Below are 57,671 nucleotides of genomic sequence, written 5' to 3' on the forward strand. Positions count from 1 at the left end.
CCGTCCAAGTATTGATAAACATCATCCAGATTTGACGGTTGCCTTGCGCTTGCACCGGGATAAGTTGGATATTGCCATCGATCTAAGCGGTGACAGCCTGCATCGCCGTGGCTACCGAACCCATATCGGTGCAGCCCCACTGAAAGAGAACCTTGCGGCAGCACTGTTGCTGCGAGCCGGCTGGCCAAAGATTGCCGAGCAGGGTGGAGCATTGCTCGACCCGATGTGTGGCTCGGGCACTATTCTGGTGGAGGCGGCGATGATCGCTGCTGATATAGCACCGGGATTAATGCGGGATAGCTTTGGTTTTGAGCGTTGGCTGAACCACCAAAGCGATATCTGGAATGAGCTTCGCGAGGAGGCATTGCAGCGTCAAGGCGTTGGCCTGGCTCGCGAACTGCCAGAGATTCGCGGTTACGATGCCGATGCGAAAGTCTTGTTTGCGGCTGAAGCTAATATTGCCCGGGCCGGTCTGGAGCGCCAGGTGCGAGTGAGTTGCCGCCCAGTAGCAGGGTTTAGGGTACCGAGCCATAGAGAAGTCAAAGCGGGATTGGTTTTGACAAACCCGCCCTACGGTGAGCGCTTGGGTGAGCAGGAAGCTCTGCGGGAGACCTATTTTGAACTGGGGCGGCAGTTAAAGGCGGAGTTCCCGGGCTGGTTGGTCGGTGTGTTTACCGGCAATCCGGAACTGGGTTATGCCACCGGTTTACGCTCTCATAAGCAGTACCAGTTATACAATGGCAGTATCCCCAGTCAGTTGCTGATGTTTGAGGTTCGCGCGCAAAGCGGAGCGGCGGCGAGTGAAGCCACTGGGCCGAAGCTTTCACCCCAGGCGGAGATGGTAGCAAATCGCTTGCGCAAAAATCTGCGCACTACGGGTAAATGGGCCGCGAGGAGTGGCGTGGATTGTTATCGCCTCTACGATGCGGACTTGCCTGAGTATGCTGCGGCTATCGATATCTATAAAACCCTGGATGGCGCCGTGTACGCGCATTTGCAGGAGTATCGTCCGCCGGCCACTATCGAGGAAGAGAAGGCTCGGGGGCGCTTGCGCGATTTGTTAAGGGCCCTTCAATCCGTGCTCGAATTGCCTCGCGCGAATATCAGTATTAAAGAGCGCCGTCGCCACAGCCACAAGGGCGGAGGTAAGGGCGGAAGTCAGTACCAGAAGCAGACCGAATCCAGGAAGGAACTCTGGGTTGGGGAGTATGGTGCTGAGTTGGCGGTAGACCTGTGGAGCTACCTGGATACGGGGCTTTTCCTGGATCATCGACCGGTGCGCAAATATCTGCGAGAGATTTCTGCCGGTAAAACATTCCTAAACCTTTTCTGCTATACCGCCAGTGCGACGGTCCAAGCGGCTTTGGGTGGTTGCAAGCAGAGCACTAGTGTCGATATGTCGCGAACCTATCAAAACTGGGCGGGACAAAATTTCCGTGCTAATAACATGGATCCTTATCGCCATCAGTTGGTAGAGGCCGATTGTTTGCAGTGGCTTGAATCTGCTCAACAGAACAGGAAAGGCCATTACGATTTAATATTCATGGACCCCCCGAGTTTCTCCAACTCCGCCAAGATGAGCGGGGTATTAGATATTCAGAGGGACCACGGGAAATTGATTCGTCAGTGTATGTCCCTGTTGTCGCCTCAAGGTCGCTTGGTGTTTTCCAACAACTTGCGCAGCTTTAAGATGGATGAGGACGTTTCCAGTGAATACTCGGTAGAGAAGCTGAATCTTCTGGATAAGGATTTTCAGCGCAATCCGAAAATTCACAATGTTTGGGAGCTGCGGCTGAAGTAGGGTGGTACTAACGCTTTAGTGATTTGTGGTCGGCTTGATTTGATAGCCGGCCATAATTAAATGCTTAAAATACCTGAGGCTTGATAAGTTTTGACCATTGAAATTGAGGGAATTTAGAAGCTGGAGGTAAATTGCCGGTCAGTGTCAATTTACTTGCAATTCAACTCTAGATTAATTTTGGCCAGCGGCTTTCAGCTAAAGCTTTACGTAAATAAAAAGATAGCGAAAGTTGACGGTACAACCACAGAAACCCGATTCGCTGTGAGCTTGGATCTATTCATTCAGATCCATTACAACCCGTATCCCCACATCCTTTGAGCGCGCGGTTTCATTGAGGCCTTTTCGGTAGTCAGAAGAAATCTTACTAGAGGTATCACGCATTGAGCCGCCCCTTACAGAATGAAGTTGGCAGCCGTTAATCTTTATAGGTGCTGAAGTAGTTTTTGTTGGGTTGTATCCAGCTTGGTAGCAGTCTTCCACCCACTCAGCCACGTTCCCTGCAGTGTCAAAAAGGCCAAAAGGATTCGCCTGGTAATGCCCTACGGGAGCTGTACTGATGCTGAACAGCTTTGTAAATTCGCTAGAGCAACCCCTGCGGCAATTCGCTTTTCCCCGGACGTCGCTGGAAGCCCACCAGTATTGGTGGGTACTGCCTCCCCGGGCTGCGTACTCCCACTCGGCTTCACTGGCCAGCCGATACTGCTTGCCAGACTCCTTTGACAGCCACTTCACATACCTTTGTGCGTCCCGCCAGGTCACATTAATTACCGGTCTATCGCCGCGCCCCCAGCCTGCATCGCTGGGTTTAGCACTACCGGTGGCCTCGGCGAAACGATCGTATTCGGCAAAGGTGACCTCATAGATGGATATAGCAAAGTCCTGCTCTACATTTACCCTGTGCGCAGGGCTGGCCAATCGCCGCTGGTTATTGCCCATGGTAAAGCTGCCTGCTCCCACAGCGACCATTTTCGGGCCCAGGCCACCTGAGGACAATTCAGATTGAAATCGCTTGCCGATAAAGTAGGCAGGTTCCAGCTCGACCGCCACTTCGAGGTTTTGTTCTTCCAGCAAGACCCACTGGCGAACTTTACTGAAGCCCCGCTTACTCACTTCCACATCATATTTGCCAGGGCTCAATTCAAGCCCCGGCTGGTAGCGGGGGGCTATGTTCATAATCCGCACACGGGCATCAGAAGGCTTTGTATTAATCGTTAGGCTGTACAGCTTGGGCTGGTTCTCTGCACTTGGCTCTGCAGGCTCAGGTGTGAGTACTTTTGGGGGCTCAATATTACTCTTGGCAATCAGTGCCTGATTACCACTGATGGGTAGTTGTTCATCTGTATTGAGCGTGGAGGGTAGATTTAGCTGGGTAACTTGTATCTGTGAATCTAGGGCATCTGCTGCTGATTCAGTTGGCGCAGACTCTGTATTTGAATTTGGAGCAATATTGGCAGGCTGCTCCGCGGTACCTAGTAGGGTGGCAGCTGTAAAATCGGCAGCGTCGTCCAATATAGGTAGCCCAAGTTGCCAGCCGGCCTTGTGATCAACAATGCTATACAGGCCCCAGGTTGAGGTAAGGCCAACAGCGATAAAGCTGCTCATAAGCCAGGAGCGCTTGTGTTTTGTTGGCTCAGCGAGGAACTGCCGCAGGCGTACAACAGTATCCTGCTCCTTACGCTCTGGCTTCTCGGGCGTTTCCTTCCGTTTCCAACTGGAAGCAACTCTCCCGAGTTGGTCTGCCACACTGCCATAAATGGTCAGTACAAGTGCTTTTGCCAAGCTGGAAGTTTTTAAAGTTGAATTGTTGAGCTGGCTGATTTGGTTGGCCGGCTTTCCGGCGAGGGCTGCAACCAAATCATCTGCGGCATCGGCGATATCCAGGCCGCGTTGAAATCGCTTATCCGGATCTTTGGCCAGGAAGTGATCAAGTAGAGGCTGATAAAGTGCGTATCGGGCTGGCAATCGCGGTATTGGGTCGGTGAGGTGCTTTATTGCAATGGCGACGGCTTCGTCTGCCTGATAGGGCACGGCTCCTGTGAGCATTTCATAGAAAACAACTCCCAGGCTATACAGGTCGGCACGACCGTCAACCGCTGCTCCGCGAGCTTGTTCCGGGCTCATATAGTGAGGGGTTCCCACAACCATCCCGCTGTTAGTCATACGGGTGGTTCTCGCGATAGCCCGGGCAACCCCAAAATCACTGAGTACGGCCGATCCGTCTTCGCGAAACAGGATATTCTCCGGTTTCAGGTCTCGATGTACATACCCCTTGCTGTGGGAGTGGTCGAGGGCCATGGCTATCTGGCGCACAACATTAAGCGCCTCAAGAGGCTCAAGCCCACCTTTGCTTAAACGCTCTGCAACCGAGCCCCCAGGCATGTAGTCCATGGCGATATAGTTCAGGCTGCGGTAGCGGCCAATATCGTGAATACCGACGATATTTGGGTGTGACAGCTGCCCAACGATATTTGCTTCCCGCTGGAACCGCTCACTGAAGATTGGATCAGCGTTCAGTACTGGCGACATAACTTTTAGTGCCACCTGTCGGCCCACACTGCGCTGTATAGCCAGATAGACTGAGGACATTCCCCCCTGGTTGATCTTCTTGAGGATGCGGTAGCCCGGTATCTGCAGTGAAGAGGTGCCGCTATTGACGACTTCCATGAAGTGCTTTCCCTATCTTAAAGCAGAGTTGAAAGTCCGTAGGCAACTGCGGTGGCTAAGGCGACTGTGAAGAGGAGAATGAAGGGGCGATACTTTCTGAGTGTGGAGCCGGGCAGGGTGGGCTCGCTAATTGGGTTGAGGGATGCGGTAGAAGAAGGTTGCGCTGTGGATGGGGCATCTATGACCTGAACAGTGACATTATCTTTGCCTCCTGCATCCAATGCTGCAGCGATTAGAAGTTCTGTTGCTCTGTGTGTATCACTGTTTTCTGTCAATATCTGGTTGATTGAATTTTCTGGTACTTCCGAACTAAGTCCATCGCTGCAGATGAGTAGTCTTTGTCCTGCTGCCCAGCGATAGGAGACTCGGTCTACTTCGAGTTTGGGGTTGGTACTACCGCCGATACATCGGGTAATTACATGCCGGTTGGGGTGAATTGCGGCTTCTTCGGAGTTGATAGCGCCTGAATCCATCAACATCTGTACGTAGGAGTGGTCGCTGGTTAGTTGGGTGAGCTTCCCTGTTGTGCCTTCGGGAGCCCAGAGGTAAGCGCGGCTGTCTCCAACCCAGTAGATATGAAAGTAGTCACCCTCTTCAGCAATAACGACCGCAGTAGAGCCCATATTGGCTGTGGTTTGTTCATCGCCCAGTAAAAGGGCGTGCGCTTTTTGCAAGGCACGCTCGTAGTGCTTGTCAGTTTCCGCTGACTTTTGGATTTCTTCAACAACAGTTTTGCTCGCGAGTTCACCAGCGTGGTGACCGCCAAGGCCATCGGCTACAACCCAGATACCTTTGTCTTCCGCAGCCCAATAGGCATCTTCGTTCTGTTCACGCTTATAGCCGGTATGGGTTGCGCCGGCACTGCGTGTAGCGTCTTTGCTATGCTGAACTATCCCGCTGTGCCGTGATACTTCGCGTACTTTGGCTTCACTCACTGGCGTGCAACTACCTGTAATTTATTTAATCTTTCTAACGGTGATAACCCTCCGGTAATCACACGCCTCTTCCCTGTTGTGCTCTCGGCTTATTCAAGTTGCCGATCACTTTGTAGGTCATCGCTGAATCTGTTAAATACTAGACCTTTGGGCCATTTTAAGCTGCAAACCGAATCACACGCTAATGATATCGCCCATGATAAACTCAACTTTATCAATAAAAGTGAGTGTTTCGGCTGCTTTTTAACATTAGTTAAGCTCACTGTCTTCAATAATTGGCCAATTTCACACGGCCATTTTGGCTTTAGGAGCGATTTCGATGCTCAAACTTTGTGATGTCAATGATCTCAGCCAGAGCGTATGGCTGGTATCGCCGGGAGTAACTGTGGGGCGGGCGCAGAGTAGTGACTTGTGTATTGCCGATGATTCCGTAGCGAAGTCGCACCTTAAAATTGCGGTTAATGGCGATGTTCTGACTTTGCACAATTTGTCGGGCGCGGCCCGTGTCTTGCTTAATGGTCAGCCAACTGGTACACCGTGCCAGTTAAAAATAAACGATCAGGTCAAAGTGGGCAGCCGTTTACTCCAGGTAATCGACCCTAAGGTAACTAAGCTTAAGTCTGGCCCCCCTAAGGCTGCTTCGAATCAGGGCGTTGCCTGGGCGCTAAGAGCCAATCACCGGGCTATTGCAGGAAAGGTGTTCCCTGTGAAAGAGAGTGCGGTAATTGGGCGCTCCGATGAGTGTGATATAACTTTTTCGCTTTCTCATCTTTCGCGTAGGCACGCTCGTCTCGAAGTAAGGGAGGGCTTACTGTTCGTTATTGACTTAGGTTCGGCAAATGGGACTTTTGTCAATAATAGAAAGGTTAGTGAGAGTCGGGTGCGCAGGGGAGATGAGCTCCGGCTCGACACTTTAAGTTTTTCAATTGTCGGCCCAGCTGACGATAACAACCGCACGGCTGTACGCCCGGCTTTGCCGGAGTTCGAATTGCCCAGTTCTACCTCTGTCTCTGGAGAAGCCGATACAGTCCCCTACGCAGTGCAACCCAGTTTGTCCGAGGAGGTACCTGAGGAAGTCGATAAGCCAAAGGCTAAAAGTAAAACGTGGCTTTTAATAGTGGGGCTTGCGCTAAGTGTTGCGGGATATCTCTGGGGCAGCAGCCAGGGGGTTTTTGGATGAGCGATATAAAAGAGCTTTTGCTCTACACCACTTTGGGTTGCGGCCTGTGCGAAAAAGCCAAAATTGAAATTTGGCCTGCCCTGGAAAAATTCAACTTGCGTCTTCGCGAGGTGGATATCGCCGAGGATGAAGCGTTAATGGAGCGCTTTTCTATCCGCATTCCGGTGGTTGGCCTTGGAGACCCCGACGATGTTTGCGGTTGGCCGTTTGACCAGGTGCAATTGCAAGATTGGCTGAAGGAGCGGCTTTAAATTACAGCCGGCTCGCAGCTTCACTCTCCCTTAATAGTTGCAGCTTGGTGCCGCTTCGGTAGGCGTAAATTACAGAATAGGCGAGTACATTTTGCACATAATTACGCGTTTCCCGGAATGGAATGGTTTCAATCCACACATCATAGGGCAGCTGTTTTCGGGTCTCTTTTAGCCATCCCGCTACGCGGGTTGGCCCGGCATTATAGGCGGCGGCTGCCAGAAAGCGGTTATTGTCAAAGCGGTTAAGTAAGCTACTTAAGTAAAAGCTGCCCAGCGCAATGTTAGTATTGGGGCTCAAAAGGTCCCAGCTGCGTCGATAGCGCACCCCCGCTCTGCGTGCAGTAGCTTTTGCCGTGGATGGGAGCAATTGCATAAGTCCCAGGGCCCCAGAGCTGGATTTTGCATCGTGGCTAAAGTGGCTCTCTTGTCGTGCCACAGCGTAAATCAGATATGGCTCTAGTGCAGAGCTCTGGGCACCGACCTGTTTGCTCACATCGTGAACAATATCGGAAAAAGCGAGTGGGAATCGCAGTTCCAAGTCGTCGAGGTAGTCAGCCGCAAGCACTGACTGGATTGATTTATGGTACCAACCCCAGGCGCTAGCTACTTTGCCAGCCGCAAGTAATTCCTGGTGGTCCATAGCTCTTGTGGCATAGCTCCATTCCCTTCGGGCATGGAAGAGTTCGCCTATCGCTTGTAATTCTCGGGCCCTCAGCAGTTCGGGGCGCTTTGCCATCTCCTGCACTTGAATGGGGGTGATTGGTGCCGGCCGGTGCTCAAAGCTGTACTGTTGCCCCAAGGTATCAGCGGCAAGGAAACCGTAGTAACTGCGATTGCGGGCGGCTTTGCGGTAAAGGTGGGAGGAAGCTTCGGAACTTCCTGTGCCATAAAGTTCTTCCAGTGAGCGGGCTTTCCAATATATCCACCGGTCGAGTTGTTGTTTCTCCTCAGGCAGGCGGTCAATCCAGAACGCGACCTGTTGCCAATTTAATTCACGTAGGGATTGTCTGGCTAGCCACTCGATGGTGCGGCCATCGGTCACGGTGTGATGTTCAACCAGCTGTTGCAAGCGCTGCATATTATCCTGGCGAGCAAATTGACGTGCCAAGTGCTTGAACATGGCTTCTTGCTGGGCATCGGAAAACAAGTAGCTGGCCTGATAGCGGTGCCAGGCAGTTTCAGCTTTGATCGCGTCTTTTTTCGCCAATTGGTGCAATCCGTGTAACACGATATCGCGATATTCCAGTGGGTTGTAGGCGAACTTGGTGTCAGTGAGAAGCTTCTGAGGGTTGCGATGGACCGAGCGTAAAAGTTTGGCTTTCTCTGCTTGGGCTGGAGTCATTTTTTTGGCGATATAGCGTGCCAAATCGAGGTTGCCTTCTTCGACTGCCAGCAGGTGCCGCTTCCAAGCGAGTTCCTGCGTCAAGCCGCCGTTTTTCATCCAGCGGGCAAAAACGGGGTCGCACTCCTCGACTTGGGACCGCCCAACAAGCCAGAGTTCTGATATCAACTGCTGTGTTTCTGCCTGATAGCCGTCTCGGCGCGATAGGGCATCGGCGTAATAGCAGCGGAGGGAGGTGCGACTGTGTTGCGAAGGTTGGTAATAGCGCAGGTAAGTCGAGAACTTTTTTTGACTACCGAGTTGGCGCAACAACCTGACCATCATCCAGTCGCCAATAGCCGTGCCTCTGTTGCTCTCCAGGAATTGATCAACTTCTTTTAAGGGCAGTTGGTGCAGTTTTTCACTGAGCGCCCAATAGTCAATATAAGCAGCGAGGGGATAATCTTTGAGCTCAGCTTTAAGTGCTCGAAGTTGCCGTCGATCCTTGTATTTTATCGCCTGCCGGGCCTGGCGCAGCTTTTCTCTCTGCGCCGCACGATTATCTTCGGATACTTCCGGTGCGATAGCGGTTGCCTGAACAGATTGTGCATTAGTGGGCACGGCTGTGCAGAGACAGGTGATGATTAGGGCAGAAAGAAGCGCGATTCCTTTTGCGTCAGCTGACATCTCAATTACCTCAGTTGGACGTGTGTTTCCAGCTATGACTGACTATACGGTAAAAACGCGTAAAATAGCTGATTTTTCACAGAACCCGAAAGAGCCGACTTCGCTTCTTTCATCAGCGGGATTGAGGTTCGGGTTTGATAATTGTAGTGCCTATTTATGTTGCTTCTATTGGATGGGGTCAGTCTTCGTTACGGGACCCAGGTACTGGCAGACAATGTCAGCGCAAAAGTTGAGCGTGGAGATCGTATATGCCTTGTGGGGCGTAATGGGGAGGGGAAATCCAGCCTGTTGCGCTTGATAGCGGGGCAAGTTGACGCGGATAGCGGCGAGATTGTTCGTGCCAGCGGTATGGTTCAAGCGGTTTTGGAGCAGGAGTTACCTGCCGATTGCCCCGATTCTGTCTACGGATATGTGGCTATGGGATTGGGCGAAATAGGCGCTGTTTTGTCGGCGTACAGGGACTCCCCCACAGCAGAGCTACAAGCCAAAATCGAAGCGGCTCACGGTTGGGAGCTGCTGCCGAAAGTGGACAGTGTATTAGATCGTTTGGGGCTCGATGCAGACGAAAAGGTTGCCGACCTTTCCGGTGGCTGGCAGCGCCGTGCTGCTCTGGCTCGCGCTTTGGTGGTGGAGCCTGATCTGCTGATACTGGATGAGCCAACCAACCACCTGGATATTGCTGCGGTCGAATGGCTTGAGAATTTCCTCGCCAGCTATCGTGGCGCTCTTTTGTTTGTGAGCCATGATCGTGCATTGGCACAACGTTTGGCCACCAGCGTATGGGATTTGGATCGTGGACACCTGCGGACATTTCGCTGCAAGTTCGACCGTTACCAGGAAGAAAAAGAGAAGCTTCTTGAAGAAGAGGCAAAAAATGAAGCTCTTTTCGACAAGAAGTTAGCACAGGAAGAGGCCTGGATTCGCCAGGGCATCAAGGCTCGCCGAACCCGTAATGAGGGACGGGTAAGAGCGCTTCAAGCACTGCGTCGCCAAAGGGAAGCGCGCCGGTCCCAGCAGGGTATAGCCAAGATGGCCCTGGATAGCGGTGAGATGTCCGGCAAATTGGTTGCTGAGTTGAAGGGTGTCACTTTTGCTTATCCCGATGAGCAACCGTTGATTAGGGATTTATCATTCACGCTGATGCGTGGAGACCGCGTTGGCTTAATAGGCCCCAATGGTGTCGGCAAAAGTACCCTGATCAAATTGCTGCTGGGAGAGCTAAAGTCCCAGGGGGGGAGTGTGCGCCTGGGTACCAAGCAGCAAGTGGCCTATTTCGATCAGCGCCGGGATCAGCTGAATCCCGATTTGACTGTGCTCGATAATGTCGCCGAAGGGCGCGACTCAGTGACTATTGGTGGTAAAAGCCGCCACGTAATGTCTTATTTGGCCGATTTTCTTTTTAGTGGTGTTAAAGCCCGTACTAAAGTCAGCGCCTTGAGTGGTGGAGAGCGAAATCGCGCCTTGCTGGCAAAATTGTTTAGCCAGCCGGCCAATATTTTGGTGCTCGACGAACCCACCAATGACCTGGATGTAGAAACCCTGGAGCTGCTTGAACAGTTACTCCTGGACTTTGGCGGAACGGTTCTGCTGGTGAGCCATGACCGTGCTTTCCTGGATAATGTGGTGGGCTCATGCCTCGCATTTGAGGGGGATGGCCGCATCCGTGAATACGTGGGCGGTTATGGGGATTTTGTGCGTCAAGGTGGCAGCTTTGTCGCTGAGCTGAAAGAAGTTAAGCCAGTTGCTAGTAAACCAAAGGAAAAGCCCCAGTCCCAGGCGGCGGCTCCAGCGAAGAAAAAGAAACTGAGCTATAAGCTTCAAAGAGAGCTGGATAGCCTACCCGCCTTGATTGAGTCTTTGGAAGAAGAGATAGGGGCTATTGAGCAAGAGGTTGCCGACCCCAGTTTTTATCAGCAGGAGCAGGCGTTGGTGCAGGCTAAGCTGAACACCCTGACGGAAAGGCAGGCCCAGCTCGAAGAGGCATTTGAACGCTGGTCAGAGCTGGAGGGGGGAGACGACTAAGTTGAAGGGGAAGCTGCAATTCTTGCTGCTTCCCCCTCCCCAATTTTGAAGGATTATTCGTCTTCCATATGTACCCGAATCGCCAGAACGTCGCATTTGGCGCCATGGAGAACGCCGTTAGCGGTGGAGCCGAGTAATAGCGCTAAGCCGTGACGACCGTGGCTGCCAATAATGATTAAGTCGGCTTCGATATCTTTGGCTAAGCGATGAATCTCAGTAGATGGCTGGCCGAGTATTACGTGCTGGCGATCTGCGGGGATATCCAGCCGATCGGCGGCTTTTTGCAATTGCTCCTTGGCCTGGGACTGTAGTTGGTCCTGTACCTCGGAGAGGTCCATTGGGATGTCGCCACCATAGGCAAAAGTTAAGGGCTCAATGGCGTGTAATAGGCTTAATTCGGCACCAAATGCCTCAGCCATATCAGCGGCCCTATCAAGCACCTGGGAAGACTCTTTTGACAGGTCCAAGCCCACGAGGATGTGTCGGTATTTCGCCATAATTTACCTGCTCCTATCCCTTTTATTGACTGTGAAAAACACCCTTGTGACACCTATTTTGAGTCTACCGCAAAAAAAACCGATTGACATAGATCACGCGGAACACCGCACAATAGTCACTTTTTTCCACTGATGAGGAGTGGTTATGTCTGATTGGTTGCCGGTGATTATCGTCGGATTTGCCATCGCTTTGGTGCTGGGGCCGGTGATGTGGCTCAAGCCCAATGCCCGTGACAGCCGTCTTGCAGATTTGCGTAGCCGGGCGGCCCAGGCTGGCATTACCGTACAAATCCAAGCGCTGCCTGCGGCGTTGGGTGATGGGACTGCGGCTGTCTATTATCACCGCTGGCAGAACCGCAAAGGCCTGAGTGTGGGGTGGGTTTTGGATAAACAACGGATTGAGCACGAACTGAATTTTTCCGGTGTTTGGGATTGGGCTGATGGCCAGCCAGCTCCGCAAGGGGCATGGAAATATTTGCGCGAGCTACTAGAAAAAATCCCTCGGGACGCCTGTGCGATTACTGCAACACCAGTGGGTCTCGGTATTCAGTGGCCGGAGTCAGGAGGCAATCAAGCCTTCCAGAAACTGATGGCGTCGCTCGATGAGTACACCCCCTTAATAGAAGAAGCTATTCGAAAAGTGAGTTCACGCGCGGCGACTGAGGGGCTGTCTTGATTGCCGTATTAGCGGTGTAAAAGAGCGTCTACTGAGTCGCATTTAGGCGGACTGCCCAGTGCCAAATTTGGTGACTGTGAGTGGAAAATTGTCAGCTTTGCTTGACCGCGCTTGAAGTGAGGCTTATATATTCGCGCAGCACAAGCCCGATAAGAGGGCTTGAAAGACTTGCAATAGCAGTAAATTTTCATTTGAAATCAAAGGCTTATGGGTAAATCACTGGTCATCGTCGAATCACCGGCCAAAGCGAAAACCATCAATAAATATCTCGGCAAGGACTTTGTTGTGAAGTCCAGTGTCGGCCATATTCGCGATTTGCCCACAGGTGGGGGCAATAAACAACCGGTTGACGCAAAGGAGCGCGCCCGTCGTGCAGCGGAAACACGCAAGCTTTCCCCCGAGGCGAAAGAGGCTTACAAGCGGAAGAAAAACCGCGATCAGCTGATTAAGCGTATGGGGATCGACCCGGATCACGAGTGGCAAGCCCACTACGAGATATTGCCGGGTAAAGAGAAAGTGGTGAGTGAGTTACAAAAACTCGCCGAAGGCGCCGATCATATCTACCTCGCAACGGACTTGGATCGCGAGGGAGAGGCAATTGCCTGGCATTTGCGTGAAGCAATTGGTGGCGATAACGATCGCTACCGCCGGGTAGTGTTTAATGAAATTACCAAGTCTGCGATTCAGGAGGCCTTTAAAGATCCCGGCCGCCTGAATATTAATCGGGTAAACGCCCAGCAAGCGCGCCGTTTCCTCGATCGAATCGTTGGCTATATGGTGTCCCCTCTACTGTGGGAAAAAGTAGCCAGAGGCTTGTCTGCGGGGCGTGTGCAATCTGTTGCGGTCCGCCTCGTAGTTGAGCGGGAGCGGGAGATTCGCGCGTTTATCCCGGAAGAGTACTGGACCTTGTTTGCCGATACGGCGACGGCAAAGGCTTCCAAGCTGCGCCTCGAGGTGAAAAAGCAGGCTGGTGAGGCTTTCCGTCCTACCAACGAAGAGCTGGCAATGAGTGCTGCCAAGCAGCTTCAGTCCAGTGAGTTTGTTGTTTCCGCCCGTGACGATAAGCCAACCAGCTCCAAGCCCAGCGCACCATTTATTACTTCCACTTTGCAGCAGGCGGCCAGTAACCGCCTCGGCTTCAGTGTGAAGAAGACCATGACCCTGGCCCAGCGCTTGTATGAAGCCGGTCATATCACCTACATGCGTACAGATTCCACCAATCTCAGTAAAGAGGCTGTGGAATCTGCACGGGATTATATTGCCGAGAATTACGGCGATAAGTATCTTCCAGAGAGCCCCAATAGCTACAGCAGTAAAGAGGGTGCTCAAGAGGCGCACGAAGCGATTCGCCCGTCCGATGTTCGTATCGCCCCAAATATGTTGTCCGGTGTTGAGCGGGATGCGGAGAGGTTATACAACCTGATTTGGCAGCAGTTTGTGGCCTGCCAGATGACGCCTGCCCAATTTACCTCCTCTTCAATCGTGGTCAGCGCAGGTGACTTTGAGTTGCGTGCGCGGGGTCGAGTAATTCGTTTCGATGGTTTCCTGAAAGTTGCGCCACCGAGCGGCAAAAAAGATGAAGATCTGGTGCTTCCAGATGTGAAGGTAGGCGAAAAGCTATCCCTGCAACAGCTGGATCCCAAGCAGCACTTTACCAAGCCGCCCGCGCGGTTTAGTGAAGCGGCCCTGGTTAAGGAGCTGGAGAAGCGCGGTATCGGCCGCCCCTCCACCTATGCTTCCATTATTTCCACGATCCAGGATCGCGGTTATGTCCGCCTGGAAAACCGTCGTTTTTACGCTGAGAAAATGGGGGATATTGTTACTGACCGTCTCAGTGAAAGTTTCAAGAACCTGATGGACTACGGATTTACCGCAAACCTGGAGGAATCCCTGGATGCGGTTGCCGACGGCGATAAGGGTTGGAAGCAACTGCTCGATGAGTTTTATCAGGACTTTTCCGGGCGCCTGGAGAAAGCCCAGTCTGCCGATGCAGGTATGCGTCGCAATACGCCGACAGACACCGACATCGAGTGCACTAAATGTGGCCGCCATATGCAGATCCGCACTGGCTCCACTGGCGTATTCTTAGGATGCTCTGGATATGCACTGCCGCCAAAAGAGCGTTGTACCAATACCATGAACCTGGTTTCTGGTGATGAGGCGGTCGATGCGGATAAGGACGAGGAAGCTGAATCCAGGTTGCTGCGGGAGAAGCGCCGCTGCGGCAAGTGCGGCACGGCTATGGATAGCTACCTGTTAGATGAGCAGCGTAAATTGCATATCTGTGGCAATAACCCGGATTGCAATGGCTACGAGATTGAGCAGGGCACTTTTAAAATTAAAGGCTATGACGGCCCTATTATTGAGTGCGATAAGTGTGGCAGTGATATGCAGTTGAAGTCTGGTCGCTTTGGCAAGTACTTCGGTTGTACCAATGAAGACTGTAAAAACACCCGTAAGCTGCTGAAAAATGGGCAGCCGGCGCCGCCGAAAATGGACCCGGTTCCCATGCCGGAATTGGCCTGTATCAAAGTGGAGGATCACTATATCCTGCGCGATGGTGCCTCGGGTCTATTCCTGGCTGCCAGCCAGTTCCCGAAAAACCGTGAGACCCGTGCACCCCTAGTTAAAGAGCTGCTGCCTCACCAGAGTGAGATCGATCCAAAATACAGCTTCCTATTCTCTGCACCGACTCAAGATGACAGTGGGCGGGATACCGTAGTTCGATTTAGCCGCAAAACCCAGGAGCAATATGTTCAATCTGAGGAAGAGGGCAAGGCGACCGGTTGGCGTGCTTTTTATCGCGATGGTGGTTGGAAAGTAGAGGCCTCCACCAAGAGCACTGCTGCCAAGCGCAAGAAACCGGCAGCTAAAAAGACAGCGGCAAAGAAGTAGGTAATGAGTAACTCTTACACGATTCATGTCACTTCGGCTCTACGCAAGAGCCAGCTGTTGCTGCAACAGTCGTGGGACTTGCCTCTCCAGCGCGATGCGCTGGAAGAGGCAGCGTTGATGCAGTTGTGCAAGGCCTATCGGGCTTTTCTTGCAGAGCAGGCCGCCCAGCTTCAGCTGGGATTTGAACCGGAGTCTCCGCAGTTGATCATTGATGCGCTGGGCGTTCAGGGTAGGGCTAGTGCGGAGGCCAATGAGCTGTCCGGCCTGGTCGGCGATCCGCAGAGTTGGTTATCCCATATGCTTTACGCCTGGGAAGAGCAGCAGAAAATATCTGTGGGTGCTGATGAAAAACAGCAACAGGTTAATTTAATCCCGCTACACAACGAAGTTGCCAAGCCCGAGTTTGCACCTTTGTCCAAAGAGTTATTGCTTCAGTGGCATCGTTCGCTGAGTGAGTTGGTGGTGAGGCAGCGCGCTCACTTGGATGAGTGTTAACTAATACGCTTACTCGACCTCGGTGAACTTCTGAATAGATTCGTAATATTCCTGCGAATTTTGAAGGTTGTTAATATTAGGCGCACCTCTGCGGGAAAGTCCGCTGTCCTTTGAGTGAGTCACAATAGAGTAGTTGTGGCCCACTCGACATAACCCGCAACCGGTGCAACGTGCAAAGCAATTCACTCTTCTCTTGTGATCTCTTGAGTGGTTTAGGTAATTCTTTGATATAGCGTACTGGTAATAGACTGCCTCGAAAGTCAGGAGCCAGAAGCCCTCAAATTGGATGAATGAAACTTATCGCAAGCCTGTGGTACACTGGGCGCAAACTGTTGTGCCGTGAAGGAAAAGCGAATGTCCTCCGAAACTTTTGAAATAATCGAGCTGGCTAATGGCGATGTAGCTTTGCGTCGTGCTGGCCATAAAGAGGACCCTTTGGTAAGTATTTCTTTTTCTGCAGAAAGCCTTCAGTTTCTGCGCAAGAACAAGGTTGCTGTGGCAAGGGCTATGTTGGAAGCGGGCATTGAAGCCGTACAAAATCTAGACGATCTTGAGGCTGGTTACTTCGAGGAAGAAGACGATTTAATGCCGGTAAATCATACTATTCACTAACATCAGCGTTAGTTCGAGTCTTATCAACAGCGGCCAATGGCCGCTGTTGTCGTTTTTAGGGGCTTAAGGCGTTTGGCGAATAACCCCTACGGCTAATCCCTCAATCACAAAGTTCTTATCTCTCATATCGACTTGAATTAACTCAAAGTCATCATTTTCAGGTAGCAACTGAACGGTTGCCTGATTTCCCTTGCGGCGAAAGCGCTTCACAGTGACTTCATCATCGATACGGGCAACCACGATTTGGCCATTGCGCACCTGCTCGGTCTTTTGCACTGCCAGCAAGTCTCCATCGAGAATGCCCGCATCTCGCATACTCATACCATGCACCCTCAACAAATAATCTGCGGGGGGATGGAAGAAGCTCGCGGGCAAGTCGCAATAATCTTCAATATGTTCGCTGGCGAGTATGGGATTCCCCGCAGCTACTCTACCCACAATCGGCAAGCCGGATTGGTGATCCGGAATTCGAATGCCTCGGGAAGCGCCGGCAACCATCTCAATGGCGCCTTTTCTGGCGAGCGCTTTCAGGTGTTCCTCGGCGGCATTGGGTGAGCGGAAGCCGAGCTCCTGGGCAATTTCTGCCCGCGTTGGCGGGTAGCCTGTTTCATCCAGGTAGGACTTGATCAGGTCGAGAACCTGGGACTGACGAGCGGTGAGATTGGTCATAGATTTACCTAGTTTTCTGTATTTATATACAGTTGCTGGAATTATATACAGATTTGTTGTTCGCGCAATCCTCAGGTTTTAGTCTTTGTGAGCTGCTACATTGATGGAGAAAGCAAGGAGAGAAGAAAGCGTTGAAGGAACTGACAAAGAGGGAAAAATAATGTTGGATGCAAAAATGCCGGAAGCCTGGAGAGTGCTTCGTATTCAGTCTGAATTGGTAGATGGGATAGAGCGGCTGATAGCGTTAGGTGGTGCAGTGACAGTGTTTGGAGGGGCGAGATTTACAGAGGACAGTCCTGAATATCAGCAGGGGGTAAAGTTGGGAGAGTTGCTCGCGGCTGAAGGGATCCCCGTGATTACCGGTGGTGGGCCGGGGCTGATGGAGGCTTGTAACCGGGGGGCTTTCGGGCAGCCCGGCGCATCAATTGGGTTAAACATAGAGCTGCCTTTTGAACAGGCGGCAAATCCATATCAGGACATTAGTTTGAACTTCCGATACTTTTTTGTACGGAAATTTATGTTTGTAAAACACGCACTTGGATTCGTTGGACTTCCCGGTGGCTACGGCACGTTGGATGAGCTGTTTGAAGCTCTTACCTTGGTGCAAACGCAGAAAGTGCGGCGTTTCCCAATTGTGTTGGTAGGTAAGCGTTACTGGAGCGGGCTGTACGATTGGTTGGTAGATACAGTGTTAGAGCGCGATTGTATCGATGCCAGTGATCTAGACCTTTTTCATATCGTTGATAGTGTGGAGGAGGCTGCGGCCCTGATTATGAAATATATGCAGGTGAAAGAATAATTATTCGGATGATCTTAAAATACCGAAAAAATTTTCAAAGTTATTTTTGTTAAAACTGCCCCCGGTCTAAAAGGCTATGCCGGCTGATGGGGTGGCGTACTTGCACAAGTTGGCGGGAGATCAACTCCAGCAGTATTGATCTTACCGCCTGACATACATTTCCCTGTTATTTTTACTCTTGTAGCTTGCTGAGTGGAGAGCGTAGCTGGCGGGCTCTAGATCAATGAGAATGTGCTACTCTGGCGTCGATTAAACGTATGTTTTAAATGGTGGTTTGATACTTATGAGCCAGATAGATACGGTCAGCCGGATACTCGATGCAGCAGAAGTGCTGTTTGCTGAACGGGGTTTTCCTGAAACCTCATTGAGAACAATTACGAGCACGGCCGGGGTTAATCTGGCGGCAGTTAACTACCATTTCGGCTCCAAGAAAGAATTGATACAGGCGGTATTTGAACGCTTTTTAACGCCTTTCACTAATGCTCTGGAAGAAGAGCTTGATCGCCGTATTGCCCTGGGGCAGCCCCTGGGGGTGGAGGAGCTGATCGAATGCCTGTATCGAGTTGGGTTGGGAAGCCTTGGGCTGGAGGGAAAGGATCCACAGCGATTTATGCGTCTTTTAGGATTGGCCTATACCCAGTTCCAGGGGCATTTGCGTCGATTTATCGTATCTCGATACGGGGATACTTACCGCCGTTTTGCCGGACTGCTGGCTGAAGCGTTACCGGGCTTGGACCCAGAAACTTTCTATTGGCGCCTCTACTTTATGCTGGGAGCGACCATTTTCACACTGTCGAGCCACGATGCGATTGAGGCTATCCTGCGGGAGGATTTCGGTTCTGACAGTACCCTGACCCAGACTCTTGAGCGATTGGTACCCGCTGCTTCGGCCATGTTGAAGGTAGATAATTAGTGGGCGCACTCTTAAATCGATAAGGAACTTAATATGTCTTTACCACCCGGACCGGTCATGGTGGATATCGAGGGGCTTGAACTCACCGAGGAAGACTGTGAGTTGCTTCGGCATCCGATGGTGGGCGGGCTGATCTTTTTTGCGAGAAACTATCGGGATCGCCAGCAGCTTATCCAATTGGTTAACTCCATCCGTGCGGTGCGACCAGAGATCCTGCTAGCGGTAGATCAGGAGGGTGGCAGGGTTCAGCGGTTTCGCGATGACTTTACGCGAATACCTTCAATGCAGGCCCTTAGTGCTGTCGCCAGTAACGAGCAATTGCAGGATGTGGGGTGGCTGCTGGCCGCAGAGTTGCTGGCTGTAGGCGTGGATTTTAGCTTTGCGCCGGTTTTGGATGCGGATGACAGTCACAGCAGGGTGATCGGCGATCGGAGTTTTTGTCCCGATCCGGCCCAGTTAACCGCACTGGCTCGCCCCTTTATCCAAGGGATGCGCGAAGCGGGCATGGCCACAACAGGTAAGCATTTTCCGGGGCATGGCCACGTGCTGGAAGACAGTCATGTGGAGTTGCCAGAGGATAAGCGTTCGTTGGATCAGGTCTTGGCAACCGATGCACTTCCGTTTATCGATTGTATTGGAACCCAGGAACTTACTGCGGTGATGCCGGCCCATATCCGCTTCATCAACATTGATAGCCAGCCGGTGGGATTCTCCCGCTATTGGCTGCAGGATGTATTGCGGCGACAGCTGGGATTCAATGGAGTGATTTTTAGTGATGATCTGTCTATGGAAGGGGCGGGTGCGGCCGGAGGCTATGGCGATAGGATTCGCGCAGCCCTGGAAGCCGGTTGTGATATGGGTATCGTATGCAACAATCGTGTCGGCGCTTTTGAGGCGCTGGCGGCACTGGATACCTTTGTGCCCAAACCGGAGTCCACTCATCGGTTGTCGGCCATGGGTGGCAGGCCGGTGATCGGCTCCTGGGAGGAGCTTGAGAAGAGTGCGCGGTGGCACAGAACCAGGGAGTGGTTAGCTTCCATAATGCGCTGAAATAAGTTGTTTAAATCCGTCGTCTATTGAGAAGGCGCTGTACGGATATTACTGATTGTTGGTTAAAGCGGAGGGGGTCGAGTGGAGTCCGTTGAGAGCGTGCTGTTGTCCTGGCTTGGTGAGAACCGGGTCTGGATAGTTTCTGTTTTCCTCATAGTACTTGCGTCTGGGGTGTTGGCCTGGTTATTTGGCCGGTTCGTGCAGCGCATGGCCATTAAGGCGGAAAAAACGGTTAACCCCTGGGATGATGCCTTGGTTGGGGCGCTCTCCCCTCCCGGGCAGGTATTGGTATGGCTGTTGGGCTTGACTGTCGCTGCCCAGCGAGCGGGGGACGCCACTGGTGCCGAAATATTCTCCCTGGCTGCACCGACGCGGGAAATAGGCTTGATCCTGGTGATGGCCTGGTTTGCCTGGCGGTTCTCACACAGCGTGGAACACAATCTGTGCGATCCGCGCTATATGGGCAAGCCGATGGATGCCACTACGGTACGTGCGATCGGCAAGCTGGTCAGGGCCTCAATCGTGATCACGGCGGGAATTGTGGTCATGCAGTTCCTGGGCTATAGCGTCAGTGGTGTTTTGGCGTTTGGTGGTATTGGCGGACTGGCTGTCGGTTTTGCGGCCAAGGACCTGCTGGCAAACTTTTTCGGTGGCCTGATGATCTATCTGGATCGGCCCTTTGCGGTGGGCGACTGGATTCGCTCCCCCGATAAGGAGATTGAGGGGACCGTGGAAGATATCGGTTGGCGCCTGACCAGAATTCGCACTTTTGATATGCGACCCGTCTATGTTCCCAATGGCATCTTCACCCAGATTGCGGTAGAAAATCCTTCCCGTATGTTAAATCGTAGGATTTTTGAAACGATTGGTATTCGTTATGAAGATGCCCATCATATGGCGGCAATCGTGGCGGATGTTAAAAATATGTTACAGGAACATCCGGAAATTGATTCTAATCGTACGCTTATTGTTAATTTTAATAGTTTTGCTTCCTCTTCTTTGGATTTCTTTATATATACGTTTACCCGCACTACCGATTGGGTTCGTTATCATGAAGTAAAACAGGATGTTCTATTAACGATTCTTAAAATAATTGAGGGATATGGGGCATCTTGTGCATTCCCAACCTCAACATTACATATTGCCGATATACCTTCATTAACGCGAGAGGCCGCGTTAGACAGTTGAGGAATGGGAGTGCAATAAGGTACAAATGATTAGTTTCTAATTGAGCACTATTGAAGATTTTGACGGTTAATTACGCATATTGGGAAAAACGTAGTATTTATTTCACATAGAAAACTAGACACTGGCGCTGTTTTATCTAAGAATCAGGGTACGTCCTTTGGGTATATGCTCATCGGATTAAGCAAGATAGCATTCTGCATGGAGCAGTTTGTTAACAATGGGGTGGCGTTTGCCCCTCTTGCCGAATTGAGCAGTGAGGTAAAAGAGGTAGGCGCAATAACAATAATGAGGTTTTCTCAATGAGTGATCGCGTTACAGGTACAGTGAAGTGGTTTAATAACGCACGGGGTTATGGCTTCATCACCTGTGGAGAAGGAACTGAAGATATTTTCGTTCACTATCGCAGCATTCGCGGCGAGGGCTACAAAACCCTTAATGAGGGGCAGGCGGTAGAGTTCGAAATGCAACAAGGTGACAAAGGACTGCTGGCGGAAGATGTTGTTCCCTGTGAGTGATTTATAGATCACTCGTTGAAAGAACTGTTGTCGTGTAGGGTCCTGCGGCTCAATTGACGCCGGCCCTGTCAGCGCCTCTGAAAAGCGGATCTTTATGATCCGCTTTTTTGTTTGCTACTTTGCAGTGGATATAGGTTCTTCTTCTTTAAGTTGCATTTGTGTCCCTCTTTGTAGATTTGGTCATATCCCGCCCCACCTAAAGTCCCCAATGTAATTGTGTGTATATGAGTGAGTTTATTGTGCTCAATACCGCTGTGCTAATTATTATTTTAATACTTCCGGAATATTGCCCCACTGATAGCAATTTTATGTTGTTGTGGGGTGGCGGTATTTGCTTGTTTGCTGGCTGTATTTTGATTAAAGATAAATTGATTAAATATCGGCTGGATGGGGTGTGCTTGCAGTGATGGTGAAATTAATTCGTTTGAGGTGAAGAGTTTTAAAGGTATATTTAAAATAATAGCCCCGGCAAGATTTGCAGGGGCTATTGGCGAAAGTCGATTATTTAAATAAATTAACTTTCTGTGCGGTTATCTATTTCTTGGTCGGAATTAAGCATATCCATATTTTGCGAATCTTCTTTGGGTTTGGCTACAGTGCGCACTTCAATAAGAATGCCAAATGCAGGGTGGTCGATATAATGAAGTTGTCCGCTACGCAAACGTCTCTCGTGTTGCAGTCTCGCAGCCTGGGCTACATATAATGGTTCTTCTTTTATAAATTCCGGCTCGCCCAGTGTGAGTGGCTCAGTTGTGTTAATTGCGCCCTGACTATTTTCGATATCAAACCCGTTATTTTGTGAATATGAATTTTCAATGTCACTGTAATTACCGGTTAGGATTTGTAGTGGCTTTTCGATTTTATTTTGTGGGCGCTGAGGAAGAAGAATACTGTGTTCCCCGGGTTGCGTATAAAAATCGCTGAGCCACAAATTAGTACTGATATGTAAATAGCGAGCGACACTCAGGGTGATAGATCCCTCAAGCTGGCTGTGGCCGCTGAGCTGGCTGCCGCCATCAATCAGAATGGCCGGGGAGTTTCTCTTGGTTTTTAAAACCTGGCGCCAGGCCTTGTGAAACAGGACCCTGTCACCAGCCCTGGAAATTGTGGCGGCTTTGTTGCCCAGCAGCCTGGGTACAGGTCTTAGCAGCAAGTTTCTTGGTGCTTGCTCAGAGTTCTGCAAGCTAGTAGACACGTCGCCCTCAAGTTCCGATGATTCAATATCGGCTGGGCCGCTCGTTTCTGGGCTCGAGATGATGTCTTCAAGCGATAACACCTCATCTTCTGTTGGCTGAGTTGGAGTGCGCAGGGTGTCAAAGTCGATCCACTTTGATGGATACTGAAGACGGGGTGCCGTCGGCCAGGTCTCTGCGGTTCTTTCCATCCCCTGGGGGCGCTCGAATACGATCATTTCTATTTCGAAAGTATTGCCAGCGTAGTTGACGGCCTGGGCACTGGTTGCTGCCAGCGTGAGCGCCAGGGTTGAGCAGAGGCTAATTATCCTTTTCATGGGTTTACCACTTAAACAATTCTATTTGGGTGCCGAGGGTGTCATTGCCGACAGGCCGTTTAAGCGGGAGTAGGAGACTAATTAGTTTTGCCGCCAGCTCCCGCTGCTGCCTGCCGGATGGTATCACTGTGCAAGCTTTTCCAGAACTTCGTTAATTTCCTGGAGCTTGCGATCAGTACCCTCCTCATTGAGACTGAAATTCAGTTGGTTTGCGCCGGCCAGCTGGTAGCGTCCCGGCTGGGTTTGCACCATCTTAACCAAAGTGAGCGGATCTACACGGGTATTCTCCGCAAATTCGATACGCCCTCTTGCCGCAGAGGCCTCAAGTTTGCGGATGCCCATACTCTCGGCCTTTAACTTGATCTCCGTGGTGCGGAACAAGTGTTTTACCGATTCCGGCAGTAGCCCGAAACGGTCGATCATCTCTACCTGAAGTTCTTTCAGTTGCTGCCCGTCAGTGGCATTGGCAATGCGTTTGTACATGATCAGACGGCCGTGGACATCGGGCAGGTAGTCCTCGGGAATCAGCGCGGCAACCCGCAGATTGACGTCCACCGCAGGGGATTCGAGGGGTTCGTCAATATTCGGTGTGCGGCCCTCGCGAATGGCCTTCACTGCCTTGTCGAGCATCTCCATATACAAGTTGAAGCCGACACTCTGAATCTGCCCGCTTTGTTCCTCACCTAGCAGTTCGCCTGCACCGCGAATTTCCAGGTCGTGGGTAGCCAGGGTAAAGCCTGCACCTAAATCCTGGGCTTCGCTGATCGCCTCCAGACGCTTCACGGCGTCATTGGTCATGGAGCGCTTGTTGGGAGTCAGTAGATAGGCGTAGGCCTGGTGGTGCGAGCGCCCCACGCGACCGCGCAACTGGTGAAGCTGGGCCAGGCCGAACTTGTCTGCGCGCTCGATCAGTATCGTGTTGGCTGTGGGGACGTCGATACCGGTTTCGATAATGGTGGTACAGACCAGGACATTAAAGCGCTTGTGATAGAAGTCACTCATTACCTGTTCCAGCTCCCGTTCGCGCATCTGGCCGTGGCCTATGCCGATACGGGCCTCGGGAATCATCTCCTGTAGCTCCCGCGCGATTCGCTCAATGCTTTTGACTTCGTTGTGCAGGAAATACACCTGACCACCGCGCAAGATCTCCCGCAGGATAGCCTCTTTTACCAAGGCATCATCGCGCTCGCGCACGAAGGTTTTCACAGAGAGGCGCCGTGCTGGTGGGGTGGCGATCACCGATAGATCGCGAATACCGGCCATGGCCATATTCAGGGTGCGGGGAATAGGGGTGGCGGTAAGGTTGAGGATATCCACCTCGGAGCGGAGGCTCTTGAGGCGCTCCTTCTGCCGGACGCCAAAGCGGTGTTCTTCGTCGATAATCAGCAGGCCGAGATTTTTAAAGTCCAGATCGCTTTGCAACAGCTTGTGGGTGCCAACCAGGATATCCACCTTGCCACTGGCAACCTTCTCTTTCACGCTGTCCACTTCCTTGCCGGAGCGGAAGCGGGAGATCACCTCGATATTGATCGGCCAATCGGCAAAGCGATCCTGGAAGGATTGATAGTGTTGCTGGGCCAACAGGGTGGTGGGAACCAGCATGGCCACTTGCATACCTGCGTGGGCCGAGACAAATGCAGCCCGCATGGCCACTTCTGTCTTGCCGAATCCCACGTCGCCGCAAACCAGTCGGTCCATCGGCTTATCTGAGAGCATATCCCCTAGAACTGCCTCGATGGCTTGTTGTTGATCTGGAGTTTCCTCGAAGGGGAAACCTGCGGAAAACTCCCGGTAGGCCAATTGAGGGTTATCGAAGGCATGGCCAATACGGGCTTCGCGGCGGGCGTAGATATCCAGCAGCTCCGCAGCTGCATCGCGGACTTTCTCGGCGGCTTTGCGTTTGGCTTTTTGCCACTGTTCACTGCCCATTCTGTGCAGCGGGGCCAGGGCTTCATCGGCACCGGAGTAGCGGCTGATCAAGTGCAGGCTGGCCACCGGTACGTAGAGCTTGGCATCGTCGGCATATTCAAGGGTCAGGAATTCTGCCGGTTGCCCGTCGATCTCCAGGTGCTGTAGGCCGCGATAACGACCTACGCCGTGATCAATGTGAACGACGGGAGTGCCCATGCGCAGTTCAGCCAGGTTTTTAACCGCGTTGTCCGCTTCATCTTTGGCTTTTTTACGGCGGCGTTGCTGCAGTACCCGCTCACCAAATAACTGCGGTTCTGCGATCAGGTTGATTTGCGGGTCCTCAAGCAGCAGCCCTTGATCGATGGGGGCTACGGTAATCCCGATAGTGTCCTTTGCGGCGAGGAAGTCCTGCCAGCTCTGGAAGCTGGGAGGGCTGAGCCGTATGCCCTTTAATAGCTCCAGCAATGCCTCGCGGCGCCCGCTACTTTCAGCGCAAAAAAGCACCCGACCGGAGTATTCCATCAGGTAGCTTTCCAGTGCAGCCAGGGGTTGTTCGGACTTGCCATCTACTGGCAGTGAGGGGGGTACGGAAGTGTCAAAATTACAGTTGCCCTGGGCTTCCGGAAGACTCTCCGCAGAGAAGATTGCCCGGGGCATGGACTTCAGGGCACCGTTAAGCTCATCAATTTCCAGTAAAATCTGGCGTGGTGGCAATATGGGACGGGTCAGGTCGCCGCGACGACTTTCATAGCGATTGCTGACTTCGCGCCAGAAATTGTCCAGCGGCTGTTGGATATCTCCCTGTAAAAATGCCTGGCTGCCCTCGGGCAGATAGTCGAACAGGCTTGAGCAGTTCCCATCGAAGAACAGAGGCAGGTAGTACTCAATGCCCGCCGGGGCAATTCCTGCACTGATATCCTGGTAAATTGGCACTTGGCTGGGGTCGCTATCGAATTCACCGTGCCAATTTTGCAGAAACCCTGATAGGGCAGCCTTGTGCAAAGGGAATTCCCGTGCAGGTAAAAGGTGAATGGTTTTCACCTTGTCGATGGTGCGTTGGGTTTCCGGGTCAAAGGTCCGCAGGGATTCAATTTCATCGTCGAACAGATCGATGCGGTAGGGCAGGGGGCTGCCCATTGGGAAAATATCCATCAGTGAGCCGCGCACAGCGAATTCGCCGTGTTCGTAGACGGTGTCTACGCAGTGGTAGCCGGCCTGCTCCAGCAGTCTCCGCTGGATATCGATATCAAACTGCTGCCCCTCCTCCAATATCAGCGCATTGCCGGCAATATAATTGCAGGGTGGTAGCCGGTGCATCAGGGTGCTGACTGGGATTATGACGATCCCGGCCCCCATTTTCGGCAGCTGGTAGAGGGTGGCAAGGCGATCCGAGATGATGTCCTGGTGGGGAGAGAAGGTGTCGTAGGGGAGAATTTCCCAGTCGGGAAAATGGAAAATTTCCAGCTCCCTGTTTTCCCCCTTATCTCGCCGCGCTTTGTTAAAAAATTTCAATTGCACCTCTAAACGGTGCGCTTCGAGACTGTCCTTTGTGATTAACAGGGTGGGCGCTTTGTTATTGCGTGCCGCGTTGAGGATGGCGAGCGCGGCAGCTGCGCCATGCAGTTGTCCCCAAAATTGTCGGTCACTGGAGGAGCGAAACTTCGGTGGGGTCAGGGGCTGTATTTCTGTCATCTTTCCTTATATATCCGCGCGTTCATTCGAGATGTCTTCGAGGTCGGCTATTGTAGCCGCGAACAGTTTTGCTTGCAGGGAATGTTAACCCTGCCTGTGTTTCCAGTCGGGAACAACTACGCTTTTTTATGGATTGCGCAATGTCGCTCGGGTGGACTACAAAAAGGTAGTTTTACTACATTTTTTTGGCTCTTTTTTGCTCAGTTGCGCAGTATAAAGCGAACACTATAATGCGCAGCCATGCGGTCCTGAGTGGTTTCAAGGCCGTATTTCTTGCCTACTAAATACATTGCAGAGGTGTCCGATAGTGACTCAGAAGCGACCGAAGCCCGCGGACTTTTTCAAGGACTGGAAACAGCGTGAAGCACTGGCTGAATCCATGATCCCGATGATTGGAAAGCTCAACCGTGAGAGCAACGTCGGTATTTATATGTACGGCCGCAACCTGGTTAATCGCTCAGTTCTGAGCATTATGAAAGCGCACCGTTTCGTGCGTCAGGTTGAGGAAAATGAACTCTCCGAGTTTGAAACCTTCCCTGTATTGGAAGCCATCTGCAAGATGGAGCTGGGTCCCGTACATATCGACCTGGGAACCATGACCAACAAGTACATGCGCGACGATCGCGGCTTGTCTGTGGACGAGTTTGTACGTGAAGAGCTGTCCGACGCAGCGGGTGCCGGCAAGCCTCTGCCCGAATCCAAAGATGTTGTGATCTACGGTTTTGGTCGTATCGGCCGTCTGGTTGCCCGCCTGCTGATCGACAAGGCTGGTAGTGGTGATGTTCTGCGTCTGCGCGCTATCGTATTGCGCAAGGGCAAGGCCCCCAACGATTTGGTGAAGCGCGCTTCTCTGCTGCGTCGCGACTCCGTACATGGCGCCTTCCAGGGCACTATCCGTGTGGACGAGGAGACCAACTCCCTGATCTGTAACGGTAACGAAATCAAGATCATCTACGCCAACTCCCCTCAGGAAGTGGATTACACCCAGCACGGTATCGACGATGCGATTATCGTTGACAGCACCGGTGTATGGCGTGATGAAGAAGGTCTGAGCCAGCACCTGCAGAGCCCAGGCGCTTCCAAGGTGCTGCTGACTGCACCGGGCAAGGGCGATATCAAGAATATCGTTTACGGTATCAACAGCAGCGACATCAAGCCGGAAGACAAGGTACTGTCCGCCGCTTCCTGTACCACTAACGCCATCGTGCCTGTCCTGAAAGCGATGATGGATGGCTACGGCGTTGAGCACGGCCACGTAGAAACCGTACACGCCTACACCAACGACCAGAACCTGATCGACAACTACCACAAAGGTGAGCGTCGCGGTCGCGCAGCAGCGCTGAATATGGTTCTGACTGAAACTGGTGCTGCCAAGGCGGTTGCCAAAGCGCTGCCCGAGTTGAAAGGTAAGCTCACCGGCAACGCAATTCGCGTTCCGACCCCTAATGTTTCCATGGCGATCCTTAACCTGAACCTGGGTAAGGAGACCACCAAGGAAGAGCTGAACGAATATATGCGCGATGTGGCACTGCACTCGCCGTTGCGTCAGCAGATCGATTTCACCAACTCCCCGGAAGTGGTGTCCAGCGATTTTGTTGGCTCCCGCGTTGCCTGCGTATTCGATTCCACTGCGACTATCGTGGATGGCAAGAACGCTGTGCTCTACTGCTGGTACGACAACGAGTTCGGCTATAGTTGTCAGGTGGTTCGCTGCCTGGAAGATATGGCTGGTGTTCGTTACAAGTTGTTCCCGCAAGAGGACTAAGGCGTCACGCCTCCTCGCCGCAGTCGGTACCCAGATCCGACTGCGGGGTTTCGGCGACTGTTCCAGTCGCCGCACCATATCTCCCCAAATCCCTGTTTTTTCAACAGAAATTTCCAATCTTAGTGCCACTTAAAGACTTTCCAGACTGGTAATGACTCTGGCCCATCTTTATAATGCGCGCGATTTTGCGGGGCGGCCGTGCGCCGAGAAGTTAGCGCGCACATCCTTTTTAGTTAGCTTCCTTCCTCCCGGTTCACGGGTGATACGGCATAAGCCCTCGCAGCACGGAATTCCACAATAGGACCCGTCATCCCAGGCATGGGACGGTGGGTCCTATTGCAATTTTTTTAAACTAGAAACTTAGGCATAGGCGTATGAGAAAGATCCGTCGGGGATTGGACTTACCCATATCCGGCGCGCCCGAGCAGGTCATTCAAAAAGGACCTGCGATCAAGACCGTTGCTGTTCTCGGCCCCGATTATCACGGGATGAAGCCGACAATGGCAGTGGCTGTAGGGGATCGCGTCAATCTTGGTCAGCTGTTGTTTAGCGACAAAAAAACTGAAGGCGTGCGCTACACAGCGCCTGCTGCCGGTCGTGTTGTTGCGATTAACCGTGGCGCTCGTCGTGTTCTGCAATCCGTCGTGATTGGCATAGACGGTGATGCAGCGGAACAGTTCCAAAGCTACAGCGCAGATAAACTGTCTGGTCTGACTCGCGAACAGGTCGTTGAAAACCTGGTTGAGTCCGGCATGTGGACCGCACTGCGCACCCGCCCGTTCAGCCGCGTTCCCGCCCTGGACGCTGAGCCGGTAGCTGTGTTTATCAATGCGATGGACACCAACCCTCTGGCAGCCAATCCAGAAGTAGTGGTTGCTGAGAATCCCAAAGCCTTCTCCCAGGGCGTTGAGATTCTTTCCAAACTGGCAGAAACCACTTACGTCTGTACTGCTCCAGATGCGGATATTCCAGTACCGAGCGCAGCGAATATTCGCCGCGAAACCTTTGCCGGCCCCCATCCGGCAGGCCTGTCCGGTACCCACATCCACTACCTGAAGCCAGTTTCTGGCAACCGCAGTGTATTTACCATTAATTACCAGGATGTGATCGCCGTAGGCAAACTGTTTACCACCGGTAAGCTGTTTACCGATCGCGTCGTTTCCCTGGCAGGCCCTCAGGTCAAGCAGCCGCGTCTGCTGCGCACCCGCCTCGGTGCCAGTCTGGAGACCCTGACTTCTGATGAGCTGAAAGGCGATAACGATCGCATCATCTCCGGCTCTGTATTCGGTGGCCGCACCGCTGCTGGCCCGATGGCTTACCTGGGTCGCTACCACAACCAGATTTCTGTACTGGAAGAGGGCGATGAGCGTCCGTTCCTGCACTATCTGCGTGCTGGTAATAAGCGTTTCTCTGTATTCCCGATTTACCTGTCGCGCCTGGTGAAGAACAAGCTGTTCAACTTCACCACCAGCACCAACGGTTCTGAGCGTGCCATGGTACCGGTCGGTAGTTATGAGAAAGTCATGCCGCTGGATGTACTGCCCACTCAATTGCTGCGCTCCCTGATCGTTGGCGATACTGCAATGGCGCAGAAGCTGGGCGCACTGGAGCTGGACGAAGAAGATCTGGCGTTGTGCACCTTTGTGTGTCCGGGCAAGTACGAGTACGGCCCCATTTTGCGGGACAACCTGACCCGTATTGAGAAGGAGGGGTAAGTATGTTGCGTAAATTCCTCGATTCGATCGAACCCAAGTTTCACAAAGGCGGTAAGTTCGAAAAGTTCTACGCCCTGTTTGAAGCGATTGACACCGGTCTGTTCCAGCCGGCAGATAAGACCAAAACCACTGCTCACGTGCGCGACGGTATCGACCTGAAGCGTATTATGATCACCGTTTGGGCTTGTGCCATGATCCCGGCGTTCTACGGTATGTGGAATATCGGTTTCCAGTCCAACACCATTCTGGAAGGTATGACCAACCCGGATCTGTCCGGCTGGCGTCACGCCATTATCGGCGCTCTGACTTCCTACAACCCAGCTAGCCTGTGGGACAACTTTGTCTACGGCGCTATGTACTTCCTGCCTATTTATGCGGTCACTTTTATTGTGGGCGGTATCTGGGAAGTCTTGTTTGCTGCGGTGCGCGGTCACGAAGTCAACGAAGGCTTCTTTGTAACCTCCATCCTGTTCGCCTTGACCTGTCCGCCGGATCTGCCTCTGTGGATGGTGGCTATGGGCATCAGCTTCGGTGTGGTTATAGGTAAGGAAGTATTCGGTGGTACCGGCAAGAACTTCCTCAACCCGGCTCTTACCGGCCGTGCCTTCGTATTCTTTGCCTATCCGGCAGCAATGTCTGGAGATGCGGTTTGGACTGCGGTTGACGGTTATACCGGTGCTACTGCGCTGTCTGTTATGGCCAGCGAAGGTATCCAGAACGGTATCGTCAATGCTGCTGTTGGCCAGGTAACCTGGTTCGACGCTTTCTTCGGTCAGATCCATGGTTCCATTGGTGAAACTTCTACCCTGGCTATCCTGATTGCCGGCGTAATCCTGATGGGCATGAAGATCGCCAGCTGGCGCATCGTAGCCGGCACTCTGCTGGGCATGATGGCCACCTCTTTCATGTTTAACATGATTGGTTCCGAGACCAACCCGATGTTCCAGGTACCCTGGTACTGGCACCTGGTAGTGGGCGGTTTTGCCTTCGGTCTGATCTTTATGACTACGGACCCTGTATCCGCTGCGATGACCAACACCGGTCGCTGGTGGTACGGCATCCTGATCGGGGTGATGGTTGTCCTGATTCGTGTGGTGAACCCGGCCTTCCCGGAAGGCATGATGCTGGCGATTCTGTTCGCCAACCTGTTCGCTCCGCTGTTTGACCACTTTGTGGTGCAGTCCAATATCAAACGGAGGTTGGCACGTGGCTAATAAAGATTCCGTAACCGGTACTCTGATTGTCGCGCTGGTAATGTGCCTGGTGTGCTCCGTAGTGGTATCCACCGCTGCGGTAATGCTGAAGCCTGCCCAGCAGGCGAATGCCGAGCTGGACATGAAGCGCAACGTACTGATGGCTGGCGGCCTGTTGAAAGACTCTCACGCTGATAAAGCGGAAGTCGAAAAGGCCTTCGCCGACGTAAAAATCAAATACGTCGACCTGAATACCGGTAAGTTTACCGATCAGGCTCCGGCTGGTGGCAGTGGTCGCGCTGCTGCCAAGATCCCGTCTGACAGTGAAAAACTGCCGGCTGACGAGGACACTGCCAAAATTATCCGCCGGGAAAATACCAAAGAGGTATACCTGGTAGAAAAAGACGGCAAGCTGGACAAGATCATTCTGCCGATTCGCGGTTATGGCCTGTGGGGCACCCTGTACGGCTTCCTCGCTCTGGAGAGCAACCTCGACACCGTAGCGGGCCTCGGCTTCTACGAGCACAAGGAAACTCCGGGACTGGGTGGTGAAGTTGACAACCCGAACTGGAAGGCCCAGTGGATTGGTAAGAAAGTCTTCAACAACCAGGGCGACGTGGATATCGCAGTGATCAAGGGTCAAGTTAACCCCAACAGCCCAGACGCGATTCACGAAGTAGATGGTCTGTCTGGTGCAACTCTGACCAGTAAGGGCGTTAGCAACCTGGTGAACTTCTGGTTGGGTAACCAGGGTTATGGTCCCTTCCTGAAAAACCTGAAAGCAGGGGAGGCATAAGCATGAAAATTAAAGATACTCTGCTAGAGCCGATTTTTAACAACAACCCGATCGCGCTGCAGATCCTGGGTATCTGTTCTGCACTGGCTGTTACCAGCTCGCTGCAGGTTACCCTGGTAATGTGTATCGCACTGACCTCGGTTGTGGCCTGTTCCAACGTTGCGGTATCCCTGATCCGCAAACAGATCCCGAACAGCATCCGTATCATTGTACAGATGACCGTGATTGCCTCTTTGGTAATCCTGGTAGACCAGCTGATCAAGGCCCTGGCTTACGACATCTCCAAGCAGCTGTCTGTATTCGTTGGTCTGATCATTACCAACTGTATCGTAATGGGCCGTGCGGAAGCCTTCGCTATGAAGAACCCGCCGCTGCCCAGCTTCTTCGACGGTCTTGGTAACGGTCTGGGATACAGTGTGATCCTGATCGGTCTCGCGGTGGTTCGTGAACTCTTCGGCGCCGGCAAACTGTTCGGTGTAGATATCCTGACTACCGTGAGCAACGGTGGTTGGTATATCCCCAACGGCCTGCTGCTGTTGCCGCCGAGTGCATTCTTCCTGATCGGCCTGTTCATCTGGGCGATCCGTGCCTGGAAACCGGCACAGGTGGAAGAAGATGAGTTCAAGATTGCGCCTAATTCCCAAGCGCAGGAGGCCTAATCCGTGGAACATTATATTTCTTTGATTATCCGCGCCGTTTTCGTTGAAAACATGGCGCTGGCCTTCTTCCTCGGTATGTGTACCTTCCTGGCGGTATCGAAGAAGATCGAGGCCGCTATTGGCCTGGGTGTTGCGGTTATCGTGGTACTGACTCTGACAGTACCTGTGAACAACCTGATCTACACCTACCTGCTGAAAGACGGTGCACTGGCCTGGGCCGGTTACCCCGACGTGGACCTGAGCTTCCTCGGCCTGTTGTCCTACATCGGCGTAATTGCGGCACTGGTACAGATCCTGGAGATGTTCCTGGATAAATATGTACCGGCTCTCTACAACGCGCTGGGTGTATTCCTGCCGCTGATTACCGTGAACTGCGCCATCATGGGTGCTTCCTTGTTCATGGTTGAGCGCGAGTACGCGTTTGGCGAGAGTGTTGCCTATGGCTTCGGTGCCGGCCTCGGCTGGGCACTGGCGATTACCGCTCTGGCCGGTATTCGTGAAAAGCTGAAGTACAGTGACGTTCCGGATGGCCTGAAAGGTCTGGGTATCACCTTCGTAACTGTTGGTCTGATGTCCCTGGGCTTCATGTCCTTCGGCGGCATCGATATCTAAGCGGGGAAAACAATAGAATGAGTATTGAAATTATCCTCGGCGTAGCGATGTTTACCGTCATCGTTTTGGCGCTGGTAGCGGTGATCCTTGCGGCCCGCTCGCGCCTGGTAAACACCGGCAACGTCAACATCCTGGTTAACGGTGAGAAGACTCTCACCGTACCGGCCGGCGGCAAGCTGCTGCAAACCCTGGCTGCCAACAACCTGTTCCTGGCCTCCGCCTGTGGCGGCGGCGGCAGCTGTGCGCAGTGTATCTGTAAGGTGAATTCCGGTGGTGGCGATATGCTACCGACTGAAGCGGCTCACTTTACCCCGCGCGATGCAAAAGAAGGCAAGCGTCTTTCCTGTCAGGTTGCGGTTAAGCAAGACATGGAAATCGAAGTGCCGGAAGAGGTGTTTGGTGTTAAGCAGTGGGAGTGCACTGTGGAATCCAACCCGAACGTGGCCACCTTTATTAAAGAGCTGACCCTGCGTCTGCCCGAAGGTGAAAATGTTGACTTCCGCGCTGGCGGTTACGTACAGCTGGAAGCGCCGGCTCACCATGTCAAGTTTGCTGACTTCGATGTCGAAGAGCAGTACCGTGGCGACTGGGAGCACTTTGGCTTCTTCAAGCTGGAGTCCAAAGTGACCGAGCCTGTGGTTCGTGCTTACTCCATGGCTAACTACCCGGAAGAGAAAGGTGTTGTTAAGTTCAACATCCGTATCGCGACTCCGCCGCCCCGCACTGAGGGTATTCCGCCGGGTCAGATGTCTTCCTACGTTTTCAGCCTGAAGGCAGGTGACAAGATTAAGGTGTACGGTCCCTTCGGTGAGTTCTTCGCCAAGGAAACTGATAACGAAATGGTATTTATCGGCGGTGGTGCCGGTATGGCGCCAATGCGTTCACACATCTTTGATCAGCTCAAGCGCCTGAATTCCACCCGTAAGATCAGCTTCTGGTACGGTGCGCGCTCCCTGCGCGAGATGTTCTACGAAGATGACTACAACGGTCTGGCTTCCGAGTTCGATAACTTCCAGTGGCATGTGGCTCTGTCCGACCCACAGCCGGAAGACAATTGGACGGGTTACACCGGATTCATCCACAACGTGGTATATGAAAACTACCTGAAGGACCACCCGGCTCCAGAAGATTGTGAGTACTACATGTGTGGGCCGCCCATGATGAACGCGGCAGTCATCAATATGCTCAAAGACTTGGGTGTAGAAGATGAAAATATCCTGCTGGATGACTTCGGCGGATAATTGGAGGGCTTAGCTTGCTAAAAGCAATCACAGGCCCGACAAACTCAAAAACAGGGCCCGTCTTTACGGCCCTGTTTTTGCTTTGGGCGGCTGTAATTTTATCGGCTTGTGCTCCTTCGCCGGAGTCTTGGCAGTTGGCTGGCCGCACCATGGGAACCAGCTATCACATCACCGTCGTTCAGGTGCCCTCTGGGCTGAAGCAGGGTGAGTTGCAGCAGTTGATCGACGATGAGTTGCAGCAGGTCAACCAGGAGATGTCGACCTATATCGACGACTCTGAGTTAATGCGCTTTAACCAAAGCCCGGTAGGGCAGGCGATCCCGGTTAGCCAACACTTGGCAGATGTACTGGAAATGTCCCTGGATATTTATCGCCGCAGTGAAGGCGCTTTCGAGGTGACGGTCGGCCCTCTGGTCAACTTGTGGGGTTTTGGTCCCCAGCCCGAACCGGAGCATATCCCCTCAGATAAAGACATTGCCGATCTGCTAACCGTCGTCGGTTCCGATGCGTTAACCCTGACCCGTAAGCCAGACACTGTTATCAAGAGCCGCCCCGTTGAGGTGGATCTTTCAGCGATTGCCAAGGGCCATGGAGTTGATCGGGTTGCCGAGCTATTGGAAGACCTGGGTGTTCGAAACTACTTGGTCGAAATTGGCGGTGAACTGCGAACTAAGGGTGTGAATCCAAAGGGTAAGACCTGGGTAATTGGCATTGAAGTACCCAGCGCGGCAGGTCAGATGGTGCAGGAGCCGATCGCGGTGAGCGGGAAGGCAGTAGCTACGAGTGGAGACTATCGCAACTACTACGAAAGGGATGGTGTTCGTTACTCCCATAGCATTGACCCACGCTCCGGGCGGTCCATCAAGCACAAATTGGCATCGGTAACCGTTATTGCGGAAACCTGTGCTGAAGCCGATGGTCTGGCTACCGCGATCAATGTCCTCGGTGCTGATGCCGGCATGGCGCTGGCAGAAAGAGATAATCTAGCCGTCTTTATGGTGGTGAAAACTGATTCAGGTTTCGAAGAGCGTTCTAGCTCTGGCTTTAAACCTTATGTAGAGAGGTCTGAGAAGTGACAATTTTCATATTTGCCTTTGTGGCCATGTTGCTCGTTGTTGCCGGTATGGCGATCGGGGCCATGGTTCAGAACAAACCGTTAAAGGGAACTTGTGGCGGGCTCAACAATATCGGCATGAAGCAGGATTGCACAGTCTGCGGTGGCGATGACGATGAGTGTGAAAAGGAACAGGAGAGACAAAGACAGCAGCAGATGACTGCCGAAGATCTCGCTTACGACGCATCTAAACGCAAGTAAGCTTTCCCTCTCCAACAAGCCCGTGATCAACGGGCTTGTTGTTTTATGTCATTGGCACAGCTGGTGCCGATAACCGTATATTTAGTATTGAGTAAATGGCGTTAGCGCGCTGTGGACTCCGTTTGGAAAATAGAATTAGAGCATTTAATGGCAGAGCAAAAGTTTGACCTGGTAGTAATTGGTTCTGGCCCGGCTGGAGAGGCCGCCGCAATGAGCGCAGCAAAAAAGGGCATGCGCGTTGCGGTTATTGAAAAGCGCCAAGTGGTTGGTGGTAATTGTACTCACAAAGGTACCATTCCCTCCAAGGCGCTGCGCCACTCTGTCAAACAGTTGATGCGTTATAACACCCAGAGCGTTTTTCGCGCATTGGGTGAACCCCGCCGCCTTACTTTCCCCCAGGTAATGCAGACGGTGAATAAAGTCATTTCCTATCAGGTGGAAATGCACACTTCTTTTTATGCCCGCAACCGGGTTGAGCTGATCGTCGGCGAAGCCAAGTTCCGCGATGAACATACTGTCGAGGTGCTTATGCCCGATGGTGCGGCGGAAACTATTACCGCGAAGAAATTTATTATTGCTACTGGCTCACGCCCTTATCGCCCCGCCGATGTAGACTTTGATCACGAACGGGTCTACGACAGCGATATGATCCTGGACATGCGGCACACCCCTCACTCCATTATGATCTATGGTGCTGGTGTTATCGGCTGTGAATACGCGTCTATCTTTGCTGGCCTCGGCGTTAAGGTGGATTTGATTAATACCCGTAACAGCCTGCTGGAATTTCTCGATGATGAGATTTCTGATGCGCTGAGCTATCACCTGCGGGATATGGGCGTGACTGTTCGCCACCAGGAGGAGTATGCGCGGGTACTGCCCAATGAGCAGGGCGTAATTATGGAGATGCAGTCCGGTAAACGTATTCATGCGGATGCACTGCTCTGGTGTAATGGTCGTACTGGCAATACCAGCTCCCTCGGCTTGGAGAATGTCGGTCTGGAAGCGAACCATCGCGGACAATTGAGCGTTGATGACCACTATTGCACCGAAATTGAAAATATCTTTGCGGTAGGTGATGTGATTGGCTGGCCCAGCCTTGCCAGTGCCTCTTATGACCAGGGGCGTGCGGTTGCAGCAGCGATTGCGGGCCGTGGCCATCGAGTAATTGAAGATGCGCCTACCGGGATTTATACCCTTCCAGAGATTTCCTCTGTGGGTAAAACCGAATCAGAGCTCACCGCAGCCAAAGTACCCTACGAAGTTGGCCGCGCACTGTTCAAGCACACTGCGCGGGCGCAGATTTCTGGTGAGCGCGTAGGCATGCTCAAGATTTTGTTCCATATCGAGACTCACGAAATCCTGGGCATTCACTGCTTTGGAGCAGAGGCTGCTGAGATTGTGCATATTGGTCAGGCCATTATGAAACAACCAGCACCGAATAATTCAATCGATTATTTCGTTAATACCACCTTTAACTACCCCACCATGGCAGAGGCATATCGCAGTGCTGCACTGGATGGGCTCAACCGGGTTGCCCGCCTATGACAGAACCCTCACCCAGTGAGTTTCAGGCGTTGGTAAAGGAATTTTTTGAGCAGATTCCTTTTAATCAACAAATTGGACTTGAGATGCGCGACCTGGACCTGGAGGCGCTCACACTTTCCGCAGGCTTTGAACTGACCCCACAGTTGATCGGCAATGTGTGGAAGAACATCCTGCACGGTGGCGTAATTGCCACCGCCCTGGATACGGTTGGTGGTTTGACCGCAATGGTCGCCGCCTACCAGCATCTGGGAGATGTGCACTGGAAAGAAAAAGTGGATCGCCTATTAAAGCTGGGTACGGTCGACATGCGTGTAGACTACCTAAAGCCGGGCAGGGGAGAACACTTTCTCTGCCATGGCTCAATTCTGCGCACCGGTAACAAGCTGGTTGTAACGAGAATGGAGTTGATTAACGACACGGATGAATTGATTGCTACCGGTACGGCAACTTACCTGTATTGACCTTAGTCCGAGCCAACCCTTGGCTCGGAGACCTCCTTAGATATACCCCTTAGATGTACCCCTTATCCACTGGCTTTCTTTAAGGTGTTTATTGTTATGAGTGAAATTCTCGCATTTGCTGCAATCTCTCTTTTGTTGGTTATTTCACCAGGGCCGAACAGCGTCCTGATTCTTAAAACAGTAGCTAGTAGGGGGCTGAGGCCGGGAGTAGAGAATATTTTTGGGCTGGTTTCAGCAACATTTGCCCATGGTGCCATTTCAATTTTGGGCTTGTCGGCGATTATATTGCAGTCGTCTGAGGTTTATACAATTATCAAATATCTTGGGGCTGCCTACCTGGTTTATTTGGGTGTGAAAACGATATTAGCCACGCTGTCAAAATCGTCCGTGAAGGATACAGGGGATGAATTGTCACCAATTACAGCAGCTCCTGGGAACTCATACCGAAATTTTGGTGAGGGCTTTCTAACCCAGATTCTTAACCCCAAGGTATCGATGTTTTATCTCGCGGCCTTTCCGCAGTTTATCTCAGTTGGCAGCTCTAGTTACTATGAGGCTTTCCTGCTGGTCTCACTTCATGCATCAATAATATTCCTGTGGTTTCTGGCACTTGCGACTATGTTGTCGAAGTGGAAAGTGGCTTCCATTGGTGGGAATATGCAAAGATGGGTTCAGCGTTTTAGTGGTGGCCTATTGATTGGTTTTGGCAGTTTAGTGGTTCGCCAGGACACTTAAGATTCTCTCGTGTAACTGATGTTGTTTCCAGGGCTTCCAGTATTTATTCCTTCCGCCCTAGGTTAAAGCTTCCCCTGGCGGGTATGGAGCACAACAATAGCAGTATCCCTCCGAGACAAAAAAGAGCCACGATGTAGTGGCTCTTTAGCCTTTTTGATCCAAGTTCATTGATTCTTTCTTCTGATCGTTTGTTTATGTCTCTTTTGAGTACGTTATGCGGTGTAACGAAAGGTACGGATTGGTGCCTGTTTATCGAGGGTAATGAAATCATTGTATTGATTTAAAATTAACTGGGTGTTTAGTCAAATTGCTGTACTGATAAGTATATTTAAAACCGGTCTCTATTCAGAGGCTCCTTAAGTAAACCGAAATACCTTGTTGCCTGTAGTGAATTTTAAATAACAGTAATTATTTTGTGGTTGTTTTGCCTGATGGCGACATTGATCGCTTGTCGTGGACTTGTAGTCTGTAAAAATATAGCATGTTGAAAACGTTATATTTTCGACCATTCAAACTAATATAGTCATTGCTAAGCTGCGTTTTAATTTTAAGGTTCCCTTAAAGGTGGGTGATGCCTCAGTGTTTTACTTGTCACTTTCTTGTGATGAGTTGATCGGTTGAGGTGCAGTCTTTGAATTTTTTGTCGTGGTTTTTAAAGGAAATGTTCGGGTGATATTTTTTCTAATAATAATTAATCACTAAATTTGCACATTGTTTGCATAAAGTCCGGATAATATAAATAAAGCCGAATATTCGGTTGTGATGTGAGGATAAAAAATGCCAAGTTTACTGAATAGTGATGCAAGTGCGTCCAATTACGGTGGGCAGTTAACCTGGAAATTCAGTCAGGGAAGCTATTCAAAAATCACCAAAAAGCATCCGCATACCAAGGGTGGGATTTGTGAGGCTCTGTCAGTTAGCTGGGTCAGTAAAGCCCTTCAGTCGGGGCTTCAGGATGCGTTAACTACCGGTGGCAGTATTGATGATACAAAAATAGCCGTGGTCGCTCAGAGATTTGCCTCTATGTATCGATTTAAGTTTGCAAATGGAACTGAGGGTAGGCCTAGCACATCTTTTGAGATGATTAAGGAGACTAAACAATATTTGGAATCTCAGGGATTTCGCAATATTGGGCAGGCGGGTAGCGGTATTGCACAGAAGAAGAAAAGTCCTTCGTTGAAAGATCAGTTCGCCGCATCTTTCGATGTTCTTGAATCCAAAGACTGCTTCAAACAGCAGTCCAATACTATCCACTGCGTCTTAAGGACAGCTGGTACTGGTTGGGGACATGCGATGGCATTTCGTGTTGAGCCATCTGCGGATAAAGTAAGTTATTTTTTTGATCCTAATAAGGGTGAGTTTAAATTTCTTAAATATTCACAATTTAGAAAGTGGTATGAGCACTATCATAGTGATTCGAGATTATATAGAACATCAAGGGCTTTGGGGTTTGATATCTTTGTTCATAGCGACAGATAAATTAGGACTTGTGAGTTAGCGCTTGCGCATTTGAAGAGCACTTTGGATAGTTGGGTAGGGTGTCTACGGGTTGTAAACCTAGAGGAGCCGCTCTCCCTTCTACTTTTGACTCATACGGTTCTTTACTGATAACCCTTCCGTAAGTTTGTTTTAGTGTGAGTTTCTAAGGGCCTTTTGTGCGTCAAAGCTCCAAATATTGGCCTAGGCTATTAGTCCCATACTGACATAGTTTTGATTTTGAAAATGGGTTTTTAACTCCTTTCCGATATAGTTGTCCGGCTTCTCAATATGTTTGCTCTACTTCTTGTTGCCGCCCATTATATGTTGGGGGTATCTAGCCTTTCTCTGGGGCCCATTTGGGGCATTTTCAGTATCTCCTGATAAGGCTATCGAGCCCGATTAATTCTTCGATTCCACTCTAAACCATAAAGAAGCCCAATGGAGTGTGCTTTCTTGGCCAGATTTAAGCTCCATTGCGGCGTTGGTATTCTCATTGCTATCTATCTTGGAATAAGCGGTTTTGGCAGAGGGTTTCACATCTTTCGCGAACGGTGTTTGCAGCTAACAATTATCCCTGAGAAAATCACCGGCGCCTTTCTCTGAGAACTGCTAGTACCTTACATTTCAGGGGTTAATAACTTATCAATGGGAATCTCAATCCAAATGCTGGGCGACCTGCTGGTCTCCCGTGATGGCAGCCCAGTTAATCTACCACCTTCAAGAAAAACTCGAGCACTTTTGGCTTTCTTACTGTTGGCTGCGAGACCTCACAGGAGAGATCGCTTATGTGAGATATTTTGGGAGCTGCCCGATGATCCGCGTGCTTCCCTGCGCTGGTCTTTGAGTAAAATTCGATCCATTGTCAACGACCCAGAAATAGAGCGCCTCATTGCTGATAGAGAGCGTGTCAGCTTGGATACGGAAGGCATTTGTATTGATGTTGCCGAAATAGCACTTAAGCTTGATTCCCCCGGCGTTCTGACAGCAGAGCTGGAAGATATCCATCGACAGCTGCAGGAGCCTTTCCTGGATGGGATCGATCTTCCCGATCAAGAACTATTTCAACGGTGGTTGCTGTCTGAACGACAAGAGATTGTTCAATTGCAAGGGAGGGTACTGTCCCGCTTGTCCTCTCACCCGGGTGTTCCTATACCGGACCAGTTAACTTGGGCCCGCAGCTGGGTGGCATTGGAGCCCTATAACCCAAACGCTGCAACGCAGTTACTGCATTTGTTGAGCTCATTGGGATTGAGTAGCGAAGTGGAGTTCGAACGGGCAAGGCTTGCTGACCGATTCCGCAAAGCAGGCATTACATGGTCGCCCTGCAGGCTTGGTGAGTCGGTAGTTCAGAAATCCGGTGATGATTTAGCTACGGGGCGTAAACTGCTAACTCAACAGAAGGTTGAGTTTTGTACGGCCAGCGATGGTGTGCGTATTGCCTATGCCAAGATGGGAGAGGGGCTTCCTATAGTTAAAGCCGCAAACTGGTTGAGTCATTTAGAGCATGATTGGGATTCTCCGATATGGAGTCCATTGTTTCGGGAGCTTTCTGTCGACCACCAGTTTATTCGTTACGATGAGCGTGGGAATGGCCTTTCGGATTGGGAGGTTGAAAATATCTCTTTTGAGTCGTTTGTTACAGACCTTGAGACTGTCGTCGATGCCTGTGAAGTTGATAACTTTACCTTGCTAGGTATATCGCAAGGAGCAGCAGTATCTATTGAATATGCAGTAAGACACCCGGAGCGAGTTAGGCAGCTGATTTTGTTTGGGGGTTATCATGCAGGTTGGCGAATAGGTGCCAGTGAGGCCACGATAAAAGAGCGCGAAGCAGTAATGACCCTGACAGCGACGGGCTGGGGGCAGGATAACCCTGCTTATCGGCAGATTTTTTCCACGACATTTATGCCAAGCGCGAATGCCCGCGAATTAGAATGGTTTAATGAGTTTCAGCGGCTGACTACTTCGCCGGAAAATGCAGTCCGCTTCCTATCGGTTTTTGGCAGTATTGATGTGCGGGACAAGCTCAAAGAAATTAATGTGCCCACTTTGGTGATCCATTCACTAGGGGACCAGCGTATTCCTGTTCAAACGGGCTGTGAAATTGCTTCTGCTATACCTGGTGCTCGATTTGTTGGTCTTAATAGCGACGGTCACTTACTCCTGGGGCGGGAGCCTGCCTCCAATGTATTTGTGGAGGAAGTTCGTCAATTTATATCAAAGCATTAATCGCTGATAGTGATGCCTATAAAAATAATATGAGGGAGGGCGGTTCTGCAGTGCAGCCACCCTGCTCAAAAACCAACAACTAAAGCTCTTAAGGGTTGGCTATAGGTAAACAGCCAGTTCTTTAGCTGAAAGATAGCGAATAGATGCTTCTGGAAATTTTCGAATGATATTGAGGGCGGCGGAGCGGGCATCGGCCTCATCGGCATATATATTGGGGAGTTTAACATTGGAGGTTGTTCTACCCGATATATAGCGCATTACCACGATATATCGCCCTTTCCATTTGCCCCAAAAAACGTCATTAGGAGCGTTGTTGACTGAGGACTTTTCAGGGGCCGCTTCTTTCTCTTCCTGGGGCTTAAGCTCCAACTCCGCTTCTTGCTCCCACATAAGTTGGGCAAGCCGATTTAATTCTTTAGAGTAACTAGTTGACATAAATCTCAAAGGCTTAAGAGTTTATTGGTTTAGGGTGTTTTGTTGATTACTAATACTGGCAAATTAAAGAGTTAACAGAAAAGATCTTGATAAATACTAACCTATAGTTGAAATATAGAAGTTAAGTATGGGTATGATCTTATCCGCTTGCATAGTTTATATATAAAACTTCTCTCAATTTATCAATCAATATTCCGCTTGGTTCCATGGCACCTATTTGGTGCAGAGTCTGTCATGAAGAGCCGAGGGATATTGTTAAGGGGTATTTTCCCACATTCTAGGAAAAAATCATACCTGGTACAAATCAAATGTTTATTAAGTTTACAGATAGTTATGTTAACAGCTGCATATCCTGGAAGGATCTCTGTGATTACCTAGCGGTTCTTGGGTGATTACACCAGAGTGAGGGACTTTATCAGGCAAATTGTTTGGGTTTTCTATAATTTACAAGGCCAGTAGATGGTTATGGGGCCTGCTTTAGATATCTTTTGCCAAATACATGAGGTTTCTCATTACTGAGCTGCTAGTGAATACTTAGAGTTTTCAAGTCAGTAATTTTCATATGGTGACACTATTTCTAATAGAATAGGCGATGCTTAAACCTCACAACCCCTCACTCTCAGAGACTCTTCTTGTTCCGTTTAAGGTAGTGTAAATAAATGTAAAGGGTGCACTGGGGTGTCTACTTGCTTTGTCGCGCATGAAGAATAAATGAATTTCTCGGGAGGGTCCCCTAGGTAGTGCAGGATTGTATACTCCTGTTTATAGGTTAATTTACGAGACTTCCCTCTCACCCTGGCTAATAAAGTTGCCCTTCCCAAAGAGGTTGGCACTTTAGTCCTGCAAATAGTTTCACTGTATCCGCCTTTCAAATGATTCTTCAAACGCTCAATTCAACGATTGTGAGTTTTAATGGCTGAACTCGAAAGCGGCTTTGATCTCTTGATGAGTGCTCCCTGAGCACAGCGGAAACAAAAGTGTCGTGATTGGAGCTTGGCTTCAGCTGAGTCAGGTGAATCGTAAAGATACAGAAGAAGTAAATTTAGTGGTGAATTCCATGATTACCCCTCGCCAAAAGGATTTGGAGACTCACATAAGGCAAAATGTCTTATTTGAAAGTCAGTATTTAGGTGACTTGTTTCGGTTTCAAAAGATACTTGTTTCACCAAATGGAAATGTTTCAATTGGGTTTTCTTCCGATTTTAATCTGACAATGGTGATTTCAGGTGTTGCTGATATCAATAGTGATGCTTGCGAATTCCCTATGGCTTCGGGGGAGATCTGGCTATCGAGTGAAATGAGCCATGTTACAGTTGATAATTTGTCTGAGGGAGAAGACCTAATAATCATCTGTGCGAGTATCAGCCCGGTCATGCTGACACGATTTTATGAGCGACACACTCGCGTACTGATTAAAGCAAAGAATGCTCTTGCATCCAGCGTGACAACGCTTCCCAAAAGAGGGCCTTTTGTTTTTCCAGAGTGTGATCTCACGCGCTTTACTTTGGACTCACTGAGTGCATTTAGCAAGTTAAATGATGAGAGTTTGAATTATTTAAAGCTGGAAGAATTACTTCTCTTAAAGCTGAAGGGTGCTTGCGGTTGTCGCTTAGCTGACGAGCTGCTTCGGCAGGTTAATCCGGTGAACGAGCGTTTCCGTCGATTTATGGAGGAAAACGCTACTCAGCACTGGTCTGTAGCAAATTATGCTAAACAGATTGGGATGAGTCTCACATCATTCAAGAATAAGTTTGGCCAAGTCTTTAAAGCTGAGTCACCAAAGGCTTGGATTAACGAACGTAGGTTACAACATGCTGATATTCAGTTGAAGACTACCAATAAGCGTTTAGTCGATATAGCTCTGGAGAGCGGATTCTCAAGTCAATCTTATTTTACCCAGCTCTATAAATCGATGTATGGGTACCCCCCTTCAGAGGTAAGGCAGAAATCCGTAAAGTCAGCTTGAAAAGGTACTTGTGATTTCTTGTGACCGTATGCGCCTAGTCAGTTCCCGGAGAGCTGTTATAGTATTCGGCACTCTACGAATAACTAAATAATTGGTCCACAGAAATGGAAGTTAGAGAATTAGAAGGCCTGGAATTAGTGGGTTTTTATACCCGCACTAAGAACGCCAATGAGTCTGACCCAAAAACAGCAAAGATAACGCCAATGTGGGAACGCTTCGGCGCAGAGGCGGCCCCTAAATTAAGGGGCAACCCTAAGGTATTTGGTGTTTACTCCAACTACGAATCTGACCATAACGGTTTTTTTGATGTCTATGCATGTTCAGATATGTTGTCGAAGGATATGTCTGAGGATTTCAAGTCGATTCAAATACTGCCCGGCAAATACCTGATGTTTTCCGCTAAAGGGGAAATGCCTCAGGTCGCCATTGATTTGTGGGGCGAGGTTTGGAGTTACTTCGCTGCGGAGGATTGCCCCCATCAGCGAGCTTTCACCACAGATTTTGAACAGTATGTGGATGGAAACGAGGTTCAGATAGCCATATCCATCAAGTAATTGAATCGCGTATATATACGGGCTATTTGACTCTAGGGTGAATACCAAATTGGCGAGCTGAATGCTCGCCCCTGCTGGGTAAGGGGTACTTTTTCATCCATTTCAATACCGAAGCGTACCTTGTCAAATAGAGTCCATCGGGGAGTGGGTATCTCCAGGGCGCGCAGGTAGTAGACGGCTCTTTCCTTGGGGTTAAAGTCGGGATCTTTGAATACCGCGACTAGCTGAGGGGAGCCGATGGAGTTGGTGTATTCCGCCGTCTTCATATCCACAGTAGTCCCAACCGGGGGTAGTTTTCCCTCGGTATCCAGTTTACGGCTTCCAGACCACTTCACATTAAAGATCTTCTCCCGGGTGAGTCCGCTGCTATCCAACCAGCCCTTGATGATTTGAATACGGTCCAGGTTGGCGCCCTCAGGGTCTTTCAGTGCTGCGATAAGGAATGTCGGTGCCTGTCCCTCACTGGCTTGAGGTAGCTTCCCGCCCATTGGCACGCCTTTTTTATAGCCATTGGCGACCAGATCACCGTGAATATCCTCATCGTTATAGTCATAGCCTCCAAAGAAGCGAACTGAGATCCGGGGGCCTGTGGTGGCGAAAGTCTCTTTGCGGTACATCGCATCCCATATTGCCTCCCGGGTATTCTCGTTGGCCCAGACTCCCGTAATGCCTGAGGCAGCTTGTTCCCAGCCGAAGTACTCTCCACCAACCCCCTTGAGCAGGGGAAATGCCCAGCGCTCCTTGTTACTGGGTTCCAGGGTCTTGAACTTGCCAAAGAAGTTGTCCTGGTCAGGTGTCGAAAGCCCGGTATGGGTGTCGGTGGCTGCGTTTGCGCCTAGCACGAAAGGGTTGGTGCCCAGCTTCTCCTCCAGGCGAAGGCCAGACTTTAGTGCCTCCCTCCAGTACTCGTATTGCAGGGCACCGGGGGGCTTGGGCTTTAAGATCAGGTTGCCTCTATCCCACAGATCCCAGTTGGCAAATTCATCTTCCGGGGAGAGGGCAGGGTGGGACTCACTTTGTCCCTTTACCTGTACCAGCTCATAAAGGGGTTCATAACGGGCGCGCATTTGTGCCCACTCCGGAGTGAGTTCGGAGCCATCAAACTGCCGCTCGATAAACATACGGCCATTAGACATATTGCCGTTGTGGGGAATGGCGAGTACCCGGCCGCCGGTTTTGTCTTCGTAGGCTTTCATCCACTCCCAGAGTTTTACCGGGTTCTCGGTATCAAAGGTAGTTAGGGGAAGCAGGGTCTTAGTGCGGTCTGCGCCATCACGAAAAATAATATTGCGGTGCAGGTTGTCGCCACCATCGGCGTTAACCGTCCACTCAAAGGCGATAAAGGTAGAAAACTCTCCGGGTTTGTAATATTTCTCTGCGGCTTCAACGGTTTTTTCCCAGGCGGATTTCATCCATTTGGGGTCCATTACCTGCTCGGGCAGTTTGCCTTCTGATTGAAGCACGATGACTTCACTTTTTGCTTCATTGGTCGCTTCTTCGCTGCCTGAAATTAATGCCTCGTGCCATTTTTTCAAGGTGGCATTGGACATCATTTCCGGATTGCCATCGACGATCTCGCTGATAACTCCCATACCGTCTGAATGATCGGTGATCATGAACCAGTCGTAAGGGCGGCTGAGCTTGGCTTTCAGTCCGCTGTTGGAGGTAACAGTTTCTCCCAGGGCAAATCGATAGGCGTCATCGGGAGTAAGAATTGCGCCATCCAACCCCGCATCTACCGACCAGCCAGTATGGACATGTGTATCGCCAAAATAGACATTGCGAGCGATGCGTTTATCGCTGTCCCGTTGGGCTTCCAGCTCCGCTTCTATCTCCGGTGCCATCGCCGTGAGCGGCCGTTGTTTTTCTGGAGTGGCGTCCTCTGTCTGTCGGGCGTTTGAATTTGTATTTTTATCTCCGTCGGGCTTTTTACTGCAACTATAAAGGCTGAGTACAAGAATAAAGAGGAGCAGGGTTAATCCAGCTTTGCTCTTGTGCATCGATGGCGGCTCCATTTCCTGAATGTGTCGGATCGCTTTTTAACTTAAAAGAATTCGTTGCGAAGAGAAGATAAATTACAGCTAGCATAGTTGAGCGACTCTGTTTATTCGCGAATTGGGCCACACTGGGGGCCTTGTTATCTATCGGCACAATAGATAGTCTTCGGCTCCAGTTGAGTTAGCACATTTATGCAACTTCAAGAACATGGTTGGCTAATTCAGTCATATTGAAATATGGCTACGCAATAATCATCGCTTCGGGCGATAGGCAAAAGCAGGCATATGAGTAACAACGAAAAGCGTCCACTTTACATCCCCCACGCAGGCCCCTCCCTACTGGAAATACCACTGCTCAATAAAGGCAGCGCATTTAGCTTGGAAGAGCGTCTCGAGTTTAATTTGGTCGGTCTTCTGCCGAATACCGTTGAGACGATTGAAGAGCAGGCCAATCGCGCTTACCTCCAATTCCAGCAGTGTAAGACTGGACTGGAAAAACATATCTACCTGAGGGGAATCCAGGACGACAATGAGACGTTGTTCTTCTATCTGATCGAACACCATACGGAAGAGATGCTGCCGATTATCTACACCCCCACTGTAGGTGCAGCTTGTGAAGAGTTTTCCAGTATTTATCGCAACCACCGGGGATTATTTGTCTCCTATCCGGACCGGGAATATATCGACGATATTCTGCGCAGCGCCACTAAAGAGAACGTCAAAGTCATTGTGGTGACCGATGGCGAACGGATACTTGGGTTGGGTGATCAAGGTATCGGCGGCATGGGTATCCCTATTGGCAAGCTCTCTCTGTATACCGCCTGTGGCGGTATCAGCCCGGCTTATACCTTGCCTGTCACCTTGGATGTTGGCACCAATAACCGCACTTTGCTGAATGATCCCATGTATATGGGGTGGCGCCATGAGCGGATTTCCCAGGAAGAGTACGATGAATTCCTGGAGCAATTTATTGAAGCGGTAAAGCGTCGCTGGCCCAAGGTATTGGTTCAGTTTGAGGACTTTGCCCAAACCAATGCCACGCCGTTGTTAGAGCGCTATCGCGATCGCCTGTGCTGTTTTAATGATGATATCCAAGGCACGGCTTCTGTAGCACTGGGTACTATCCTGGCTGCCTGCAAGACCTGGCAAGAAACCCTCGCCGCGCAGAAGGTGACAATAGTGGGTGCCGGTTCAGCTGGGTGTGGTATTGCCGAGCAAATCGTCAGTGCAAAAGTGCAGGCCGGTCTGTCCGATGCCGAGGCTCGTGAACAGATCTTTATGTTCGATCGCTACGGGCTTGTGACTTCTGATATGAAAGGTCTGCACGACTTCCAAGCGGCTTTGGCCCAGGACCCGAGCAAGTACGAGGGAGTGTCCAGCTGGAACCTTGAGACATTGATCGGTAATGTTGAGCCCAGCATCCTGATTGGTGTATCGGGGCAGGGTGGCCTGTTTACCCAGCCAGTAATCGAAGCTTTGCACAAGGGGCACCGCCGACCTTTGGTGATGCCACTTTCAAACCCCACTTCTCGGGCTGAAGCGACTCCAACTGAGATATTCAGCTGGACCAAGGGCGAGGCTTTGGTAGCTACCGGCAGCCCCTTTGCAGCGGTAGAAATCGATGGTCATCACTATGCGGTAGCGCAGTGTAACAATGTCTACATATTCCCAGGTATTGGCCTCGGCGTGATTGCTTCCGGTGCATCCAAAGTGACTGACAGTATGTTGATGGCAGCATCCAACGCCCTGGCAGAGCAGGCGCCGGTGGTGAAGGATGGCGAGGGTGCCCTATTGCCACACCTGAATGATATTCGCGAAGTGAGCATGCATATTGCCAGGGCAGTGGCTGCCCAGGCGCAATTGGATGGCGTTGCGCCCAAGGTGAGTCGCGAGCATTTAGAGCGTTTGCTAGAGCGTAACTTCTGGCGTGCAGATTACCGCTCTTATCGTCGTCGCTCTTTCTAAATGAGAGCGCTGGGCCCGCTGCGACTATCGCATCGGGCCTGCATTTAAGCCAGCTTTTCCCCGGTATAGAAGGAGTCCGGCTGGCGCAATACCAAGTAATCCTCCCAGTGGAATCCCTGATTCAAAAACTCAATTGCTGCATTGACGCCAGATAAGAACAGGTGTTCGCAGTGGTGGTCCGGCATGGAAAAATCCAGCCAGTGCGGGTTTTCTCCGGTATCGGTGGGGTTAATGGGGATTTCTTTTACCAGCGCATGGTATTCCGCGTTCAAGCTCGCGCGCACATGGTTGTCGAGCATATTGCGACAAGTGCTGATCAGCCCCATCGCAAACCTTCCTACCTTATCTGATTTTGGCTGGTACAGGTCCACTTCCAACTTGATCCCAAAGGTTGGCAATTTGGGGGTGCCTATGGGTTTATGGAAGATATCGAAAGGGAAGTTGGAGACAAGGCCGCCGTCAACAAATTCAATATCTTTGGGAAAGCCAGCGCGGAAAAAACGTTTGGGATCACCGATGCCTTTAATGCTGCGCCAATTCTCGGCGACAGTATTGCATTCACTTAATTGGGGGATGCCCTTTACGGTGTAGGGCTTAAAGAAACCGGGTACCGACATGGAGGCACGCACGAACTCTGCCGGGTTTATTGCGCTCGGATTATCGAAGTAGAGCGGCGCCTTGGCTGGAAATACCGCGCGGGTCTCGGTAGTGATATCCGCTGCCACCAGGGCAACCTCGCCGCTACCTATCAGGTGGTCCGGTGTGCCGCGGTACAGGAGCTGTGGGAACTGGTTAATTCTCTGGTTGAGCTGTGCGGTGTTAGTAATGCCCAGCTGTTTCAACTCCGTTTGTAGCCACTGGGTAAAGGTATCTCCCGGATTCAGCCCCTTATGCCTGAGCAGGTGCCGCAAGGTGCGGATAGAATCGAAGGGGTGCAATGCCAAACTACTCATCAAGCCTTTGCCCTTGAGCAGGCGCTGTACCGTTTTGCGGGCATAGCGCTCGCCATCTTCAAAACTGGCAAAGTCCGCATTGGCCAGGATACCCAAGAGCTTTTCGCTCTTGCCAGTGCTCGGTGTACCGGCCGCCGCCAAGAAGAGTGCGTTAATGGCGCCCGCTGAGGTTCCTGCAATTTTGCGAAACCGAATTCCCGCCTTTTCAAGAATGTAGGTATATCCCACTAAGGCGATCCCCAGCATACCGCCACCTTCCATCACGATATCGACATACTGAAGGCCCCGGTTGTCTTTTACATCACTGAATACTTTGCCCTCAATGGTGGACTTGGATGCCTGCCAGTGTGCATCCGCTTTTGCGATGGCATTTTCAACCCATGGCGATTTTTGCATGTCGGCTTTCCGTAGTGTGACAGCGATCTACTTTAGATAACTTATGTGCAGGTTGGTGAAAAAGCCAGGGTATCACCCAGAATCAAATTCGCCATAGCGTCCAGTTTGTTTTTCGTGCCTTCCCACCTGGGCATCACTTGATTCATTAAACGGTAAAATCGTTCGCTGTGGTTGTGTTCGGCGATATGGCAGAGCTCGTGCAAAATGACATAGTCGATGCACTGGCGCGGTGCTTTTACCAGGTGGGGATTGAGGGTAATACGCCCCTGGGGGGAGCAGCTGCCCCACTGGGTTTTCATACTGAGGATACGCAGGGGAGGGCGCCCGGAAACCCAAAGGGCCTGCTCAAGCAGTGTATCCAGGCGGCGGTGAAAAATATCTTTAGCGCGCGCCTTGTACCATTCGTCCAAAAGCAGGCGCACTCTTTCGGGATCTTTTTTCCGCACGGATACTTCCAGCTTGCCGCGCAGTAATTTCACCTGTTGTTGGGTGTCTTCAGATTCAATGACTTTCAGCAGATATTGCTTGCCCAGATAGTAGTGGCTCTCGCCGCTGATATATTGCCGTGGCGTTATATATTCCAGCGCTTTGCGGAAATCCCGCAGCTGTTGGTAAATCCAGCGCCCACGTTTTTTTACCGCTTTTAAAACCGCATTGTTATCGATAGGTTCCGGTGCGCTGACCACCACACGGCAGTCTGGGTGTACTTTGATCAGCACTCGCCCACTGGCCTGGGGGCGGGGTTGGCATTCAAACGTGATGCGTTCATCCCCATAGGCAAAGCTCAATTGCCGGAAGTTGGGGTTATTTTTTTGGGAAAAAATAGGCACATTCATGCCGGGATTAGTCTCCGCTTAAACCAACGCGGGTGATCTGTAGGATCATCGCCACCATTTTCTTGGCCTGCACCATACCACTGCCGATGGATTTGCACTCCATAAATAATTTGGGCATCAGCTTTTTATGGATATCCTTCTCAATATTTTGCGGGCTGATGGAGTGCTCCATTACGGACTGGGCAACCATTGTATCGATCTCGAAGGCCAGCTTGATCCACTTATCCTGCACCTGTCTATCACCAACCGCAAAAACCTCCGGCAGGTTTTTCTTGAATACACCAAAATAGGCCTGGGCATGACGATTATCGGCAAAAGCGTTGGGGATTTCGTCCAGGCTGCGGGCTTTTACCTGGGCTTCCAGCGCTTCGAACAGTAAGTACTGCTTGTGTGGGTGATCGAACAGTTTTTCCGCCTCCTCAATCGCTTGCAGCAGTAACTTGGAAAAGGCTTCCTGGGCATAGGGATCGTCGCGCAACTCCTGTTCGATCATACGGGTTACGCGGGTTTTAATAATATCGGTTTCGTTGCGGGTTTTGTCCTCCCCCCAATCTTCAGGCCGCTCCGCCTTGCCCATTTTATTGACTTCGTATTTACCCTCGGGCTCTAAGATTTCCACGCCCACCACATGCTTATCCAACAGGTTTTTTACCTGGGCCGCGTACTGGTCATAGTCCACAGAGATTCCGGTTTGCTGTAGCGCCCATTGGCGCAAACTGGCAAATTGTTTAACCGTCTGTTTGTAGTGCTGGCGATCACTGTCGCTAAAGCTTTTGTCTTCGAAGAAGGTGGCCGATTGCAAGGCTACTTTCAGGCAGGTGGTGAAGTGGGTGAGTGCCTCGTAGAAGTCCTCGCGCACTTTTAGGTTCACATCGACCAACTCACCATTGCGCTGTTCAATTTTGGGCACTATCACCTGACGCAGTTGCTCGGTGTCCTGCTTATTTTTTATGCCGGCGAAAATGCCCCAAAGGTTTTTATACAGCAGGGGCAGGCGCTTGTACTCGCTGCTCATGGGGCTATAGAGCCCGGCGATATCGTCGATATCGTAACCGCCCTGGGTGCGCGCGGCCAGATCCTGGTATTTCTGCATGGTGGTATCCAGCTCTGCCAGGATGCCCCGGTAATCGATTAGCAGGCCAAATTTTTTATCCGGGTGCAGGCGGTTGACCCGCGCGATCGCCTGGATCAGGTTGTGTTCCTTGAGGGGCTTATCGATATACAGCACTGTATTCTTGGGCTCATCGAATCCTGTCAGTAGTTTGTCCACCACAATCAGCAGTTTCAGGGAGTCGTCTTTATCGAAGCGTTCAATCACTCCCTGGGTGTAGCGCTGTTCATTTTGCGAGCCCACATTGTCTTTCCACCACTTCACCACCTCCGGCATCGAGGATTCATCTACCGCCTCGTTGCCCTCGCGGGTATCCGGTGCACTAATCACTACCGCCGATTCAAATTTCTGCGCTTCTGGCCAGTGCTGTTGGGCCTCATCCAGGTACTTTTTGTATTGTATGGCGGTGGCTTTGCTATCGCAGGCCAGCTGGCCCTTTAAACCCGCATCGATATTTTTAACAAAATGGGTGGCGATATCGGTAGCAATCAGTCGAATGCGATCGTCTGCAGTGTAAATCTCTCCCTTGCGGGCAAACTTGCGCTTTAAATCCGCCTGCTGTTCCTCGCTCAAGCCCACGGTGATGCGCTCAAACCAGCGGTCAATTGCGCGCTCGTTAACATTCAAGTCCGGGATACGTTTTTCGTACAGTAGTGGGGTTACGGTGCGATCCTCCACCGCCCGCTGCATGGTATAGGCATGGACTATGGGGCCGAATTTATTGGTGGTTTTGTCGTCTTTCAGCAGGGGTGTGCCGGTAAAGGCCACAAAGGCGGCATTGGGTAGGGCCTGGCGCATACGGATATGGTTTTCGCCGCCCTGACTGCGGTGGCCCTCGTCGATCAGCACAATCAAGTCGGCACTGTCATTGCGACACTCCGGCAGGGCAGTGGCGCCGGTAAATTTTTGCACCAGCGAGAAGATAATCCGCTCATTGCCGCTGCCAATCTGCTGGGCCAAACGCTTGCCGGAAGTGGCCATGGCCGCTTCCTTATCTTTCTTGCCCGCCAGTTCGCCGCCACTGGCAAAGGTATTGCTGAGCTGGCGCTCCAGATCCACCCGGTCGGTGACAATAACCAGGCGGCTCTGTTTGAGACTCGGCTCGAAGATCAGCGCCTTGCTTAAAAACACCATGGTGAAGGATTTGCCGGAGCCGGTGGTATGCCAGATTACGCCGCCCTCCCGCGCGCCGTCATTGCTGCGTTGGGCAATGCGCTCCAAGAGCCGTTTGATACCGAATACCTGCTGATACCGGGCGACGATTTTGCCGGCCTTTTTATCGAACAAAGTGAAGTAACGGACCATCTCCAGCAGTCGCTGGGGCGATAGCAAGCTGATTAACAACCGATCCTGGCCGCCCAGGGCCAGCTCGCCGCCGGCGATCAGGGTTTGGTACCAGTCCAGATCTGATGGGGAGCGCTGTTTAAACAGAGTTTGGATTTGTTCGCTGGAAAGGGGGCGGTTTTTGATCGCCAGCATTTCCTCATCGGCGATATCTTCCTCGCGCCAGGCCGCCCAGAATTTTGCCGGGGTGTTACAAGTGCCGTAGCGACCCTCGGCACCGTTGACTGACAATAATAGTTGGCTGTAGGCGAACAGTTTCGGGATTTCATCGTGGAGCTGGTTGCGCAGGCTCTGGGAGATACCCTCGTCGATAGAGGGGCCTTTCTTGCCATCCGGGCGCTTGGCTTCGATCACTACCAGGGGAATACCGTTAACGAAACACACCATATCCGGGCGGCGGGTCTCTACGCCGCTGGCGCGGGTTACGCTGAATTCCTCGGTAAAGGCAAAGTGATTGTTTTCGATGGTGTGCCAGTCGATCAGGGCAATCGTGGGGGTGGCTTTTTTGCCATCGACAAATTCGGTCACCGAAATGCCGTAGAGCAGGTGGTTGTACAGCTCTTCATTAGCTGCTAGCAGCCCTTTGTTTAGCGCTGGATTGCACACTATGCCAATCAAGTGGTCGATGGATTTTTGTGAGAGCGGCTGCTCTTTACCGGCGAAATGGAAGGTCCGTTTGCCCAGCTCCCGGCGCAGTATCTCCGTGAGTACCACTTGGTCCTGGCGCCCACTACGGGCTGCATTGGCCTCGGTGGGAGGCAAAAACGACCAGCCCAGATTGCATAACAGGGCCAGGGCGGGGATCTTTGCGGCGTATTCTTCTTGGAATTTCGGTACTGCTGTGTAATCCATTTCCACGGTAATGCATGTCTCCAAAGGGAAATCCATTTTTATTGGGATAAAAGTGTCTCTGTTTCCGGGCTGTGGAGCAAGCCGGGAAAATACGCTTGCCAATCTCCGGCTACTAACTGCTGGCTATGCAGATTAAAAGGCAGCGCCCAAAGATGTAGGTTGTCGGAAAAACTAAAGCGCGGCAGGGGTTGGTAAAAATCCCCATGGGCGGGAAAGATCAGGGCCATATGGCCGCGGCCATCCATGTAATAGTTGCCATAGGCAAAGAGCTGGTAGAGATCGGCCTGGCTCAGTTTGTACTTAGTGCTGCTATTACTGGCGTGGCCATTTAATAATTTCCACTTGCTATCCATTACGGCCACTTGTGGGCGACCACCTCCGGTTGTGTCACTTTCCAGCAACAAATCCGGGCGAAGTTGAAACCAGCGGCCATCCGTTTCTGTGCCCTTGGGTTTGTGTTTTAACAGGTATTGGCTGCTTGCCTGGGTGTGTAGGTGAGTGCCGGGTGGCAATGCCTGTTGCAGGCTGTGCGCCACATAAATTTCAAATAACCGTTCCATGGGGAAGAGCAGGGCGATACCGCGATGTTCGCCCTGGGTAAAACTGGCGTTGAGGTTTTGTAAAATTAAATGGCACCAGGGTTTGACCGCCTCATAGCTTTGCATCAACCGGTCCGAGCGCCATTTTGGCAGTTCGGCCAGTGGCACCGGGCTTGCCGGCACCGCCGCCATTTGTTGATTTAAGCTATTGGCCAAGCGCCAGTTATCGGCATTGGCGCAGAGCTTCAGGGTAATTTCCAGGGCGCTTTTGAGCAGGCGGTTTTCACGGATTTGAGGGCTGAAAATATCGTGCTCAATATGGAACCAGGTGGCCCTGTCCGGCGTTTGTTGGGACTGCCGGGCCATATTGAGACGGCCACGAATAAACTGGCTCTCCTCCGCCCGGCGCTGGTAGTCACTGCGCAGCCCGCGTTTTAACAGCCGGCTCAGGGCTTGTAAGAACTGTGAAAAAATCCACTCGTGCAGGGGCAGCGGTTGCTGCTGCAAATCGGCCGGGCCGGCACTGCGGGGGATAATTCCCAGGCTGATGGCGAGCATTTTCTGCAACAGTTGCCGGCTCCGCTGCGCTTCAGTGGCAGAGGGTGGTTGCCGGTGGGTTTTCGGCAGGATTTCGATGGCTTCCCCTGTGGGGCTTTGCAGAAACCCCACATAGCTGCCCAGTTGGATGCTGTGGGCGCCGCTATCCCGAATAAAACGACTGCCTTGGCTCTGCCCCAGTTCCCGCAGCCATGCCAGGGTTTGTGCCGAAACCCGCGCACTATCCAGGCTGGCGAAGCTGGTTTGATCGCTGTGCAGAGTGGCGTACTCGCGAACCTGGATCATACCGCTACTTCGCTTTCGGCTTTTTCCAATGCTGGCGACTTCGGTGATGCAGTGGCGGTAGCTGGGGGCAGTATGCCGCGATAGGCATCGGCTTGGATAAAGGCCTCTGTATTGAGGGAAAAACGCCGCTCATTGATTTGGCTGGCGATATCCGCAGGGAATAATTCGTTTAAAGGTTGTTGGCCACCCTCAATAATAAAGCGGTTGTGCGGATGTTTCGCCGGGTCATTAAGTACCCAGCCGATGCGCTGCCAGTCATCGAAAAAATACTCTTGTAATAGCGGCAGTATCTGCTGCTGGAAAATAGTGGCCAGTTTACTTTCGCGCTCTTCTAAAGGAAGACTGCACAGAGGCAAAAAGTAGCTGTGGCCAATCAGGTGATCCCGATCTAACAGTGCCTCGATACGCTGGTTTAGGGTTGTGAGCAACTCACCGATATCAATACCGTAAACCTGTGTACCTGCCAATAATTCAGGATTGGGGGGCATTTCTACAAAGCTAAAGCGGCGGCGCAGGGCCAGGTCCAGTTGAGCCAGAGATTTATCGGCGGTGTTCATGGTGCCGATTACGTACACATTGGGCGGCACGGCGAAGGTCTTTTTGGAGTAGGGCAGTATCACTTCGCGGGCATCCTCGGCACCCTTGCGCTTGGCAGGTTCCAGCAGGGTGATCAGTTCACCAAAAATCCGCGAAATATTGCCGCGATTGATTTCGTCGATAATCAAAACCAATGGCTTTTGCTGTGGCTCGCTAATATCCTGCGGTGCCAATAGCTCTGCAAGTTTGACTATATCAATGGTGGAAGGACGCAGCTCGTAGAGTGTCATTTGTGAGAGTGCTTTTTTAAACAGTTGCTCACGGGGCAGGCTGGGTTCGTACTGCCGGTGCCATTTTACCGGGCGCGCCTGCTGGTAACCGGTGCGCTCATCGGTTACCAGGCGTTGGTAGTCGCCGGTGATTTCCGCAATTGCGCGAAACTTGCGGTTGCCATCGGAAATAACCACCAAATCCCCAATTCGAAGAGTATTGCGGAAGTTATGTACAGCAGTGATGGGGTAGTCAGACTGCTGAATCTCTAGGCTATTGGCCGTCTCAAACTGTTTGCGTACGGAATCGCGGCTAGTACAGCGAGAAAAATCGATACTCTCGCCATAGCCCAACAAGACATAATTATTTTCCAAGCACTCCTGATAAATATCGTCGTTGTCCTCCAGGGTATTGCCCAGGGACATTTTCCAAAAACGGCGGCCATTAAGGTCAATCTGTTCGCCGCTCTGGCGGGTAACTTTGGCATCGGCGGACTCACATAATTCCTTAAATACACCGTCCTGAACGGAATAATTTAGTTGCCCGTTGTCACTACTCTCGGCGCGGATACCCTCAATAAAGTCCTCGTAGGCAAAACTCTGGTGAAAGGTGGTAAAGACAATGCGCTTTTCTGCCTGTAGAGCGTCGTAGCGCTCTCTCACTGCGCGATTATCGGGCTCATCTTGATTGGCGTACCACTGCGGGTCGGCGATCTGTACGGCCAGGTGGGTGGTATTGTAGGTTTTGCCGGTGCCGGGAGGGCCGAACAGGATTTGGTTGAGAGGCTGGATAGGTAAGTTAGTGAGGGGGAGTTTCTCATCCATAAGCTCATTCTCTTGCGAATCGTTCTCTGCGTAGAGCCGCCAGATCAGAATATTGGTTTGCACATCATCAAAAGTTTCCGGCTTGTACTGGTTGATGATTTTCTTGAGAGCTTTATTACTCGCCAACCAATGCTCTTTTCCATCAGGAAGGTCTATATCCCATCGCCGATGGATTTCATTTAAAAGCAGCCTAAAAATATTGGGGGATACCACAGTGGTAC

45 protein-coding genes (2 of these 45 only partly in view) are annotated in these 57,671 nt (G+C 51.3%); 31 read left to right on the forward strand and 14 right to left on the reverse strand.

Annotation, left to right across the window (positions count from 1 at the left end; all coding sequences use genetic code 11):
* Positions 1-1,801 carry the 3' portion of a bifunctional 23S rRNA (guanine(2069)-N(7))-methyltransferase RlmK/23S rRNA (guanine(2445)-N(2))-methyltransferase RlmL gene (gene rlmKL, locus ACJJI6_RS02590; protein ID WP_475712428.1) on the forward strand. Its footprint begins 398 nt before the window's first position, so the window shows 1,801 of its 2,199 coding nt (coding positions 399-2,199); its start codon lies beyond the left edge, outside the window; its stop codon occupies positions 1,799-1,801.
* A gap of 273 nt (positions 1,802-2,074) precedes the next feature.
* Here rlmKL and ACJJI6_RS02595 read toward each other — a convergent pair whose 3' ends face one another.
* Together ACJJI6_RS02595 and ACJJI6_RS02600 are read right to left on the reverse strand one after the other, a co-directional pair.
* The gene (locus tag ACJJI6_RS02595) at positions 2,075-4,465 is read right to left on the reverse strand and encodes a bifunctional serine/threonine-protein kinase/formylglycine-generating enzyme family protein (protein ID WP_475712429.1); all 2,391 of its coding nucleotides are present in this window, start codon (positions 4,463-4,465) and stop codon (positions 2,075-2,077) included.
* A gap of 17 nt (positions 4,466-4,482) precedes the next feature.
* Positions 4,483-5,400, reverse strand: a complete 918-nt coding sequence (locus tag ACJJI6_RS02600; RefSeq protein WP_475712430.1) for a PP2C family protein-serine/threonine phosphatase — start codon at positions 5,398-5,400, stop codon at positions 4,483-4,485.
* A gap of 319 nt (positions 5,401-5,719) precedes the next feature.
* On the opposite strand from ACJJI6_RS02600, the gene ACJJI6_RS02605 reads away from it, so the two are divergent.
* Positions 5,720-6,580: an FHA domain-containing protein gene (locus tag ACJJI6_RS02605; RefSeq protein WP_413662440.1), complete on the forward strand. Its 861-nt coding sequence runs from the start codon at positions 5,720-5,722 to the stop codon at positions 6,578-6,580.
* Positions 6,577-6,831 carry a glutaredoxin family protein gene (locus ACJJI6_RS02610; protein WP_413662439.1) on the forward strand — a complete coding sequence of 85 codons (255 nt, stop codon included), beginning with the start codon at positions 6,577-6,579 and terminating at the stop codon, positions 6,829-6,831. Before ACJJI6_RS02605 ends, ACJJI6_RS02610 begins: the two co-directional genes overlap by 4 nt.
* Before the next feature lies 1 nt (position 6,832).
* Here ACJJI6_RS02610 and ACJJI6_RS02615 read toward each other — a convergent pair whose 3' ends face one another.
* Entirely contained in the window at positions 6,833-8,839 is a 2,007-nt protein-coding gene (locus ACJJI6_RS02615; RefSeq protein WP_444911032.1) for a transglycosylase SLT domain-containing protein, read from the reverse strand.
* Between the two features lie 156 nt (positions 8,840-8,995).
* Here ACJJI6_RS02615 and ACJJI6_RS02620 point away from each other — a divergent pair, with 156 nt between their 5' ends.
* Positions 8,996-10,861 (forward strand): ATP-binding cassette domain-containing protein, encoded by a 1,866-nt coding sequence (locus ACJJI6_RS02620; protein ID WP_475712431.1) that lies wholly within the window; start codon positions 8,996-8,998, stop codon positions 10,859-10,861.
* Between the two features lie 53 nt (positions 10,862-10,914).
* Here the strand turns inward: ACJJI6_RS02620 and ACJJI6_RS02625 are convergent, their stop codons facing one another.
* Complete coding sequence (locus ACJJI6_RS02625) at positions 10,915-11,358, reverse strand: universal stress protein (protein ID WP_282932316.1); 444 nt, start codon at positions 11,356-11,358, stop codon at positions 10,915-10,917.
* Between the two features lie 145 nt (positions 11,359-11,503).
* Between ACJJI6_RS02625 and ACJJI6_RS02630 the strand changes: the two genes are divergently transcribed.
* The 4 genes from ACJJI6_RS02630 (at position 11,504) to ACJJI6_RS02645 (ending at position 16,036) form a co-directional block, all read left to right on the forward strand.
* Positions 11,504-12,034: a hypothetical protein gene (locus ACJJI6_RS02630; protein WP_282932317.1), complete on the forward strand. Its 531-nt coding sequence runs from the start codon at positions 11,504-11,506 to the stop codon at positions 12,032-12,034.
* Positions 12,035-12,241: 207 nt separating this feature from the next.
* On the forward strand, positions 12,242-14,929 hold the full coding sequence (gene topA / locus ACJJI6_RS02635; RefSeq protein WP_282932318.1) for a type I DNA topoisomerase: 2,688 nt from the start codon (positions 12,242-12,244) through the stop codon (positions 14,927-14,929).
* Positions 14,930-14,932: 3 nt separating this feature from the next.
* The gene (locus ACJJI6_RS02640; protein ID WP_475712432.1) at positions 14,933-15,424 is read left to right on the forward strand and encodes a DUF6586 family protein; all 492 of its coding nucleotides are present in this window, start codon (positions 14,933-14,935) and stop codon (positions 15,422-15,424) included.
* Between the two features lie 354 nt (positions 15,425-15,778).
* Complete coding sequence (locus tag ACJJI6_RS02645; protein WP_282932320.1) at positions 15,779-16,036, forward strand: hypothetical protein; 258 nt, start codon at positions 15,779-15,781, stop codon at positions 16,034-16,036.
* 63 nt (positions 16,037-16,099) lie between these two features.
* On the opposite strand, the gene lexA is transcribed toward ACJJI6_RS02645, so the two are convergent.
* Entirely contained in the window at positions 16,100-16,705 is a 606-nt protein-coding gene (lexA, locus tag ACJJI6_RS02650) for a transcriptional repressor LexA (protein WP_444893501.1), read from the reverse strand.
* 160 nt (positions 16,706-16,865) lie between these two features.
* Between lexA and ACJJI6_RS02655 the strand changes: the two genes are divergently transcribed.
* The 6 genes from ACJJI6_RS02655 to ACJJI6_RS02680 all read left to right on the forward strand — a co-directional run bounded on the left by ACJJI6_RS02655 (position 16,866) and on the right by ACJJI6_RS02680 (position 21,577).
* Positions 16,866-17,504 (forward strand): LOG family protein, encoded by a 639-nt coding sequence (locus tag ACJJI6_RS02655; RefSeq protein WP_282932322.1) that lies wholly within the window; start codon positions 16,866-16,868, stop codon positions 17,502-17,504.
* Positions 17,505-17,787: 283 nt separating this feature from the next.
* Complete coding sequence (locus ACJJI6_RS02660) at positions 17,788-18,417, forward strand: TetR/AcrR family transcriptional regulator (protein ID WP_282932323.1); 630 nt, start codon at positions 17,788-17,790, stop codon at positions 18,415-18,417.
* Positions 18,418-18,450: 33 nt separating this feature from the next.
* On the forward strand, positions 18,451-19,467 hold the full coding sequence (nagZ, locus tag ACJJI6_RS02665; protein ID WP_444897698.1) for a beta-N-acetylhexosaminidase: 1,017 nt from the start codon (positions 18,451-18,453) through the stop codon (positions 19,465-19,467).
* 81 nt (positions 19,468-19,548) lie between these two features.
* Entirely contained in the window at positions 19,549-20,655 is a 1,107-nt protein-coding gene (locus tag ACJJI6_RS02670; protein ID WP_413662432.1) for a mechanosensitive ion channel family protein, read from the forward strand.
* A 299-nt stretch (positions 20,656-20,954) separates the two neighbouring features.
* On the forward strand, positions 20,955-21,170 hold the full coding sequence (locus ACJJI6_RS02675; RefSeq protein ID WP_020413094.1) for a cold-shock protein: 216 nt from the start codon (positions 20,955-20,957) through the stop codon (positions 21,168-21,170).
* A gap of 224 nt (positions 21,171-21,394) precedes the next feature.
* Positions 21,395-21,577: a hypothetical protein gene (locus ACJJI6_RS02680; protein WP_475712433.1), complete on the forward strand. Its 183-nt coding sequence runs from the start codon at positions 21,395-21,397 to the stop codon at positions 21,575-21,577.
* A 107-nt stretch (positions 21,578-21,684) separates the two neighbouring features.
* On the opposite strand, the gene ACJJI6_RS02685 is transcribed toward ACJJI6_RS02680, so the two are convergent.
* Entirely contained in the window at positions 21,685-22,680 is a 996-nt protein-coding gene (locus ACJJI6_RS02685; protein WP_444958033.1) for a CsiV family protein, read from the reverse strand.
* Positions 22,681-22,803: 123 nt separating this feature from the next.
* Positions 22,804-26,283, reverse strand: a complete 3,480-nt coding sequence (gene mfd, locus ACJJI6_RS02690) for a transcription-repair coupling factor (RefSeq protein ID WP_444958032.1) — start codon at positions 26,281-26,283, stop codon at positions 22,804-22,806.
* A gap of 304 nt (positions 26,284-26,587) precedes the next feature.
* Between mfd and ACJJI6_RS02695 the strand changes: the two genes are divergently transcribed.
* The 14 genes from ACJJI6_RS02695 (at position 26,588) to ACJJI6_RS02760 (ending at position 42,028) form a co-directional block, all read left to right on the forward strand.
* Positions 26,588-28,048 carry a glyceraldehyde-3-phosphate dehydrogenase gene (locus tag ACJJI6_RS02695; RefSeq protein ID WP_444894742.1) on the forward strand — a complete coding sequence of 487 codons (1,461 nt, stop codon included), beginning with the start codon at positions 26,588-26,590 and terminating at the stop codon, positions 28,046-28,048.
* A gap of 374 nt (positions 28,049-28,422) precedes the next feature.
* Positions 28,423-29,763 carry a Na(+)-translocating NADH-quinone reductase subunit A gene (locus tag ACJJI6_RS02700; RefSeq protein ID WP_475712434.1) on the forward strand — a complete coding sequence of 447 codons (1,341 nt, stop codon included), beginning with the start codon at positions 28,423-28,425 and terminating at the stop codon, positions 29,761-29,763.
* Positions 29,764-29,765: 2 nt separating this feature from the next.
* On the forward strand, positions 29,766-30,977 hold the full coding sequence (locus ACJJI6_RS02705; RefSeq protein ID WP_108733655.1) for an NADH:ubiquinone reductase (Na(+)-transporting) subunit B: 1,212 nt from the start codon (positions 29,766-29,768) through the stop codon (positions 30,975-30,977).
* Positions 30,970-31,752: a Na(+)-translocating NADH-quinone reductase subunit C gene (locus ACJJI6_RS02710; protein ID WP_282932330.1), complete on the forward strand. Its 783-nt coding sequence runs from the start codon at positions 30,970-30,972 to the stop codon at positions 31,750-31,752. Before ACJJI6_RS02705 ends, ACJJI6_RS02710 begins: the two co-directional genes overlap by 8 nt.
* 2 nt (positions 31,753-31,754) lie before the next feature.
* Positions 31,755-32,411: an NADH:ubiquinone reductase (Na(+)-transporting) subunit D gene (locus ACJJI6_RS02715; protein WP_282932331.1), complete on the forward strand. Its 657-nt coding sequence runs from the start codon at positions 31,755-31,757 to the stop codon at positions 32,409-32,411.
* A 3-nt stretch (positions 32,412-32,414) separates the two neighbouring features.
* Positions 32,415-33,023, forward strand: coding sequence for an NADH:ubiquinone reductase (Na(+)-transporting) subunit E (gene nqrE / locus ACJJI6_RS02720; protein WP_020413086.1), 609 nt, complete (start codon positions 32,415-32,417; stop codon positions 33,021-33,023).
* A gap of 17 nt (positions 33,024-33,040) precedes the next feature.
* On the forward strand, positions 33,041-34,264 hold the full coding sequence (nqrF, locus tag ACJJI6_RS02725; protein WP_108733652.1) for an NADH:ubiquinone reductase (Na(+)-transporting) subunit F: 1,224 nt from the start codon (positions 33,041-33,043) through the stop codon (positions 34,262-34,264).
* 14 nt (positions 34,265-34,278) lie between these two features.
* Positions 34,279-35,340 carry an FAD:protein FMN transferase gene (locus tag ACJJI6_RS02730; RefSeq protein WP_475712435.1) on the forward strand — a complete coding sequence of 354 codons (1,062 nt, stop codon included), beginning with the start codon at positions 34,279-34,281 and terminating at the stop codon, positions 35,338-35,340.
* Positions 35,337-35,579 (forward strand): (Na+)-NQR maturation NqrM, encoded by a 243-nt coding sequence (gene nqrM / locus ACJJI6_RS02735; protein WP_282932334.1) that lies wholly within the window; start codon positions 35,337-35,339, stop codon positions 35,577-35,579. The genes ACJJI6_RS02730 and nqrM overlap by 4 nt, the downstream gene beginning before the upstream one ends.
* Before the next feature lie 147 nt (positions 35,580-35,726).
* Complete coding sequence (gene sthA, locus ACJJI6_RS02740) at positions 35,727-37,124, forward strand: Si-specific NAD(P)(+) transhydrogenase (protein WP_444958030.1); 1,398 nt, start codon at positions 35,727-35,729, stop codon at positions 37,122-37,124.
* Entirely contained in the window at positions 37,121-37,585 is a 465-nt protein-coding gene (locus tag ACJJI6_RS02745) for a thioesterase family protein (protein WP_444958029.1), read from the forward strand. The genes sthA and ACJJI6_RS02745 overlap by 4 nt, the downstream gene beginning before the upstream one ends.
* A 96-nt stretch (positions 37,586-37,681) precedes the next feature.
* Positions 37,682-38,320 carry a LysE family translocator gene (locus tag ACJJI6_RS02750; RefSeq protein ID WP_444958028.1) on the forward strand — a complete coding sequence of 213 codons (639 nt, stop codon included), beginning with the start codon at positions 37,682-37,684 and terminating at the stop codon, positions 38,318-38,320.
* 777 nt (positions 38,321-39,097) lie between these two features.
* A complete protein-coding gene (locus tag ACJJI6_RS02755) occupies positions 39,098-39,799 on the forward strand; it encodes a YopT-type cysteine protease domain-containing protein (RefSeq protein ID WP_413662426.1) in 702 nt (233 codons plus the stop codon).
* A gap of 645 nt (positions 39,800-40,444) precedes the next feature.
* Complete coding sequence (locus tag ACJJI6_RS02760) at positions 40,445-42,028, forward strand: bifunctional AfsR/SARP family transcriptional regulator/alpha/beta hydrolase (protein ID WP_475712436.1); 1,584 nt, start codon at positions 40,445-40,447, stop codon at positions 42,026-42,028.
* A 99-nt stretch (positions 42,029-42,127) separates the two neighbouring features.
* Here the strand turns inward: ACJJI6_RS02760 and ACJJI6_RS02765 are convergent, their stop codons facing one another.
* Positions 42,128-42,463 (reverse strand): hypothetical protein, encoded by a 336-nt coding sequence (locus ACJJI6_RS02765; protein WP_475712437.1) that lies wholly within the window; start codon positions 42,461-42,463, stop codon positions 42,128-42,130.
* 1,012 nt (positions 42,464-43,475) lie between these two features.
* Between ACJJI6_RS02765 and ACJJI6_RS02770 the strand changes: the two genes are divergently transcribed.
* Together ACJJI6_RS02770 and ACJJI6_RS02775 are read left to right on the forward strand one after the other, a co-directional pair.
* A complete protein-coding gene (locus ACJJI6_RS02770; protein WP_475712438.1) occupies positions 43,476-44,429 on the forward strand; it encodes a helix-turn-helix transcriptional regulator in 954 nt (317 codons plus the stop codon).
* 104 nt (positions 44,430-44,533) lie between these two features.
* Complete coding sequence (locus tag ACJJI6_RS02775) at positions 44,534-44,983, forward strand: GyrI-like domain-containing protein (RefSeq protein ID WP_475712439.1); 450 nt, start codon at positions 44,534-44,536, stop codon at positions 44,981-44,983.
* 32 nt (positions 44,984-45,015) lie between these two features.
* Here ACJJI6_RS02775 and ACJJI6_RS02780 read toward each other — a convergent pair whose 3' ends face one another.
* The gene (locus ACJJI6_RS02780; protein WP_475712440.1) at positions 45,016-46,983 is read right to left on the reverse strand and encodes a DUF3604 domain-containing protein; all 1,968 of its coding nucleotides are present in this window, start codon (positions 46,981-46,983) and stop codon (positions 45,016-45,018) included.
* Between the two features lie 282 nt (positions 46,984-47,265).
* On the opposite strand from ACJJI6_RS02780, the gene ACJJI6_RS02785 reads away from it, so the two are divergent.
* Positions 47,266-48,945 (forward strand): NAD-dependent malic enzyme, encoded by a 1,680-nt coding sequence (locus ACJJI6_RS02785; RefSeq protein ID WP_444928179.1) that lies wholly within the window; start codon positions 47,266-47,268, stop codon positions 48,943-48,945.
* A 44-nt stretch (positions 48,946-48,989) separates the two neighbouring features.
* On the opposite strand, the gene ACJJI6_RS02790 is transcribed toward ACJJI6_RS02785, so the two are convergent.
* The 5 genes in view from ACJJI6_RS02790 to ACJJI6_RS02810 are tightly spaced (at most 41 nt apart) and all read right to left on the reverse strand, a layout consistent with a single transcriptional unit that may run on beyond the window.
* A complete protein-coding gene (locus tag ACJJI6_RS02790) occupies positions 48,990-50,294 on the reverse strand; it encodes a patatin-like phospholipase family protein (RefSeq protein ID WP_475712441.1) in 1,305 nt (434 codons plus the stop codon).
* A gap of 41 nt (positions 50,295-50,335) precedes the next feature.
* Positions 50,336-51,130 carry a M48 family metallopeptidase gene (locus tag ACJJI6_RS02795; RefSeq protein WP_475712442.1) on the reverse strand — a complete coding sequence of 265 codons (795 nt, stop codon included), beginning with the start codon at positions 51,128-51,130 and terminating at the stop codon, positions 50,336-50,338.
* 7 nt (positions 51,131-51,137) lie between these two features.
* Positions 51,138-54,461: a type I restriction endonuclease subunit R gene (locus tag ACJJI6_RS02800; RefSeq protein WP_475712443.1), complete on the reverse strand. Its 3,324-nt coding sequence runs from the start codon at positions 54,459-54,461 to the stop codon at positions 51,138-51,140.
* Positions 54,462-54,475: 14 nt separating this feature from the next.
* Positions 54,476-55,819, reverse strand: a complete 1,344-nt coding sequence (locus ACJJI6_RS02805) for an McrC family protein (protein WP_475712444.1) — start codon at positions 55,817-55,819, stop codon at positions 54,476-54,478.
* On the reverse strand, positions 55,816-57,671 hold the 3' portion of the coding sequence (locus ACJJI6_RS02810) for a DUF8426 domain-containing protein (RefSeq protein ID WP_475712445.1). It continues 421 nt past the right edge of the window; the window shows 1,856 of its 2,277 coding nt (coding positions 422-2,277); its start codon lies off the right edge, out of view — the gene reads right to left on this strand; its stop codon occupies positions 55,816-55,818. The genes ACJJI6_RS02805 and ACJJI6_RS02810 overlap by 4 nt, the downstream gene beginning before the upstream one ends.

It is taken from the genome of Microbulbifer maximicatervae (SeqCode) (genome assembly GCF_056232625.1).

What these genes read in the sequence shown, in the direction of transcription:
- ACJJI6_RS02595 (WP_475712429.1), bottom strand. Translation starts at nt 4,465, where the DNA reads ATGGAAGTCGTCAATAGCGGCACCTCTTCACTGCAGATACCGGGCTAC.
- ACJJI6_RS02605 (WP_413662440.1), top strand. Translation starts at nt 5,720, where the DNA reads ATGCTCAAACTTTGTGATGTCAATGATCTCAGCCAGAGCGTATGGCTG.
- ACJJI6_RS02610 (WP_413662439.1), top strand. Translation starts at nt 6,577, where the DNA reads ATGAGCGATATAAAAGAGCTTTTGCTCTACACCACTTTGGGTTGCGGC.
- ACJJI6_RS02615 (WP_444911032.1), bottom strand. Translation starts at nt 8,839, where the DNA reads ATGTCAGCTGACGCAAAAGGAATCGCGCTTCTTTCTGCCCTAATCATC.
- ACJJI6_RS02620 (WP_475712431.1), top strand. Translation starts at nt 8,996, where the DNA reads ATGTTGCTTCTATTGGATGGGGTCAGTCTTCGTTACGGGACCCAGGTA.
- ACJJI6_RS02625 (WP_282932316.1), bottom strand. Translation starts at nt 11,358, where the DNA reads ATGGCGAAATACCGACACATCCTCGTGGGCTTGGACCTGTCAAAAGAG.
- ACJJI6_RS02630 (WP_282932317.1), top strand. Translation starts at nt 11,504, where the DNA reads ATGTCTGATTGGTTGCCGGTGATTATCGTCGGATTTGCCATCGCTTTG.
- topA (WP_282932318.1), top strand. Translation starts at nt 12,242, where the DNA reads ATGGGTAAATCACTGGTCATCGTCGAATCACCGGCCAAAGCGAAAACC.
- ACJJI6_RS02640 (WP_475712432.1), top strand. Translation starts at nt 14,933, where the DNA reads ATGAGTAACTCTTACACGATTCATGTCACTTCGGCTCTACGCAAGAGC.
- ACJJI6_RS02645 (WP_282932320.1), top strand. Translation starts at nt 15,779, where the DNA reads ATGTCCTCCGAAACTTTTGAAATAATCGAGCTGGCTAATGGCGATGTA.
- lexA (WP_444893501.1), bottom strand. Translation starts at nt 16,705, where the DNA reads ATGACCAATCTCACCGCTCGTCAGTCCCAGGTTCTCGACCTGATCAAG.
- ACJJI6_RS02655 (WP_282932322.1), top strand. Translation starts at nt 16,866, where the DNA reads ATGTTGGATGCAAAAATGCCGGAAGCCTGGAGAGTGCTTCGTATTCAG.
- ACJJI6_RS02660 (WP_282932323.1), top strand. Translation starts at nt 17,788, where the DNA reads ATGAGCCAGATAGATACGGTCAGCCGGATACTCGATGCAGCAGAAGTG.
- nagZ (WP_444897698.1), top strand. Translation starts at nt 18,451, where the DNA reads ATGTCTTTACCACCCGGACCGGTCATGGTGGATATCGAGGGGCTTGAA.
- ACJJI6_RS02675 (WP_020413094.1), top strand. Translation starts at nt 20,955, where the DNA reads ATGAGTGATCGCGTTACAGGTACAGTGAAGTGGTTTAATAACGCACGG.
- ACJJI6_RS02680 (WP_475712433.1), top strand. Translation starts at nt 21,395, where the DNA reads ATGAGTGAGTTTATTGTGCTCAATACCGCTGTGCTAATTATTATTTTA.
- ACJJI6_RS02685 (WP_444958033.1), bottom strand. Translation starts at nt 22,680, where the DNA reads ATGAAAAGGATAATTAGCCTCTGCTCAACCCTGGCGCTCACGCTGGCA.
- mfd (WP_444958032.1), bottom strand. Translation starts at nt 26,283, where the DNA reads ATGACAGAAATACAGCCCCTGACCCCACCGAAGTTTCGCTCCTCCAGT.
- ACJJI6_RS02700 (WP_475712434.1), top strand. Translation starts at nt 28,423, where the DNA reads ATGAGAAAGATCCGTCGGGGATTGGACTTACCCATATCCGGCGCGCCC.
- ACJJI6_RS02705 (WP_108733655.1), top strand. Translation starts at nt 29,766, where the DNA reads ATGTTGCGTAAATTCCTCGATTCGATCGAACCCAAGTTTCACAAAGGC.
- ACJJI6_RS02715 (WP_282932331.1), top strand. Translation starts at nt 31,755, where the DNA reads ATGAAAATTAAAGATACTCTGCTAGAGCCGATTTTTAACAACAACCCG.
- nqrF (WP_108733652.1), top strand. Translation starts at nt 33,041, where the DNA reads ATGAGTATTGAAATTATCCTCGGCGTAGCGATGTTTACCGTCATCGTT.
- sthA (WP_444958030.1), top strand. Translation starts at nt 35,727, where the DNA reads ATGGCAGAGCAAAAGTTTGACCTGGTAGTAATTGGTTCTGGCCCGGCT.
- ACJJI6_RS02745 (WP_444958029.1), top strand. Translation starts at nt 37,121, where the DNA reads ATGACAGAACCCTCACCCAGTGAGTTTCAGGCGTTGGTAAAGGAATTT.
- ACJJI6_RS02750 (WP_444958028.1), top strand. Translation starts at nt 37,682, where the DNA reads ATGAGTGAAATTCTCGCATTTGCTGCAATCTCTCTTTTGTTGGTTATT.
- ACJJI6_RS02755 (WP_413662426.1), top strand. Translation starts at nt 39,098, where the DNA reads ATGCCAAGTTTACTGAATAGTGATGCAAGTGCGTCCAATTACGGTGGG.
- ACJJI6_RS02760 (WP_475712436.1), top strand. Translation starts at nt 40,445, where the DNA reads ATGGGAATCTCAATCCAAATGCTGGGCGACCTGCTGGTCTCCCGTGAT.
- ACJJI6_RS02765 (WP_475712437.1), bottom strand. Translation starts at nt 42,463, where the DNA reads ATGTCAACTAGTTACTCTAAAGAATTAAATCGGCTTGCCCAACTTATG.
- ACJJI6_RS02775 (WP_475712439.1), top strand. Translation starts at nt 44,534, where the DNA reads ATGGAAGTTAGAGAATTAGAAGGCCTGGAATTAGTGGGTTTTTATACC.
- ACJJI6_RS02780 (WP_475712440.1), bottom strand. Translation starts at nt 46,983, where the DNA reads ATGCACAAGAGCAAAGCTGGATTAACCCTGCTCCTCTTTATTCTTGTA.
- ACJJI6_RS02785 (WP_444928179.1), top strand. Translation starts at nt 47,266, where the DNA reads ATGAGTAACAACGAAAAGCGTCCACTTTACATCCCCCACGCAGGCCCC.
- ACJJI6_RS02790 (WP_475712441.1), bottom strand. Translation starts at nt 50,294, where the DNA reads ATGCAAAAATCGCCATGGGTTGAAAATGCCATCGCAAAAGCGGATGCA.
- ACJJI6_RS02795 (WP_475712442.1), bottom strand. Translation starts at nt 51,130, where the DNA reads ATGAATGTGCCTATTTTTTCCCAAAAAAATAACCCCAACTTCCGGCAA.
- ACJJI6_RS02805 (WP_475712444.1), bottom strand. Translation starts at nt 55,819, where the DNA reads ATGATCCAGGTTCGCGAGTACGCCACTCTGCACAGCGATCAAACCAGC.